General features: G+C 40.8%; 49 protein-coding genes, 1 pseudogene and 1 riboswitch (1 of these 51 only partly in view). Of the genes and pseudogenes, 27 read left to right on the plus strand and 23 right to left on the minus strand.

The features are described from left to right. Nucleotides 1-628, plus strand: the 3' portion of a protein-coding gene (locus QQK05_RS07300) for an RluA family pseudouridine synthase (RefSeq protein WP_284297094.1). The gene continues 248 nt to the left of window position 1, outside the view; only the last 628 of its 876 coding nucleotides appear in the window; the start codon falls outside the window, past its left edge; the stop codon is at nucleotides 626-628. Nucleotides 629-680: 52 nt separating this feature from the next. On the opposite strand, the gene dapA is transcribed toward QQK05_RS07300, so the two are convergent. The 3 genes from dapA to QQK05_RS07315 are packed head-to-tail and all read right to left on the minus strand — an operon-like array spanning nucleotide 681 to nucleotide 2,759. Then, a complete protein-coding gene (gene dapA, locus QQK05_RS07305) occupies nucleotides 681-1,592 on the minus strand; it encodes a 4-hydroxy-tetrahydrodipicolinate synthase (protein WP_284297096.1) in 912 nt (303 codons plus the stop codon). A gap of 19 nt (nucleotides 1,593-1,611) precedes the next feature. After that, a complete protein-coding gene (locus tag QQK05_RS07310) occupies nucleotides 1,612-1,992 on the minus strand; it encodes a hypothetical protein (protein ID WP_284297098.1) in 381 nt (126 codons plus the stop codon). Beyond that, nucleotides 1,992-2,759, minus strand: coding sequence for a hypothetical protein (locus QQK05_RS07315; RefSeq protein WP_284297100.1), 768 nt, complete (start codon nucleotides 2,757-2,759; stop codon nucleotides 1,992-1,994). The genes QQK05_RS07310 and QQK05_RS07315 overlap by 1 nt, the downstream gene beginning before the upstream one ends. 145 nt (nucleotides 2,760-2,904) lie before the next feature. Between QQK05_RS07315 and QQK05_RS07320 the strand changes: the two genes are divergently transcribed. The 6 genes from QQK05_RS07320 to QQK05_RS07345 all read left to right on the plus strand — a co-directional run bounded on the left by QQK05_RS07320 (nucleotide 2,905) and on the right by QQK05_RS07345 (nucleotide 9,282). Continuing rightward, nucleotides 2,905-4,200 carry a CinA family nicotinamide mononucleotide deamidase-related protein gene (locus QQK05_RS07320; RefSeq protein ID WP_284297102.1) on the plus strand — a complete coding sequence of 432 codons (1,296 nt, stop codon included), beginning with the start codon at nucleotides 2,905-2,907 and terminating at the stop codon, nucleotides 4,198-4,200. Nucleotides 4,201-4,392: 192 nt separating this feature from the next. After that, nucleotides 4,393-4,719: a hypothetical protein gene (locus tag QQK05_RS07325; RefSeq protein ID WP_284297104.1), complete on the plus strand. Its 327-nt coding sequence runs from the start codon at nucleotides 4,393-4,395 to the stop codon at nucleotides 4,717-4,719. A gap of 27 nt (nucleotides 4,720-4,746) precedes the next feature. Then, a complete protein-coding gene (locus QQK05_RS07330; RefSeq protein WP_284297106.1) occupies nucleotides 4,747-6,435 on the plus strand; it encodes a DUF342 domain-containing protein in 1,689 nt (562 codons plus the stop codon). Between the two features lie 83 nt (nucleotides 6,436-6,518). After that, complete coding sequence (locus QQK05_RS07335; protein WP_284297108.1) at nucleotides 6,519-7,301, plus strand: YggN family protein; 783 nt, start codon at nucleotides 6,519-6,521, stop codon at nucleotides 7,299-7,301. Between the two features lie 212 nt (nucleotides 7,302-7,513). Further along, nucleotides 7,514-8,467: a D-2-hydroxyacid dehydrogenase gene (locus tag QQK05_RS07340; protein ID WP_284297110.1), complete on the plus strand. Its 954-nt coding sequence runs from the start codon at nucleotides 7,514-7,516 to the stop codon at nucleotides 8,465-8,467. A 128-nt stretch (nucleotides 8,468-8,595) separates the two neighbouring features. Then, nucleotides 8,596-9,282 carry a helix-turn-helix domain-containing protein gene (locus QQK05_RS07345; protein ID WP_284297112.1) on the plus strand — a complete coding sequence of 229 codons (687 nt, stop codon included), beginning with the start codon at nucleotides 8,596-8,598 and terminating at the stop codon, nucleotides 9,280-9,282. A gap of 43 nt (nucleotides 9,283-9,325) precedes the next feature. On the opposite strand, the gene QQK05_RS07350 is transcribed toward QQK05_RS07345, so the two are convergent. Continuing rightward, the gene (locus QQK05_RS07350; RefSeq protein WP_284297113.1) at nucleotides 9,326-10,663 is read right to left on the minus strand and encodes an NAD(P)/FAD-dependent oxidoreductase; all 1,338 of its coding nucleotides are present in this window, start codon (nucleotides 10,661-10,663) and stop codon (nucleotides 9,326-9,328) included. 86 nt (nucleotides 10,664-10,749) lie between these two features. Here QQK05_RS07350 and QQK05_RS07355 point away from each other — a divergent pair, with 86 nt between their 5' ends. Next, complete coding sequence (locus tag QQK05_RS07355) at nucleotides 10,750-11,325, plus strand: GNAT family N-acetyltransferase (RefSeq protein WP_322790558.1); 576 nt, start codon at nucleotides 10,750-10,752, stop codon at nucleotides 11,323-11,325. A gap of 49 nt (nucleotides 11,326-11,374) precedes the next feature. On the opposite strand, the gene thrC is transcribed toward QQK05_RS07355, so the two are convergent. From thrC to ggt, 9 genes are all read right to left on the minus strand, one after another. Further along, nucleotides 11,375-12,652 (minus strand): threonine synthase, encoded by a 1,278-nt coding sequence (gene thrC, locus QQK05_RS07360; RefSeq protein WP_284297115.1) that lies wholly within the window; start codon nucleotides 12,650-12,652, stop codon nucleotides 11,375-11,377. A 10-nt stretch (nucleotides 12,653-12,662) separates the two neighbouring features. Continuing rightward, nucleotides 12,663-13,607 (minus strand): homoserine kinase, encoded by a 945-nt coding sequence (gene thrB / locus QQK05_RS07365; protein WP_284297117.1) that lies wholly within the window; start codon nucleotides 13,605-13,607, stop codon nucleotides 12,663-12,665. Then, complete coding sequence (gene thrA, locus QQK05_RS07370) at nucleotides 13,607-16,069, minus strand: bifunctional aspartate kinase/homoserine dehydrogenase I (RefSeq protein WP_284297119.1); 2,463 nt, start codon at nucleotides 16,067-16,069, stop codon at nucleotides 13,607-13,609. The genes thrB and thrA overlap by 1 nt, the downstream gene beginning before the upstream one ends. A 253-nt stretch (nucleotides 16,070-16,322) precedes the next feature. Next, complete coding sequence (locus QQK05_RS07375; protein WP_284297121.1) at nucleotides 16,323-17,270, minus strand: GGDEF domain-containing protein; 948 nt, start codon at nucleotides 17,268-17,270, stop codon at nucleotides 16,323-16,325. After that, on the minus strand, nucleotides 17,270-17,878 hold the full coding sequence (locus QQK05_RS07380; protein ID WP_284297123.1) for a chemotaxis protein: 609 nt from the start codon (nucleotides 17,876-17,878) through the stop codon (nucleotides 17,270-17,272). The genes QQK05_RS07375 and QQK05_RS07380 overlap by 1 nt, the downstream gene beginning before the upstream one ends. Next, complete coding sequence (locus QQK05_RS07385; RefSeq protein WP_284297125.1) at nucleotides 17,875-18,240, minus strand: response regulator; 366 nt, start codon at nucleotides 18,238-18,240, stop codon at nucleotides 17,875-17,877. The genes QQK05_RS07380 and QQK05_RS07385 overlap by 4 nt, the downstream gene beginning before the upstream one ends. Nucleotides 18,241-18,555: 315 nt before the next feature. Next, complete coding sequence (locus QQK05_RS07390; protein ID WP_284297127.1) at nucleotides 18,556-19,248, minus strand: M48 family metallopeptidase; 693 nt, start codon at nucleotides 19,246-19,248, stop codon at nucleotides 18,556-18,558. A gap of 6 nt (nucleotides 19,249-19,254) precedes the next feature. Further along, nucleotides 19,255-19,569, minus strand: coding sequence for a YebG family protein (locus QQK05_RS07395; protein ID WP_284297129.1), 315 nt, complete (start codon nucleotides 19,567-19,569; stop codon nucleotides 19,255-19,257). A gap of 148 nt (nucleotides 19,570-19,717) precedes the next feature. After that, nucleotides 19,718-21,409 carry a gamma-glutamyltransferase gene (ggt, locus tag QQK05_RS07400; RefSeq protein WP_407704869.1) on the minus strand — a complete coding sequence of 564 codons (1,692 nt, stop codon included), beginning with the start codon at nucleotides 21,407-21,409 and terminating at the stop codon, nucleotides 19,718-19,720. Between the two features lie 405 nt (nucleotides 21,410-21,814). On the opposite strand from ggt, the gene QQK05_RS07405 reads away from it, so the two are divergent. Beyond that, nucleotides 21,815-24,094, plus strand: coding sequence for a S9 family peptidase (locus QQK05_RS07405; RefSeq protein WP_284297133.1), 2,280 nt, complete (start codon nucleotides 21,815-21,817; stop codon nucleotides 24,092-24,094). 45 nt (nucleotides 24,095-24,139) lie between these two features. Here the strand turns inward: QQK05_RS07405 and iadA are convergent, their stop codons facing one another. The 3 genes and pseudogenes from iadA to QQK05_RS07420 all read right to left on the minus strand — a co-directional run bounded on the left by iadA (nucleotide 24,140) and on the right by QQK05_RS07420 (nucleotide 29,785). Further along, nucleotides 24,140-25,303 carry a beta-aspartyl-peptidase gene (gene iadA / locus QQK05_RS07410; protein WP_284297135.1) on the minus strand — a complete coding sequence of 388 codons (1,164 nt, stop codon included), beginning with the start codon at nucleotides 25,301-25,303 and terminating at the stop codon, nucleotides 24,140-24,142. Between the two features lie 27 nt (nucleotides 25,304-25,330). Further along, nucleotides 25,331-26,737 (minus strand): putative basic amino acid antiporter YfcC, encoded by a 1,407-nt coding sequence (gene yfcC / locus QQK05_RS07415; protein WP_284297205.1) that lies wholly within the window; start codon nucleotides 26,735-26,737, stop codon nucleotides 25,331-25,333. Nucleotides 26,738-26,851: 114 nt separating this feature from the next. Beyond that, nucleotides 26,852-29,785 (minus strand): annotated as a pseudogene (locus QQK05_RS07420) (TonB-dependent receptor domain-containing protein). Nucleotides 29,786-30,153: 368 nt separating this feature from the next. On the opposite strand from QQK05_RS07420, the gene QQK05_RS07425 reads away from it, so the two are divergent. Further along, nucleotides 30,154-31,932 carry a cyanophycinase gene (locus QQK05_RS07425; protein WP_284297137.1) on the plus strand — a complete coding sequence of 593 codons (1,779 nt, stop codon included), beginning with the start codon at nucleotides 30,154-30,156 and terminating at the stop codon, nucleotides 31,930-31,932. An 82-nt stretch (nucleotides 31,933-32,014) separates the two neighbouring features. Here QQK05_RS07425 and QQK05_RS07430 read toward each other — a convergent pair whose 3' ends face one another. Then, nucleotides 32,015-33,895, minus strand: coding sequence for a putative bifunctional diguanylate cyclase/phosphodiesterase (locus QQK05_RS07430; protein WP_284297139.1), 1,881 nt, complete (start codon nucleotides 33,893-33,895; stop codon nucleotides 32,015-32,017). Nucleotides 33,896-33,919: 24 nt separating this feature from the next. Beyond that, nucleotides 33,920-35,161, minus strand: coding sequence for a molybdopterin molybdotransferase MoeA (gene moeA, locus QQK05_RS07435; protein ID WP_284297141.1), 1,242 nt, complete (start codon nucleotides 35,159-35,161; stop codon nucleotides 33,920-33,922). 98 nt (nucleotides 35,162-35,259) lie between these two features. Then, nucleotides 35,260-35,404: riboswitch (molybdenum cofactor riboswitch) on the plus strand. On the opposite strand from moeA, the gene moaA reads away from it, so the two are divergent. From moaA to QQK05_RS07485, 10 genes are all read left to right on the plus strand, one after another. After that, entirely contained in the window at nucleotides 35,391-36,362 is a 972-nt protein-coding gene (gene moaA / locus QQK05_RS07440; RefSeq protein WP_284297207.1) for a GTP 3',8-cyclase MoaA, read from the plus strand. Its footprint overlaps the riboswitch before it by 14 nt. 5 nt (nucleotides 36,363-36,367) lie before the next feature. After that, the gene (mobA, locus tag QQK05_RS07445; protein ID WP_284297143.1) at nucleotides 36,368-36,994 is read left to right on the plus strand and encodes a molybdenum cofactor guanylyltransferase; all 627 of its coding nucleotides are present in this window, start codon (nucleotides 36,368-36,370) and stop codon (nucleotides 36,992-36,994) included. A gap of 1 nt (nucleotide 36,995) precedes the next feature. Beyond that, nucleotides 36,996-37,532 (plus strand): molybdenum cofactor biosynthesis protein B, encoded by a 537-nt coding sequence (moaB, locus tag QQK05_RS07450; protein ID WP_284297146.1) that lies wholly within the window; start codon nucleotides 36,996-36,998, stop codon nucleotides 37,530-37,532. 1 nt (nucleotide 37,533) lies between these two features. After that, nucleotides 37,534-38,019 (plus strand): cyclic pyranopterin monophosphate synthase MoaC, encoded by a 486-nt coding sequence (moaC, locus tag QQK05_RS07455; protein ID WP_284297148.1) that lies wholly within the window; start codon nucleotides 37,534-37,536, stop codon nucleotides 38,017-38,019. A 9-nt stretch (nucleotides 38,020-38,028) separates the two neighbouring features. Continuing rightward, entirely contained in the window at nucleotides 38,029-38,289 is a 261-nt protein-coding gene (gene moaD, locus QQK05_RS07460) for a molybdopterin converting factor subunit 1 (protein WP_284297150.1), read from the plus strand. A gap of 2 nt (nucleotides 38,290-38,291) precedes the next feature. After that, nucleotides 38,292-38,735, plus strand: coding sequence for a molybdopterin synthase catalytic subunit MoaE (moaE, locus tag QQK05_RS07465; RefSeq protein WP_284297152.1), 444 nt, complete (start codon nucleotides 38,292-38,294; stop codon nucleotides 38,733-38,735). After that, nucleotides 38,692-39,528: a molybdate ABC transporter substrate-binding protein gene (gene modA, locus QQK05_RS07470; protein WP_284297154.1), complete on the plus strand. Its 837-nt coding sequence runs from the start codon at nucleotides 38,692-38,694 to the stop codon at nucleotides 39,526-39,528. The genes moaE and modA overlap by 44 nt, the downstream gene beginning before the upstream one ends. Further along, a complete protein-coding gene (gene modB, locus QQK05_RS07475; protein WP_284297157.1) occupies nucleotides 39,528-40,220 on the plus strand; it encodes a molybdate ABC transporter permease subunit in 693 nt (230 codons plus the stop codon). Before modA ends, modB begins: the two co-directional genes overlap by 1 nt. A gap of 1 nt (nucleotide 40,221) precedes the next feature. Then, nucleotides 40,222-41,289 (plus strand): molybdenum ABC transporter ATP-binding protein, encoded by a 1,068-nt coding sequence (gene modC, locus QQK05_RS07480; protein ID WP_284297159.1) that lies wholly within the window; start codon nucleotides 40,222-40,224, stop codon nucleotides 41,287-41,289. Nucleotides 41,290-41,299: 10 nt separating this feature from the next. Continuing rightward, nucleotides 41,300-42,058, plus strand: a complete 759-nt coding sequence (locus tag QQK05_RS07485; protein ID WP_284297161.1) for a HesA/MoeB/ThiF family protein — start codon at nucleotides 41,300-41,302, stop codon at nucleotides 42,056-42,058. Nucleotides 42,059-42,065: 7 nt separating this feature from the next. Here the strand turns inward: QQK05_RS07485 and QQK05_RS07490 are convergent, their stop codons facing one another. Both QQK05_RS07490 and QQK05_RS07495 read right to left on the minus strand, forming a co-directional pair. Further along, complete coding sequence (locus tag QQK05_RS07490; RefSeq protein ID WP_284297163.1) at nucleotides 42,066-42,812, minus strand: peptidylprolyl isomerase; 747 nt, start codon at nucleotides 42,810-42,812, stop codon at nucleotides 42,066-42,068. 57 nt (nucleotides 42,813-42,869) lie between these two features. Beyond that, on the minus strand, nucleotides 42,870-43,451 hold the full coding sequence (locus QQK05_RS07495) for a DUF4202 domain-containing protein (RefSeq protein ID WP_284297165.1): 582 nt from the start codon (nucleotides 43,449-43,451) through the stop codon (nucleotides 42,870-42,872). Nucleotides 43,452-43,674: 223 nt separating this feature from the next. On the opposite strand from QQK05_RS07495, the gene QQK05_RS07500 reads away from it, so the two are divergent. Further along, on the plus strand, nucleotides 43,675-45,312 hold the full coding sequence (locus QQK05_RS07500; protein WP_284297167.1) for a CTP synthase: 1,638 nt from the start codon (nucleotides 43,675-43,677) through the stop codon (nucleotides 45,310-45,312). An 89-nt stretch (nucleotides 45,313-45,401) separates the two neighbouring features. Further along, nucleotides 45,402-46,700: a phosphopyruvate hydratase gene (gene eno, locus QQK05_RS07505; protein WP_284297169.1), complete on the plus strand. Its 1,299-nt coding sequence runs from the start codon at nucleotides 45,402-45,404 to the stop codon at nucleotides 46,698-46,700. Between the two features lie 130 nt (nucleotides 46,701-46,830). Here eno and QQK05_RS07510 read toward each other — a convergent pair whose 3' ends face one another. Further along, complete coding sequence (locus tag QQK05_RS07510; protein WP_284297172.1) at nucleotides 46,831-48,480, minus strand: electron transfer flavoprotein-ubiquinone oxidoreductase; 1,650 nt, start codon at nucleotides 48,478-48,480, stop codon at nucleotides 46,831-46,833. Between the two features lie 294 nt (nucleotides 48,481-48,774). Here QQK05_RS07510 and QQK05_RS07515 point away from each other — a divergent pair, with 294 nt between their 5' ends. The 4 genes from QQK05_RS07515 to QQK05_RS07530 all read left to right on the plus strand — a co-directional run bounded on the left by QQK05_RS07515 (nucleotide 48,775) and on the right by QQK05_RS07530 (nucleotide 51,721). Continuing rightward, entirely contained in the window at nucleotides 48,775-49,527 is a 753-nt protein-coding gene (locus QQK05_RS07515; RefSeq protein WP_284297208.1) for an electron transfer flavoprotein subunit beta/FixA family protein, read from the plus strand. Continuing rightward, on the plus strand, nucleotides 49,527-50,453 hold the full coding sequence (locus QQK05_RS07520) for an electron transfer flavoprotein subunit alpha/FixB family protein (protein ID WP_284297174.1): 927 nt from the start codon (nucleotides 49,527-49,529) through the stop codon (nucleotides 50,451-50,453). The genes QQK05_RS07515 and QQK05_RS07520 overlap by 1 nt, the downstream gene beginning before the upstream one ends. A gap of 133 nt (nucleotides 50,454-50,586) precedes the next feature. Beyond that, nucleotides 50,587-50,907 (plus strand): SUI1 family translation initiation factor, encoded by a 321-nt coding sequence (locus QQK05_RS07525; protein ID WP_284297176.1) that lies wholly within the window; start codon nucleotides 50,587-50,589, stop codon nucleotides 50,905-50,907. 1 nt (nucleotide 50,908) lies between these two features. After that, a complete protein-coding gene (locus tag QQK05_RS07530) occupies nucleotides 50,909-51,721 on the plus strand; it encodes a response regulator (RefSeq protein WP_284297178.1) in 813 nt (270 codons plus the stop codon). A 117-nt stretch (nucleotides 51,722-51,838) separates the two neighbouring features. Here QQK05_RS07530 and QQK05_RS07535 read toward each other — a convergent pair whose 3' ends face one another. Both QQK05_RS07535 and ylqF read right to left on the minus strand, forming a co-directional pair. Beyond that, nucleotides 51,839-52,270, minus strand: a complete 432-nt coding sequence (locus tag QQK05_RS07535; RefSeq protein WP_284297180.1) for an HIT domain-containing protein — start codon at nucleotides 52,268-52,270, stop codon at nucleotides 51,839-51,841. Further along, nucleotides 52,270-53,205, minus strand: a complete 936-nt coding sequence (ylqF, locus tag QQK05_RS07540) for a ribosome biogenesis GTPase YlqF (protein ID WP_284297181.1) — start codon at nucleotides 53,203-53,205, stop codon at nucleotides 52,270-52,272. Before ylqF ends, QQK05_RS07535 begins: the two co-directional genes overlap by 1 nt. 209 nt (nucleotides 53,206-53,414) lie before the next feature. On the opposite strand from ylqF, the gene QQK05_RS07545 reads away from it, so the two are divergent. Continuing rightward, nucleotides 53,415-53,813 (plus strand): ExbD/TolR family protein, encoded by a 399-nt coding sequence (locus tag QQK05_RS07545; RefSeq protein ID WP_284297183.1) that lies wholly within the window; start codon nucleotides 53,415-53,417, stop codon nucleotides 53,811-53,813. Nucleotides 53,814-54,466 lie beyond the last annotated feature (653 nt).

The following is a 54,466-nucleotide window of genomic DNA, read 5'->3' on the forward strand; positions in this document are numbered from 1 at the left end:
CCAAGAAGTAGAAGACGCCATTTTACTTGCCGACTACGATGACTATAGCATTTGGTATAAACCCTATGGCATGTTGTCACACGGTTCAAAATGGAGTGAGCACACCACTATAACGCGTTTCGTCAGCGAGTTTTTTGAGCATCAACGCCCTGTTTTCTTAGTACATCGTTTAGATAGAGCCGCTCAAGGAATCATTGTTGTTGCTCACACTAAATCAGCAACACGTGAACTTGCTAAGCTTTTCGAGCACCACAATCTCACCAAAGTCTATTGGGCGATATGTCATAACAATACGCTTGAAAATCAGGCGAAAATCATCGAACTTCCAATTGATGAAAAACCTGCTAAATCAACGGTTGAGGCAATCAACTATAAGGTTCAAGACAATATCACGCTGGTCTCAATTAACATTGAAACCGGTAGGAAACATCAAATACGCAAACATTTAGCCAGTATAAACATGCCTATCGTTGGCGATAGGCTTCATGGCCATGCAATATCAGATAGCGAAACCAATCTTCAACTTTGTGCTGTCCACCTCAGCTTTAGCTGCCCAATCACGGAACGTGAGGTGAACATTAACCTCCCAGAAAACCTCAAACCTAACATTCAAGACATTCAGTTATGATCAAAAAAGCCCACTAAAAAGCGGGCTTTATATCATGACAATACGGTTGCTTTTACGCTAAATAAATAAAGTCGTTATCTTCTAATTGATTTAACTGATCACCTACAAGATCTTCCTTTGCAAAAGCAGAAAGTAGCTCAACACCCTGCTTTCGTTGTTCCGTCGTTAACGCAGTATAAGGTAATCTGAATACAGGCGAAACTGCACCAGTCATTGCTAACGCAGTATTGATTGAAATAGGATTTGGCTCGCAAAATAACCAAGAGATCATTGGTTGCATCTTGTCATTCAGCTCTGACGCATCTTTGTCGTCCATGAGTTTTCTCATCAAACCAGGGGCTATATTAGCGGTTACAGACATAACGCCATGAGAGTTCGCTTTATGTCGACCTTCAAATGCTTCATCGTCATTACCTGACCAACACGCAATACCCTGTGCTTCATACGCCGCAATACGATCGTTACCAGCACACTCTTTCATCCCAATAAAATTAGGATGATCTGATATTTGAGCAATCATTTCCGGTGTCACATCTTGGCCAGTACGACCTGGTACGTTATAGATAAATACAGGACCTAATGGTAGGACTTTCTTGAAGTGCTCGATAACACCTTGATCAGATGTTCGCCCGTAATACGGGTTAATTTGTAATGCTGCGTCCATCCCGCTGGCAAAGCCATATTCGGTCGCTTTAATTGCTTCACGAGTGTTATTACTACCGGTATTTCCAATGATAATTAAGCGGTCACCAAATTTATTGGCACTATGGGCAATAAGCATTAAATGCTCTTCCCAATTCATGAGTTGACCTTCGCCTGTGGTACCACCTACGATTATCCCTTCAACTCCACCAGCAATTTGTTGCTCAACAAGCTGGTCATAAGTTTGTAAATCAATTTCGCCTTGGTTGTTATAAGGAGTTTTAATTGCAGTAATTAAACTTGCTGCCTTTAAGCGCTTCATCTTGTTCTCGTTTTTGGAATTAACAAAGTCCAACGTTCTGTGTTAAACGTCGTAAAATAAATTCTTCTTGTGTTTCGACATGCTGATATACAAACACATGGCTATCTAGCATGTTAACTTGGTAGGCATGATAATTGTTTTCGTTGTTAAGATCAGCTGCAAAATGCTCATTTTCAACAAATTCACTTTTCGTTATTGTAAAGTGAATGTTACCGACTAGCCCCCAATCGCCAAACTCAATAATTTCGTCAATTAATTCGCCCGCTTTGTTTTGGCGAACAAATCGAAACTCGAAACTACCGTCAGCTGACATGGTGGCAAATTCACTTAAGCTGTTGCCATCTTCATCGGTGGTGGTTGAAAACCATTCGCCAATGAGTAAATCTCTACTATATGACACTATTCGTCCCACTCTTCTTTAATTTGATACTTCTTCTTGAGGGATTCAATCAGCTCTCTTTCCTGCTTTATAAACGCGTTAAACTCGTAAATTATTTCCGCGTGAGTATTAGTCGACAGGTGATAAGTATATTGCTCGTGAAAGATATTTTTCGCTAGTACGATTTGGCCTTGCTTATTCATTTTTTGTAATTGGTAACGAATAACATTGCTATCAATATTCGTTGCTTGAACATTTTGACTCAACATATGCCTAATAATACCAACAGGAGAGCGCTCTTCATGAAGTGTTACTTGGCCTTGGTTGATCTCTTCTAGCCACAACGTAGGATGAAAATCACGAATCGTCATCAATGATTGGACACGAGGCTTTTCAATTTGTGCATTAGGCTTTAGCACATAGGTGCCGGCCATTAACGTTAGCACAGGATCGCTAAACGTGAGGTTGAGAGACGCACCACCATCGGATCGCCACCGCATATTATCTGGAAACTTAAAGTCGATATTATGATCAATGAACCATTTATCAAATCGCTTAATCGGTAGAGCAACAAAACGATATTTATAATTTTTGTGTTCAAAGAACGCCGTTAAAATATCAAACGCAAAGCTAGGTTGGCGCATTTGTTCACGGTTAAAATTGAACAACGGGTAATAATTGACATCTTCAACGCCGATAACGAATTCCTGCTCCTGTGCTCGGGCACCAAAGTGGAACAGCACCATTATCGCAATCGCAAAACTCAATAAAAAAGCATGTCGAGACATCGAAGACCTAGCGGCTGATAGAAGAACGAGTCAAGTTTAACACTTGTCATTAGTATTCAGCAAAATTAATCCGGTGTGACCTGATAGTAATGGTCATTTCGCGCTTAATAACCTAAAGTACCCAAACTAATAAAAAGGACGAGTTATGACGACATTGAATGTACAACTGTTGATGACTGGCAACGAATTAATGTCGGGGGACATTGTTGACAGTAATTCAGCATTTATTGCAAACGAGTTGAAGAGTTTGGGAGTAACCGTTAGCCGCATGGTAACCGTTGCTGATGAATTAACCACTTTAGTGAATGAGATAACCCAAATAAGCCTACAAAGTGATGTGTTAGTCATCAATGGGGGCTTAGGTCCAACAACTGATGATTTAACAGCACAAGCATTAGCTCAAGCAGCTAATCTGCCGATCTGCCAACACCCAGATGCATACCAGCATTTAACGTCATGGTGTGAAAAGCGAAATGCGAAATTATCTCCAGCTAATTTAAAACAAGCCATGCTGCCACAACACTGTGAAGTCGTTGCCAATTCAATTGGCTCAGCTGTCGGCTTTGCTTTAACACTAAATAATTGCTTAATTATCTGCACGCCTGGTGTACCAAAAGAATTTAAACTCATGGTGCGAAATGAAGTTTTACCAAGAGTTAGCACCCTAATTGGTGATGCAGAGCAGTTTTATACCAAACGCATGCAAGTCTTCGGATATGGTGAATCAGGCTTACAACAATTAATATCTGATAAATTACCCGATTGGCCAGAAGCATTAGAAATAGGCTTTCGTGCCTCGATGCCACTCCTTGAGTTAAAGGTGACTTATACTACAAGCTATCCCGAAACTGAGCGACAAGTATGGTTTAACAAATTATATGCATTGTTAGGCGATCATATTGTCCATCATATTGAAGATCATCCGTCATCACTGTCTCAAGTGATTAATTCACTCCTTGATGAGCGTAATCTGACTCTGACTACAGCCGAGTCATGTACCGGAGGTTTAATTGCTAGCCAAATAACCCAAATTGCAGGTGCATCTGCTAACTTTCATGCGGGCTTTGTTACCTACTCTAATCAGATGAAACATCAATTGCTGAATGTGAGCAATGAAACGTTGGCTGAATATGGCGCGGTGAGCGAACAAACAGTAAGAGAGATGCTACAAGGCGCCTTAACAGTTTCGGGTTCAGACCTTGGCATTTCCGTCTCAGGAATTGCAGGCCCGTCAGGTGGTACAGATGACAAACCCGTAGGTACGGTTTGGATTGCTTGGGGGAATCGAGAAAACATAAACACAGTCCAGTGTTTAGTACCCGGCAGTAGGTGGTACTTCCAGCAAGCAGTGTCGGCAATTAGCCTTGATTTAATCAGAAGATTTATCTTAAATATTAATGAGACGCCACGTTATTTGATTGATAGAGCTGTAAAGAAATAGTTGCAGTTCTATTGAAATACAAATTAACGCATAGTATTTTTTTTAGTATATCGGCGAAATGTCGTTGCTTAACCTATAATTTATTTATATATTCATAAAGTTAAGTAAGCCAGCCGTGTTATGTATTTGTTAAGGCATAACCGAAAATATTGATAAAAAACCATGGCTTAAACGTTATCTTGGAGCTCTATTTTGTTAGATAAAAACTTTATCACAAGTGGTCGAAATACCATTATTCACAAGATCAGAAAGATCGATTTAATTATAACCAATGGTGCTCATAAGCCTGTTATCGTTACTCACACAGGTTTAGCTCCATACAGCGGCGTTATCCCAAGAAAAAAATCTGAAGCTAAAAAAGCCTACCAAGAAGTGATTGATTTAACATCAATTGATATTTTTGGCGAAGAGAAAAAACTCGTTTTTGTACAGGCTCTTGATAACAAAGAGTACAAAATCGATTACACCAAGGAAGACACACCAGCTTTTATTAAGATTCATCAAGAGAACTATATTTAAAAAGCTAGGTCGGCAGAGGTAAGATAAATGACCACAGCGAGTTTAGTCAGTAACGATAACAATAATATAGATCTAGTACTAACTCCGGAAAAATCCAGTACACCGATTTCAGAGCTCGATATTTATGACTTAATTGATAGTTCTGAATACGGTGACCTTTTCTTAGTAACCAACAATGTAAAAAACGCCATAGCGGAAATGAACGACGTGCTAAAGTCGTTGCCTGCCAACCAGACAGGTAGGGAAATTCGCTACGAAGTATTACAACGCATTGACGCTACTGCTAAAGCCAAAATTGAAAATGATGAAATGCAAGCAAGCATTGAAATCACGGCTGCGCAAGGTGGCGCCCACTTATCTGCTAAAGCCATATTAGACTTTGCAAAAGAGCAAGGTATCGTTAAAGGATTCATCAAAGAGCAACTCATCTCACTTGCACAATCTGCAGCACGAGCAGAGCCGAGTGCTCAAGTCACCAAAATAATCGCGAAAGGCAAGCCAGCACAAAACGGTAAAGATACTAAGATCAAAATGCTGGTAGAAAGTGCGCAATCTCGTATTCTCAAGCCTCAAGCACGAGAAGACGGCACAGTTGATATGCGAAACCTTGGCGATATCATCTGCGTAAAAGCTGGCGATCCACTTGCTCAACGTATTCCTTTTACCATGGGTATTGAAGGCTATACGGTGACAGGTAAACCTCTACAGCCAACCCCCGGCGAAGATTGTCAATTAGAAGTTGGTGAAGGAACTGTCTTAAGTCCTAAAAACAATAACGTCTTGATTTCAACACTCGTTGGACTACCTAAGATCATCAACAATGGTATGACTGTTGAAGAAGTCTATAAGGTTAATAATGTCGATATTGGTTCAGGTCATATAAAGTTCGAAGGCAATGTCATTATTGAAGGTGATGTAAAAGAGAGCATGAAGGTCATTGCCTCAGGCGATATCACCGTAGGCGGGTTTGTCGAATCAGCGACACTACAAGCTGGTGGTGACGTCATTATTCAAAAAGGCATCATTGGTAAGAAACAAGAAGTAGAGACCAACAATGTTGATGATATAAAGATGTCAGCATTTATCAGTGCTAAAGGCTCAATTCATGCTACCTACTGCCAATATGCGGAGCTCATCGCTAAGACAGACATCACAATTGAAAACCAATTAATGCATAGCATTGTAACGCTTGGGGGCAAGCTTTGGGTTGGCCAGGAAGATAAACTCAACGGTAAGCTAATTGCCGGCCACATTAGCGCTGGTACATCTGTTCATGCTGGAAGTATTGGTGCATCAGCAGGAAGTAACACCTTTATTACCTTTGCAAAGCAAGTTGAGCGATTTAAACAACGTATAGAAAATGTTGATTTGAAGATTCAAGACGAGAACGCCAAAACACAAGAACTCAAAGGTGCCGCTGACCGCCTTCGTCAACTACCTAAAGAACGTGCAGATAAAGAAATGTTGGCAAAAGTCATTAAAACGTATCAGTACCATGCAAGTACCCTAGGTGATCTTCATTTCGAAAAAGAACGTGAAGAACAAGCCCTGCAACTCTTTATGGAAAGCGTTTATGTTGAAGGGAGAGAAAGGATATATCATGGTGTTGAAGTTCGTGTCGGCGACTTTTTCGAACGCTCTCGCCGAGAATACGGCCCAAGTAAGATTTTTTACCGTGAACGAAAGGTTATTTTTGATCCAATCGTAAATAACTAACGCTTTAGCTCATTTTTACCAAATTTATTTGTCGTCAATTAATGAGTTTTGCTATTCTGCAAAAAAATTGTTTGGTGATATTGATGAAATTTTTACGCGCTTGCACGCTCGTTTTGCCGTTTATTGCAACCCCTGCACTAGCAGAGCACTGCTCTGTTAATTTCAATTACGGTGTCATTATAGACCCTACTCATATTCGTAATCTGGACAAAGGTATTACTAACGTTCAGATTACCAATAATGAACAGCTGTTTATTCACGGCCGAGAAATTCAATTAACGACAAGCCAGAAAGAAGCACTTGCTCAATACAGCAATGGCATTCGCGAGCATGTGCCTGAGATTGTTTCTATTGCTATTGAGGGAGTCGATATCGGCCTCAAAGCGGTCAACAAATTAGTAGGCGGTTTAACCGGCGAAAATAGTGAATCACATCAAAAATTACAAGAAAACTTCGATGAATTACATTGGCGTATGCGTCGTCGATTTAATCATTCAGATGATAGTTACTACGTAGCGCCACAGGATTTTAATGATTTCGATGAAATATTTGCTGGAGAATTTGAGCAGGAAATAAAAGAAATCGTGGCGTCATCCGTTGGCACCATTTTACTTGCTGTTGGTAAAGCGATGACTGCACAAGAAGAAGGTGAAATGGAAGATAGAATGGCAAATTTTGACCAACACCTATCTGAATTAGGCCAAGAAATCGAATTAGATATCAGTGAGAAGACAAAAGTCATCGAAACTAAGGCGAGCGAATTCTGTAAAAAGTTAATTGAGCTAGATGAGCGAGAAACTCGTCTCCAGCAACAGATACCTGAGTTACTACCATACAATTTAATATCTACCGACAACCATCATTAAAAGTTAGCCGTTATCCAAACTTTACGACAATTTCTGGCGACATGAGTACAGTCTCGTTTAAGTCAATAAGCGTTCAATACGTCTATGTGAAAATAATATTCGTGTTTATAAGGAGTCGCTGTGCTTGATTGTACAGCGTTTCACATCAGCCTTTACAAGACTGATGAAGCAAGCGACACTTAGCGTATTTAAAGCTCAAACCAACAACTAACATGCACGCTGTATTTTTAGATAGTCAAACCTTTCACTCTAGTATCAAATTCACGGTAATTGAAAACGTTGTAGACTCGTTAACTTGCTTCCCATTAACTCATCCAAATCAAATAGTAGAGAGAGCGAAAAACGCCGATATTATTATCACGAATAAAGTGGTCTTAACGGCGAGTATTCTCGATCAGCTACCTAAATTAACACTCATTTGTATTAGTGCAACAGGTACTAACAACGTTGACTTAGTCGCGGCAAGAGCAAGAGGTATCACAGTAACAAATGTGAGTGGATATGCAGACCAAGCAGTTAGTCAGTACGTACTATCTCAAATATTAAATTACTTCAGTAACATCACGTCTCACAACCAAGTAACAACAAATAATACATGGCAAGAGAGCCCTACTTTCTGTGTTCATGGAAAAGGCATGACTGAACTTCAGGGTAAAACCTTAGGTATTTTAGGCTATGGCAGTCTTGGAAAAGCTGTCGGACAACTGGCAACTGCCTTTGGTATGAAACTGTTAGTTTCCGAACGACCAGAGTCGATAACCACTAGGGAAGGTAGAGTTAGCTTCGAGCGCATGTTGTCGGAATCTGATATCGTGACATTACATTGCCCTCAAACACCAGAAACAACAAACCTAATAAATCAGTCTGCTCTAGAAAAAATGCAAGCGCATGCGTTATTAATTAATACGGCGCGCGGTGGCATTGTCGATAGTCAGGCCTTAGCAAATGCCCTTAAAAAAAGAGCTATCGCCCATGCGATTCTCGATGTCTTAGAACAAGAACCGCCGCCAAGAGACCACCCTTTACTGGATTCACACATTACAAATGTCACCATAACGGCTCACATTGCTTGGGCAAGCTTTGAGGCGCAAGAAAGATTACTTACGCTGCTAGCAAAAAACATTGTTGATTTTAGCAACGATATACCAACGAATATCGTCAACTAAAACAGTAACCCATTGAATTTAAAGGATTGTCATCTTGTGTCGGCAAACTGTCGTAGGAAAAACCTAGCCAACGAGTATCAAAAAAACAATATTGGTCTCGTTGTTTTCGATACCATTGAGGAAGAAATTTGTACCTTTCTACAACTAAATTAAAATCACTGAGAAATGATAAAGGATGGTCTCAGGAAGTTTTGGCAAAAGCGAGTGGTTTATCTGTGCGTACCATTCAACGAATAGAAGCACATGGTAAAGCCTCCGCAGAATCAACATTAGCTATCGCTTCAGTTTTTAACCTCTCTCCTGATGCATTGAAAGCAACTTCTGATGAAATTGAAGTTAATTGGACGAGGACAATGATAATGAAAAATATATTTGCACTGCTCATGATATCTGGGGCTGTCGGTATGTTAATCATGCTAGGCGCTACGGCAAATTTTTATCTAGACGGAGCGTCGGGCATCTTTTTACTACTATTTGTATTTGCAGCAACCATTATATCTTTTGGTACGGATGGCTTGTTGAAATCAATCGTAGGGCTTAAATATCTATTTACCGAAGAAATGGTAGGTGGCACAAAAGCAAAACATCTGAGCGAGATCTACAAAAGCCAAGTTAGATTTCTATACGGCGGTGCCTTAATCGGCTTCATCATCGGCTCAATTGCAATTTTCGGTAACATTGATACCTATGAAAATTTTATATTCCTGCGGGCAACAGCAGTCAATTTAATTGTTTTATTCTACGCGGCAGTGCTCAGTGAAGGCATATATAGACCTTTGAGTATTAAACTGAGCACATGTGATATTAAGGAATAACGATAAGACAATCACCAATGACAAGTTCAATGGTGATTGTTTGCTATAAATAGGTATCCTTGAATTGCCCGTAATGGAAATAGCCCCACTGGCCGAGTCTTCTAAATGGTGCAAATGGAAACTTAGGTAAATGCTTTTGATAAAGCGGCAAATTAGGTACCGCTTGTTCCGCGACTTTTTGCGCTAATCGCTTTCCAGCTTGAACTGAAAATGAGACCCCTGCCCCACAATACCCCATAGAGTAAAACACGTTCTGGGTAGGGTTCTGATAGATATGAGGTAAGTCGTCTAACGCAACAGAAATCCAACCGGCCCACGCATATTGATAGTTAATATCCTTTAATGCTGGAAAGCTTGTTTTCAACACCGACAATAAACGATTTGCATAAAAGGGATCTTCAGCATCTTTCCCGCTAATAGCGCCTCGACCACCAAACAGTAAACGGTTATCTGGCAGTTTTCGATAGTAATACTTCAACGCTCTAGTATCCATAACAACATTTGAGCTTATCAAGTTACAAGCCTTTATTTGCTCATCTGATAAAGGCTCAGTCACAATGATTTGAGACAATACAGGTAACGTCCGCCCAGCAACAAATTGATGAAAACCTTTGGGCGTGTAACCATTGGTTGCTATCACCACTTTTCTTGCTCGTACAGTTGCCTGAGGTGTTCTTAGTACTTGAGCACCACCCTCCTCATGCCAACCCTCAACTGGTGTGCCTGTGTGTATGGTAACGCCAGCTTCGCGAGCGAGTCGCTGATACCCCCATGCAAGTTTTAATGGATTCAGGCCAAAACCGTCTTGGTAACGAATGGCACCATAAGCATTTTGATCTGCCATATAGTGTTGATGTAATTCATCCTTGGATAGGATTTGAACATCATAGCCAAACATCTGTTGTTGTAGTTTGGCTAATGCGACAAGCTCATCCATTTTATTGGCTTTGTGAGCAACTTTAATATATCCATTTGATTGTTGATCACAGTCGATGCCGCGAGCAATTAGCTGATTAACGGTGTCAACGCCTTCCGTCATTTCGTTATATATTCCACGCATGACCTCTTCGCCCCACTGGGCCTGCATCTGCGAGAAGGACTTTCGTCCAGACGTTTTCAAGATAAAACCCGCGTTTCGCCCACTGCAGCCCCACGCCGTGCGATTTGCTTCAACGACTGTAGCGTTAATACCGTGCTCAGTTGCTAAATGAAGTGCTGTAGACAGTCCAGTGTAGCCTGCGCCAATAATACAAACATCAACATCAATGTCTTGGTTTAACATGCCATCATCTTCAGGTGCTTGACCTGAAATATCTGCCCAATAGCTATTTGGGTAAGGTTCATTGGTGCCTGGCGTTACATGGTGCAGAGGATCATACATAAAGGGAACTACTAATTACTGAAATAAGCGGTAAATAATGGCAAACTATGCCACGTTTTTAATTAATACGCATCAAGGTTATTAACGTGACAAATGAAAAAGTGATCACCTACCGGGAAATGTCAGAATCTGACTTCGAGCAAATCATTGCGCTTGGCAATCATGTTCATGGCGATGGGTATTTAAATCAAACCAACATTAGGGAGTGGTTCGCAAAAGGGTTGAAAAACGGGGTTAACTCCAGCTTCGTTGCGTACGATGAAAATAAATTAGTTGGTTTTCGAATTACCTACAGCGCCGGAAATTGGACGCTTGATAAGTGGTCTACGCCGAGTAAGTGGCGTGTGGCAGAAGATGAGGTTAGCTATTTTAAATGTAATACTGTTGATGCCGATTACCGTGGCTTTGGTATTGGTTCTCGCTTATTAAAAGACTCTATGGGCGCATTAGTCGCACAAGGTGCAAAAGCTGGCGTAAGTCATTTATGGATACAAAGTCCCGGTAATAGCGCGGTAAAGTATTTTACAAAATGTGGCGGAGAATTAGTGCAAGAGCACCCAGACAAATGGCATGAGGACAGCAAAAATGGTTACGATTGTATTTTATGCGGTTTTGACTGCCATTGCAGCGCTGCGGAAATGATTATTTATTTTGACCAATAAAAACAGAGTCGATAATCGACTCTGTTTTTAAGATTAATGCGACCAAGAATTAAGCAAGTAAAAACTTTCTTAATTCTGCGAAGTCAGGAGCCATATCAATCGATAAGATTTGCTCACTTGCACAGTCAGCTAACTCCTTCGGTAGGGCCAACGGACAGCCTAAAATACTCTCAACAACTTCTTTAAACTTCGCTGGATGTGCTGTACCTAAAAATAAACCAACTTCGTCTTCTGAAAGTTCATTCACCATGGCTTTATACGCAACACCACCATGTGGCTCGCTCAAATAACCAAGATTATTTAACGCGATAACCGCCGCTTGTGTTTGCTCTTCATCAATCATTTTTGACGTCAAACTTGATTTATCAATTATCCCTTCTTGGAGCATGAATTCAATGCGTGGCCAGTTATTTGGGTTTGAAACATCCATAGCATTTGAAATGGTCGCAACGGTGTCATTAGGTGCCCATTCACCTGTTTGTAAATAACGAGGCACTGTGTCATTGGCATTTGTTGCGGCAACAAAACGTTCAATTGGCAAGCCTAACGCTTTGGCCAACATGGCAGCAGTTAAATTACCAAAGTTACCACTTGGCACCGACAACACCACTTTCTTATCATTTTGCTGCGCTTTTAACTGAGCAAGCGCTTCAAAGTAGTAACAAATTTGAGCCAATAATCGACTGATATTAATCGAGTTAGCAGAGTTCAAGCCAATCGCTTTAGCCAGCTCTTTGTCGTCAAACGATTGTTTTACTAACGCTTGGCAATCATCAAATGAACCTTCAATTGCGATCGTGCGAATGTTGCCACCTAATGTTGTAAACATCTTTTCCTGTAACAGGCTAATCTTGCCTTTAGGATAAAGGATCACGACCTCAATATTATCTAAGCCATGAAATGCATGAGCTACAGCTGCCCCCGTATCTCCCGATGTTGCAGTTAAAATAGTAATCTTTTCACCATCAGTAAAACGAGATAAACACTGCGCCATAAATCGCGCGCCAAAGTCTTTAAACGCGAGTGTAGGACCATGGTAAAGTTCTAAAGAGGCAACATTTTCAGTAACACTATTAACCTTAGCCGGAAAATTAAAAGCACTATCAATGACTTGCAACAACTCTTCTTTTGTTAAGTCACCTTCAACAAAAGGTGCAAGGACCTCAACACTGCGTTCAACTAAACCAAGCTCAAGTAACTCTTCGACATTATCAAATGCAGGTATGTGTTCAGGGAAGAATAAACCTTGATTTCGGCCCAACCCCTGCTTTACCGCCTGTGAAAAACTCACCTGCTCTGTGTTATCTTTTAAATTATAATATTTCAAAATTTTTCCCTTAATTCAGTACGCGAGCGCCATTAGTGTCTGCTTTACAGACATGGACAAAACCTAATGGAGTTTTCAAATAATTTTCTTTTAACCAACAAGCTAGCTCATTTGCTGTTTGCTCATTCTTACAAATACAAAACAGTGTCGGACCAGAGCCAGAAATACCAACCGCCAGGCCACCCTGTGCCATGAGGTAATCACGTGCTTGCTCAAATCCTGGTAATAAGTGTTTGCGATACGGTTCTGCGATGACATCGTCAAAAATAGCAAATGCTTGTTCTTCATCTTTGCGATAACACGCATCAACAAAGGATGCGAGAATTTGACCATATTCAATTGCCTGTGCTCGAGAGTAACTATCAGGCAACACTTCACGTGCAGCCTTCGTTGATACTTCAATACCTGGATACGCCATAATATAAAAGTGATCATCAAAACTAGGTAATGTTGTCGTTACTTTATTAGCTGTCGGTAACATTAACTGTAAACCGCCAAGGAAACATGGTGCGACATTGTCGTAATGCAAACTCCCACTGATTTGAGCTTCCATCTCTCCCATCATTTTCAATAATGTCTCATCATCAAATGGTTTATTGTAAAATACATTTAGCGCGACTAAAGCAGCAACGACAGAACAAGCGCTTGACCCAAGCCCACTGCCAACGGGCATTTTCTTATCTAACGTCAGGTGAACAGGCATTGGCTGGAATGCTCGTTTTTCCATGTAAGAATTAAATAAATTTAAGCAATGCCAAACAATATTTTGTTCGGGTTCTGCAGGTAACTTGCTGGCAAACTCACCGACAACGCTGAGCTTGTTTTCTGATGCACCTTCAATCGTAACAACATCCCCAAGCAGTGTGCCATCTACTGGTTGTACTGCTAAACCAAGTACATCAAAACCAATACTGACATTACCAATAGATGCCGGAGCGAATACTTCAATTTTCATTAGTTAACTTGCTCCCAAGCTAGCGTTCTTAATAAATCACCAAACACACCTGCCGCCGTCACAGCAGCACCTGCGCCATAACCGCGTAAAACAAATGGGATTGGCTGATAATAACGACTGTGAATTGCTAAGGCATTTTCACCGTCTTTAATAGCATTAAGAGGATGCGCGCCATCAACAGCTTCAATCGTCACTTTACACTGACCATCGACAATATTTCCAATATAGCGCAATACCTTGCCTTGAGCTTTCGCTTCAGACACTTTATTTGCATAGTATTCGTCGATACTCTCTAGGTTGGTCATGAACTCACTAATACTGCCTTGATCATCAAAGTGCTCAGGTAATACCGGTTCAATATCTATATCGCTAAGCTCCAGTTCCATGCCTGCTTCACGCGCCAAAATCAGTAATTTTCGTGCGACATCCATTCCACTTAAATCATCACGAGGATCGGGTTCGGTAAAGCCATTTTCTTTTGCTATCGCTGTTGCTTGCGAGATTGACATCCCTTCATCTAGCTTACCAAAGATATATGACAACGAACCGGATAAAATCCCCTGAAATTGATGTAATTCATCACCTGCACGAAATAGGTTTTGAAGCGTATCAATAACCGGTAAGCCAGCACCAACGGTTGTCTCATAAAGAAAGCGACGTTTAGTTTGCTGGGCTGCGTTTCTTAATGCCTGGTAATATTCCCATGAATCAGTATTAGCCTTTTTATTTGGTGTTACAACATGAAAGCCTTGCTCGAGGTATTCTACATAACTCATCGCTAAGTCTTCATTCGATGTACAATCCACTAATACAGGGTTGATTAAGTGATTTTTTCTCACGAAGTCTTTAACTTCATCAACTTGAAGCGCGATTCTACTTTCTGATTGGTTTAAGAAATCCTGCCAATTAGACAAATCAATACCACCACTTTGGACACTCATGCCCTTAGAGTTCGCAATACCATAAACCGCCAGATCAATATTTTGAGCAGCCAAAGCTTTTTGCTGACGTGCTACTTGTTCTATCAACTCACTACCAACAACACCACAACCAACTAAGAATACATCTATTGATTGGTGGTGAGAGAAGAAGTTTTGGTGACAAACTTTTATGGCGTCTGTTGCTTTACGTTCTTCAACAACAACAGAGATACTGCGCTCGGAAGAGTCTTGCGCAATCGCGATGACATTCACACGAGCTTGAGCAAGAGAGCTAAATAGTTTTGCCGCTACGCCTTGCTGCTGTTGCATACCGTCACCAATAAGCGAAATGATAGACAGTTTGTTTTGAAGTTTTATCGGCTCTAACAAGCCATTAAATAATTCTAGTTCAAAGGCTTGATGCAAGCTTTTCTTCGCACGTTTAGCGTCAGCGGTATGAACACAGAAACTAATACAGTACTCGCTTGATGATTGAGAAATCATCACAGTCGAAATATTGGCGTGACTCATCGCCTCAAAGACGCGACTAGCCATGCCAACCATGCCTTTCATGCCTGGGCCCGACACATTTATCATGGTTAAATCATCGAGATTTGAAATCGCTTTTACTGATTTTCCTTCCGACTTTTCATTGCCAATCAGTGTGCCTTTGTCCTCAGGGCAAGACGTATTTTTGATATAACACTTAATGTGGTGCTGAGCTAACGGGCCAATTGTTTTTGGATGCAATACCTTAGCACCAAAATAAGATAATTCCATCGCCTCTTGATAAGACAAGTAATCAAGAACAGTCGCAGAAGGAATCGCTCTAGGATCCGCGTTATATACGCCACTAACATCAGTCCAAATTTCACATACTTCAGCTTGAGCACAAACTGCTAAAACCGCCGCTGAATAATCTGAGCCGTTGCGACCAAGTGTTGTTAATTGACCGTCTATATTAGTGCCAATAAAGCCAGGCATTAAACCGATGCCTGATAGTTTGCTGTATTTCGATGCGTATTCAGCTTTACTTTTAGCAAGGTCTGCAATCGCGTTAAGAGACGTATTGTTGGTATACAAAAACTGAGCTGGCTCAATTACCTCAACAGCGCGCTTTTGCGCCGAAAGTAATTCTTCCAAGATTGAAACACTGACTCTTTCACCAAGGCTTATAATTCGAGCATTGATATGGTCAGGACAATAAGCCAATAAATGCGCACCTTCCAAATAGCGATCAAGCTGATTGACTAAGTCAGTGACATATTCACTCACTTTACTACCAACGAATCCGTCAACACTCAGACTTAATGCTTCTACGATAGTGTTCGATGCTTGTTGGAATTTGGTTAAACCATCATCAATTGCTTCTCTCGAGCCAATGTTGTCCGCTAGGTAAACCAAGTGATTGGTGATCCCTTGTGGCGCAGATACAACCACAGCAATATCATCTTGCTGTGCCTTGTTTGTGATAATTTTGGCTACATCTAAAAAACGTTTGGCATTTGCCAAAGACGATCCACCAAATTTCAGCACTCGCATTTTCTTCCCCTTCTAAAACAAAAAAGCCCGTAACGTTAGGGGTCACAGGCTTCTATAAAAAATTATTTTTTTTACGCGTCAGCCAATGACCATCGTCCCAATAGAGAGGATGGTAATCGTGATTGTGGTAATTAGGCTATTTAATATACGCATAACTTTAAACTGCCTGAGAAAAACTCTAGAGTCAATACTTTAATTCAAAAAAAAAGAAATAAGTTATTTACGTTTTAGATATGAAATTCGTGTTGAAAATTTACACGCAAGCAATCATGTTTTGATATTGAGCAACTTGATTTCTCCCAGCGGCTTTTGCTTGATATAACGCTTGATCAGCTTTTGAAATTAAATCTTCGTAACGGTAGTCTTCTTCGCAAAGAATAGCGACGCCTATACTCGTTGTTACGTTAATTGGTGCCTGGTTATGAAGTAATGCGATATCTTCGATACGCTGTCTAATTTTTTCAGCCACATCCATCGCACCAACGATGCCAGTCTCGGGTAGAATAACTGCAAACTCTTCACCACCGTAACGACCAAAAGTGTCAGAAATTCTAATTAGCTCATCAATTGCTTTAGCGGTTTCAATAAGCACCATATCACCACATTGATGGCCATATGTGTCATTTAATCGCTTAAAGTGGTCAAGATCGAACATAATGAGTGCAAGATCCGCATCATAACGACGAGCACGAGAGAACTCCTGACCTAAGCACTCTTCCCAATGCTTTCTGTTAAAAACCTGAGTTAAACCATCAATACGATTTGCCATAGCCAAATCATCTAACGTTTTTCTCAACATGGTTTGGTAATGACAGACGTCAGTTACATCTTCAATTAAGATACAAATATGTGTCAACTGACCATTATCTTCTACTGGTGTGAAGGTAATATTTTGTGCCATGTAATGGCTGTCTGTAGTAATAGGCCTAGTATGCGGTAACTCAAATAGATGGTGCCTTTGCTCCCATGAGCAAAACGAAGGCGAATTAAGCTGCTTTACACCATTTAATTTTCGTTCAAACCAACGTTTTGGTAGCTCTGGAAAAATATCGTAGACAGATTTATCGCAAACCTCTTCGAACTTTTTATTGGCGTGAATCGCCATAAAATTGTTCCAAAAGACAATGCGATATTCTAAATCCAAGACTAATATGCCTGAATTAAGCTGGTCCGTTACTTTTTCACAGAAACTAAACGTCATTAGAACTCCGATAAAATCCGATCTAATACTGACTTGATATTGGTAATCGCTGATTCAGGGATAAGCAAAATCATGTCACAGTTGAATGAGAAATCAGTTACGCGGTAAGTAATTTTAACTTTTAATGCCATATCCCAATTAAACGATAAGTTTTCAACGTGTTCCACTAATGGGTTAGTTGATGCCGAGAGTAAACGCGGCGCACTGTATGACATTTGATTATCGATTTGAGAAGCAAAAACATTTAAGAATGTCGTCGTCAAGATTGAGCTGATATCAATGAGCTGCTCTTCTTCACTTAATTCACCTGGCTCATAGCCCAACAAATCAGCAATTTGGGCTGAATCTTGAGATTGGTATACAAGTAACGCTTCACCGCGAATACCTTCATAACCAAAAAAGCCTTGGCTAACGATTGCCGACGCAATCGTTTTATCATTTAGCGTGATCGACAATGAGCTAGCATCGACTTGCTCAATGCTAGGTACTCTTAGATCGACAAAGGTATCTAAGTAACGAGCAAGCTGATCACTGGCTTGCCCCATAGCAACATTGATTAACTCCTGTAAACAATCCTGCTGGTCGTCATTTAAATTAAATGCGCTCATAAATATCCATGTTGTTGTAAATTTGAGGCTAATACCTCAGCGTTTACTGGCTTCCTGAGAAACGCCTTTGCTCCTAGTTCCAGCACTTTGTTTTGCATTTCAGGTTGAATATCGGCTGAAATCACAAACACAGCGGTGTCAAGATTTAACTTTTGAATTCCTTGAAGTACACCTACGCCATCAATATCGGGCATAGTAAGATCGAGAAAAAGTACATCAACATCATTATTGCGTAATAACGTTAACGCTTCTCTGCCATTGGTTGCCGTTTGGATATCAACTTGCCACTGTTCAGGGAGTGAACGAAGTACTTGTTTACGGGCAAGGTTAGAGTCATCACAGATCAGAACTGACGAGCTCATGTAGGGAATCCTTTGTATTATTCTTGTTATTTGCAGATAATTTAACTTATCTGACCATTTTTTTAAACAAAAAATTTACAAAGAATAAAGCGCTATTATTTATCAATAACATAGCGCTATATTAGGTAATCTATATCGCCATCATTTGAAAAACAACAAGCGAAATTACAGCAGAAAAAAGGTAGATTGCGATCATTTTTACACTATCTGAACGTGTTTCCATATCAACAACTCCAAAAGATTGATTCACGCTAATAGTAGCGAAATCACATCATTTTTCTGTTGCTTCTTTTTACTTTAGGTAACAACTTGTAATCAAGCGAAAACACTCAAGGATCTCTGGTGTGTTTTAATCCACTGTCGATGTTCATTAAAATCTGGCATGTACTGGCCAACAAGTTGCCAAAAGGCTGATGAATGATTCATGTGCCGCAAATGGCAGAGTTCGTGGACAATAATATAATCAATCGTATGATCACTCATCATCGCGAGCAAAGAGTTGAAGGTGAGCTGTCTTCGAGAGTTGCAACTCCCCCACCTTGATTTGTATTGTCGCACTTTAAAATCGACAGGCGTGAGTTTTGTCTGTTCAACCCAATAAGGGAGCCGGTTAAAAATCTTGGTTTCAATAACCTCTTGAAAATAAGATGCGAGCTGCTCTTTTACAAATTGAGCCCTGTCAGCTTCTTGTATTTCATCACTTACTTCAACAAATAGTCGGCTGTCATGGTATATAACAGGAGATTTTGCTTTAGAGATGTAGGTAATTTCAGTTAACTTGCCATCAAACATAACTGACGTACCATCCTTAAATAGCTCTTGCTTCGTTGCAATTTCGGAGATACTTCGTTGTAACTTTTGACCAATCCATTGCGATTTTTGCAATAAAAACTCATCAATTTGAGCTTGGCTTAAAAAGTGTGGCGCACGCACAAACACTTGCCCTTCTTTCACTGAAATAGCGAGTGTTTTTCGTTTAGCGCTGCGGGCTAATTGATATGAAAACACAGAAGACTATGCTACATCTTTTGTGTTTTCTTCAGGAGCTGATTCTTTCTTTGCAGTTTTCTTCGGTGTAACAGCTTTTGCTGCTGGCTTCGGTTTTTTAGCTTGTAGTGCAATCAACACATCTTCACGATTTGACGCTAAAAATACACTTAGTTCTTCAGCAATGTCTTCAGATAATTCAACTGGCGCTTTCGCTAACATTTCTGTTAAGTTATCGGCCATATCGAGCATTTTATCGTATTCGTCTGCCGCCTTCTTATCCATAAATGTTTTTACCTCCGCGTTTTGGCGAATCACTACATAACGAGCTTCAACTGCCATTAGAATTCCTCTTGTTCAAACCGATAATTGTTAGTTAGATAGTTAACCCACCTAACTAACTGTATGAATTGACAGTAACACAAATAAAAACTGATTAAAAGATGACTACTTAGGATAATTTCTATAATCAACAATAAGCGCCAAGCTATTAGTACCCTTGTGCCTGTCCATCTTTGCGCATTTCACTCGCGCCATGATAAACCCCTGTTTTCAAATCTTTCATAATTGCTTGATATCCGCCAAATGGACCACTCGTAATATGAATCTTGTGGCCTTTTTTCTGGAGCGCCCTAACCACTGAGGCACTGATACCACTTTCCAACTCGAGTACGCCACCATCTTTCATGCGACCCTCCCATGTTGGCGAAGTAGAGCCTTTGTGATGAAATCTAGCTGCATCACCCGCCTGCTGAACATTCATTCCAAAATCAATAATATTACTCACCATTTGAGCATGACCTTGTGGTTGCATCGCACCTCCCATTAAGCCAAAGCTTAAGAAAGGCTTATCATCTTTCGTGATAAATGCTGGAATAATGGTATGAAATGGTCGCTTACCCGGTTCATATACATTTGGATGGCCTGGCGTTAATGAATATTGTGCGCCACGGTTTTGGAAAATAAACCCCAACCCGTCGGCAACTAATCCAGTACCCATTCCACGATAATTACTTTGGATTAGACTGACCATCATGCCGTCTTTATCAGCGACCGTCAGATAAATCGTGTCACCTTCGATCAATTTAGGGTGACCGTGATCAACTTCTAAAGCGGCTTTGTTCGCATCGATGAGCTCTGCTCGTTTTGCGCCATATTCGTCTGATAACAAATAATCCAAGTCAATATTGACGTAGTCTGGGTCCGCGTAAAATCTAGCTCTGTCTTCAAAAGCAAGTTTTTTAGCTTCCGTCATTAAATGCAAATAATCAGAGCCATTATGCTCCATGTTGCCCAATTCGAAATTTTTCAATACTGACAACATTTGTAGCGCTGCGATCCCCTGACCATTTGGTGGTAATTCCCAAACGTCATAACCTCTGTAGTTAATTGCAACGGGATCTACCCACGTGCTGGTATGCTCAGCAAAATCGTTAAACCTTAACGGCCCGCCAATACGCTTAAAATAGGTATCTATTGTCTTGGCAATATCGCCTTTGTAAAACGCATCCCTACCACCCTCGGCAATTTTCGCTAAAGTATTTGCTAAATCCGGATTCTTAAAAACTTGCCCTTCTACAGGGGCTTTCCCATCGATGAGAAAAGTCGATTGATAATTTGCTATCTCTTCAATTTCGCCAGCCTTGTGTAATCGCTCATAACGCTTTTGATAAATATCCATGTAATAGGCGATAACTTCGGTAACCGGGAAGCCTTCCCTTGCATAATTAATTGCTGGTGCTAAGTTCTGCTTCATCGGCAACTTGCCAAACTTTTCATGTAACTCGAACCACGCATCAACAGTGCCTGGCACAGTAACAGGTGGCGTTCCCCAATTTGGAATTTGGCTCACATCACCAATTTTTTCTTGAAGCTGCGCTAGTGTTTGTCCTTGAGCTGAGCGCCCTGAACCGTTCAAGCCATAGAGTTTTTTTGTTTTTGGATCCCAAACAATGGCGAACAAGTCTCCGCCAATACCATTACCAGTTGGTTCCATTAAACCTATTGCGGCATTTGCTGCAACCGCCGCATCCAATGCACTGCCACCTTCTTGTAAAATATCAATAGCCACTTGTGAGGCCAAAGGATGTGAAGTTGCAGCCATACCATTAACTGCAAGCACAGGAGAACGTGTTGCCCATGGCGCTCCAACTACCCTGTCACCACGACCATCTTCACGCATCTCTACATATTTATTTGTTACGTCATCTTTTATTAGGCTTGAATCTCCAGCGTATGCGACGGGTGAAAGTAGTAAACAACAACTGGTGACATAAGTAAGTAGTTTCATAAACAGCTCATCTATTATTAATTATCATTTTTTGAACAGTAAGATTTATCCTAACGCAAAAATTTCGTGTCCAAAACCTAGTAACACTTGATACAACACTAAATACGATGAAGAGTCCTTTTTGGCCGACAAAAAACAAAATTCGTCGCTCAACTTTATTACTCGTGAATTCAACTAAAAAGCATTTAATCGCGTGCGGATCGTGTTAGCATCTTCACCACTTTGCTCAACATGCATAAATGCTAGTGAGCCACAAAATCGATTTAAGATAAACACAATAAGAATAGGTTGTTATCGATGAGAAAGATCATCCCTTTGCTTGCAAGTTGTTGGGTCATTAGTCCACTTGCAGCCGCTGAACAGGTCAGTACCGAAACATATAAAAAAGCAGAACAACAATTATCATCAACGACAAGCGAGTTGGTATTTGGAACTGTTGATTACCCTACTTGGATAGGCGACACCTTATATTACCGCAGTCACACAAAAGATGGCCGCCGTTTCTTCAAGGTAGACGCTCAATCACAGAAAAAGTCTTTAGCGTTCGATCATCAGCAGCTGGCAAGTGCATTAGCACAAGCAAGTCAAACAGAAGTGGATATGAATAAACTTCCGTTAAGTGCGCTGAAATTTAATCAGGATGAATTGCTTAAAGTCTCGTTGAAAAAGAAATTTTACCTCTGTGATTTGAAGTTGTATCGCTGCGACCTAAAAGAGCCGAGAGTGAGCAAAACCGAGTTTCTATCACCAGATGGCCTAAAGACAGTCTTCATAAAAGAGCATAACCTTTGGCTACGGGAACTAGCTAACGGACAAGAGACGCAACTAACCTACGATGGGCAAGAAAATTTTGGCTATGCAACCAATAATGCTGGCTGGATTCGTAGCAAAAAGCCTGTTGTAAAGTGGTCTCCAGATTCTTCAAAATTAACAACCTTTCAACATGACAGTCGAAAGGTGGGTGATATGGCCGTAGTATCAACCAATGTGGGTACACCGAAAATCGACGTTTGGAAATATCCAGTACCCGGTGACGAACATGTGTTCAAAATTCGTCGCGTGATTATTGATATCGATAACAAAAAAGTCATACCACTAAAGATGCCAATAGACGAGCATCGTTCTACGATAACAGACCATGTTGCTGGTCGAGATGGCTCATTGCTGGATATCGATTGGTCAGAAGATAGTAATCACTTTGCTTTTGTATCGTCGAGTCGAGATCACAAAGAGGCAACCGTAAAAATTGCAAATGCGAAAACAGGCGATGTCAAAACGGTATTCACAGAGACTGAAGAAACATTCTTTGAGTCAGGCGTTGGTGGGATTAGCTGGCGTTATTTAGATAAAACCGATGAGATTCTTTGGTTTTCACAACGCTCAAACTGGGGTCATTTCTACGTAGTTGATGCCTCCACAGGTAAGATCAAAAAACAATTAACAAAAGGCGACTGGACCGTTATTAAACTTGTCCATTTAGATCAAAATGCAGGGAAAATTTGGTTTACTGGCGCCGGTCGTGAAGGTACAGACCCATATTTTCACTCACTTTACCGCATTAACTTAGACAGCTCAGATTTAACGCTTTTAACACCGGAAAAGCAACACCATAGAATTTCATTAAGTCAAAACGGAAATTACTTTTTAGATCGCTCGTCTACATACAATGAAGCAGAGACTAGCTTTATTCGTTCAACAAAGACAGGTAAAGGCTTTGCTATCGAATCGATGGACATCAGCGAACTTAGCGCTAACGGTTGGCATGCTCCTGAGCCATTTGTCGTCAAAGACAGAGATGGCAACTACGACCTTCATGGCTTGTTGTATAAGCCAAGCGACTTTGATCCTAATAAGTCTTACCCTGTAATTAATTATTTGTATCCGGGGCCACAAGTCGGTTCTATCAGAGGCCGTCACTTCAGAGCATCACGAGGCGACAATCAAGCAATAGCAGAACTCGGTTTTATCGTCATAGAATTAGATGCACTAGGTACACCTGGCCGCTCAAAAGCATTTCATGAATTTTACTATGGCAAGATGGGCGACAGCGGTATCCCTGATCAAGTTGCAGCGATAAAGCAGTTAGGTAAAAAACACCGTTGGATTGATACCTCAAAAGTTGGTATCTGGGGACATTCAGGTGGCGGATTTGCGTCTACTCGTGCGCTATTAACTTATCCAGGTTTCTATCAGGTTGCAGTGTCTCAAGCGGGTAATCACGACAACAGAAACTACGCCGATGAATGGGGTGAAAAGTGGCATGGCATGCTAGAGAAAAATGAAGATGGCACAACAAATTATGATAGCCAAGCAAACCAATTAATTGTTGAAAACCTAAAAGGTAAGTTGTTGCTTGCTCACGGAACAACAGATACAAACGTTCCCCCGTACAACACGTTATTGGTCGTCGAAGCGTTAATCGAAGCAAATAAAGATTTTGATATGCTTATGCTACCTAACAGAGGACATGGTTTTGCTCGTGAACCTTACATGATGCGCAAACGATGGGATTACTTTGTACAGCACTTAATGGGCGCAACGCCGCCTAAAGAATTTACTTTTACCAAGAAGAAGTAGCTAAAAAATCCCTGTCAGAGATGACAGGGATTTTTCACCGCATGGTTAAAAATAAGCCTGCGTTTTTTTCACTTGCTCTTTCAGCAAGAACTTACCACTTGCAATAACACTTTGAACGTCATACGTCTCGCCATCAAGTATGGTGATATCAGCGTCGCCGTCTACTTGTAACCTTCCCTTTGAGCGCAATGACAGAATATCAGCTGGCGAGCTTGTAATGCTCCGCAATGCTGCGTCGATATCGACATTATATTTCACAACAGCATCAACAAAAGACTGATGAAGTGATTTTACCTTGCCCACTTGTAAATCAGTCAACCTACCCTGTTCATCGAAGACAGGAAGGCTCGCGTTGCCATCGGAGCTCATGGTCAATTGCGAAATGTCGACGCCAGCCTCAAGTGCTTTTGCTAAAGCCTGCGCAGCTTCAATTTCGCCTTGTTCAAGAATTTGCTCCGTGGTGCTCGTCGTAAAATCGATAAAGCCACCTTGCTTGGCATAATGAATACCATCTGCTAACAACTCTTTTGTACGATTGATATGGGTTGGGTAGAATTGTGTGATTGGCACCGCCGTGTTGCTCACAACCTGGCGTAATAAATCTAAGCCTTGTCTATCATCCCCAACATGGATACTAACAACCCCCGCTTTATCCGCTAACATACCTCCCGTTCTTGCTTGAGAAGCGACGTTAGCCAGTGCCAAGTAGTCCATCGGCGTAGCACGATGATCTGATATTGCCACTTCTCCGACACCAATGAACTCATCAATTAACATGATATCTTTGGTTATCGATTCCGTAATTGTTACAGCCGGCAGGTGATAGGAGCCCGTGTAGCAATAAACCGATAACCCCAAGGACTTTAGCTCTTTAGCTTTGGCAAGTAAGTTCTCTAAGCTGCGCGTCACAGCATCTGTACCCAAAACACCAATCAAGGTTGTGACACCTCCTTGAACTGCATCATCGATATGCATTTCAGGTGTACGTGTCGTAAACCCTCCTTCACCACCGCCTCCGGTAATGTGTACAAGAGAGTCAACAAACCCCGGTACGACGAGATTGCCACTAACATCTATTTCTTCGACAAACGGGTATCCATCAATGGATATTTCATCTTCTATGGCGATGATTTTACCACCGCCAATTAAAACATCTTTGCACCCAAGATCATTAGGTGCGTATACTCGACCCTGTTTTAATAATTTCATTAATTTCTCATTTAATTTGTAAGCTAACTAACTGAAATTCATCAGTACAGCTATCACGACAAAGCTTGCTGCAAGTGCAATCAGCACCAACATGAATTTAGCGATAAACTTAGCCCAAACAACCCAATCGACTTTCGCAACACCAAGACAACCAATGAGTGACGCCGATGTTGGAATAATAATATTTGTTAACCCATCGCCAAGCTGAAAAGCGAGTACCGCGACCTGTCTGGTAACCCCCACCAGATCAGCCAACGGCGCCATTAATGGCATCGTTAACGCAGCTTGCCCTGACCCAGAAGCAATAAAAAAGTTAAACACCGATTGAAAAGCCAACATAAGTAGCGCAGATATATAGCTTGGAAAATCGCCAATCAACAATCCTGCATAATGTAGTAGTGTATTTAATACCGAAGGTTGAGAAGGGTCATCACCTCCTAACAAAATGACAATACCTTTAGCCATACCTACGATCATTGCAGCAGGAAGTAATTCTTGAGCACCATGCTTAAACGCATCTGCCGCATCATTTAACAAGATACGTTTGCCTAAAACTGCGACTGCAGCAATGACACACCCCATGGCAAAGAATTGGCTTGCTATTTCTGGCAAGTAATACCCTTTTTCAACAACTCCCCAAATAACCCATACAATGGCTAATCCAAAAATGGAAAGAATGATCGAATCAACTTTAGTGAACTGACCTTGAGAAAGTGAATTTAGCGTATCGATGGAAGATTCGCTCGATGTTGCCTTAATAGCATTGGCATGCCTCATCGTAAAAACTACGCCAACCGCTGTAAATACGAGCCACATTGTCATGCGAAATGGCGCTCCCGATAGTAAAGGAACATCAGCAATGCCTTGAGCAATAGCAACACTAAAAGGGTTCATCCAAGAAGCAGCAAAGCCAATTTGTGTCGCCACATAGGTGACCAATACCGTCGTTAGCGCGTCATAACCTAGCGCTCTCATTAATGGCAGTAGTACGATACAGAAGGCTATTGCTTCTTCACCCATACCAAAAATTGCACCTCCTAACGAAAACATAACAAAGAGAATCGGGATAAACAGAAACTCTAGTTTTTTTGTTCGATTAATGAGAGCAAGAATGCCATTGTTGACTGCACCAGTTTTCATCACGATACCGAATGCACCTCCGGTAATAATGATAAACATCATGACGCCAATTGCTGAGCCCCACTTGGTGCCCGAGACCATGCCTTCAAAGGCAAAGTTGAAAAAGCCAACGCCTCCACTATCGGCAAAAATAGGAACACCTTGTGTTTCTACCAATGAAAAACTTTCAGCAATGATCATTGCTTTTTCGCCATTATCCGGCTCAGTCATTTTGAATTGACCAGCAGGAATAACATGCGTTAGAAGCGCCGCAACAAGGACTACAAAGAATAGAATTATCAATGCGTCAGGCATTTTCGAAGAAGGCGTTAACACCTTTTCTTGGTTTAAATCTTTCACGAGTCGACTCTGGTTATTGAAGGAAAGGAATATGGCTACTTTAGTGAAACTGAAGTAGCCATACAATGCCTACTTAAAGAAGTAGCTAAATGACAATTGGTAATTTACCCCAAGCGCATTATGGTTGATCGAATCGAACCCTCGACCTGAACCATATGCTACCGGCGGCTCTTCATCAAAAACATTGTGAACTGTGAAATTTAGATTCATGTTGTCAAAGTCGTATCCCATGTTAAAACGAACCGTAGTCCACGAATCGACATCTCTTTCACCATTGGCATCTAACTCACCTAAACTTTCTAGTTCGTCGATATTTCGTCCGCGTAAACGCTTGATATCATCTTGGTATGAACTTGTATAATCAGCTGTTAAGCTCGTATAGAACTGTTCACCGACCCACGATACACGAAAACTTGCAATATTTTCAGGATAACGCCAAGTGCCAATCAACTCCTCAATTTCAGTTGAGCCCGCAATATTTCGTTCAAAACTCGCATAATGCGTACCATCAATAGAAAAAGTCAGGCGGCCCTGTTCAAACTGAAGGCTATGATCAAATGCGATATCGTAACCACTAACTTCTTGTGTTCCCGTATTCTCAAGCTGGATGACGTGATCTCGATATAAATCAAGTTGAGGGTCACGGAATATACCATTACCGTCATCCCAACCATTTTCAAGGATTTCGTATAGGTTTGCGCCATCTTCATCGATATACAAACCACTGTTATCTGTCACGCTACAAGTATCTTCGCCATAGGATATCCCCATTTCGCCTGCTGGCACCAATCCACAGTGACGCAAAGATGCATCAGTGATTGCGTTGGCCAAGACTGCTGTCATGTCGGTATCAATTAACTCTTCATGCTTGAATGACCAGTAGTCGATTGAGAAGTGAGTGTCTTGAGATGGGCTCCATGCAAAGCCTAAACTGACCGATTCAGATTCTTCAGGCTTTAAATTACTGTTGCCAAGTTCAAGCACATTAGGGCTTGAAGTAAAACCGTCACCATCACAATATAATGCAGCAACATTCTGATTCGCTGAACAATCATAGGTGGCGGTCGTCGTTCTTAATTTAACGCCTGCTTGCGTTAACGATGGCGCACGAAACGATGTTGACCATGAACCGCGGAAAACAACCGATTCATGCGGGCGATACGTTACGCCTACTTTAGGGTTAAAGGTGTCACCAAAATCATTGTAGTCATCGTAACGTCCCGCTAACTGCAGCTCTAATTGATCGGTCAACGGCCAGTAAAACTCTGCAAACGCTCCCCATTGATTTCGATCCGCTTGAGATAGACTTGAACCGAAACCGAAAACATCAACTAGATAATCATTTTCGAATCTAGCACGCGCATTTAAAGATGGAATATCATTGATTTCTTCTCGTCTAAATTCAACACCAAATGCCGCGCTGATCATATAGTCATTTATTTCAGCGATATCACCAGAAATTTTGGCGTCAATACCATATACCGTGCTTTCACCACTGCGTGTAGGCATTTCCTGCGCTGCTGCTAAAAGTGCATCATTAGCTGAATTACCCTCTAAAAATGGGTTGTAAGTTGCGAGTAGATTACCAGACGCGCAAGACAGTGAATCCGCATTGCTATCATAATTAGCAATTGAACCATCACTACATAATTCACCTGTACTAACTGCATGATATTTATATCGATTATAAATCCCTGCACTGGCAATCTGCTCAGATTCTGATTTTGATAACGTAATGCCGGTTTCCCAAAACCATTCCCCCCACTCACCAGATAAACTTGAAACTAAACGCATCGCATCAGTTTCTATGTCGACAGTACGTGGCGTGCCAAATCTTGCATCGTATCGAAAGCCATAAAGTGTTTGACCAGCTTGAGTATCAAACGGATCAATCCACATATCGTAAACGAGTGCATCGGCTACGTCTTGGGAAAAGGCACCATACAATGCTTCTTCACCAATCCAAGGCCCTTCTGAGTCATCTATTTGATCAATTGGCGCAGGCGAAGATACGGCTGTCGACTTAGTTCTGCTGTAAAAGAAGTCCGTGTTCCAGCTCATGTTGTCGAAATCATGACTATAGATAAAACCAGCTGACGTTGTCTCAAGCGCAGATCTTAATTCATCATCTTAGTTTGCATAATACGCGCAGATTTCCTCGCCATATTCCGTCGTGACAAACGCAGTTTTACAATTTGGATTGCCAATTTCATTGCCATCAAATGCTGAATAATAGTAAATATTAGGCGTGTGTTTTGGTAAGTATGAATAATTACTTTCAAGCACAGGCGTGCGGGTGTACTCCCGATCTTGAGCATGAAATGCGTTGCGGTCAAAATGGTCTGCAAATACCGTTAAGTTACCGCCTGCAATTTCACCACCCCAGAGAAAATTGATGTTGTATTTGCCTTCATCTGAACCCGTAAAACTGTTGCCATACGAGCCATTAATTTCTGCACCTTGGTAATCTGTTTTCAGAATGTAATTGATTACGCCGGCAACTGCGTCGGCCCCGTAAATTGCTGACGCTCCCGTAGCAAGTACTTCTACGCGCTCGATTGCTGATAGTGGAATTGAATTAATATCAACAAAGTTTTGTGTGCCTGCCGCAAATGAACTTGCTGCAACACGACGTCCGTTAATCAGCGTTAATGTTGATGATGGCCCTAAACCACGTAAAGACGCAGCCGCTTGACCCGCTGGTGTTGCGTTTGAAGTTGCACCACTCTCTGACGTGGTGAATGATCCGATACCGCCGCGTGTTTGACTGATTTGTGCCATCAACTCAGAAATTGAGCTTGCACCAGAGTTGCGAATATCATCTGCATTGATGACAACGAGTGGCTGTGTACCTTCTAAATCAACACCTCGAATTTGACTACCCGTAACAGTGATTTTTTCGATCGCTGTTTCTTCTTTTGACGCGTTATTTCCCTCTTGAGCGTTAGCATTACAAATCGCTAACACAGACAGTGCGACTGCCGATAACGTAAATTTATTCATCTTCTGACCGTTTATAATTTTAATTTTTTAATGACACACAGCGCGCACCAATAGCGCAACAGACTGTGAAGAAATAATTTTTAAGAGGGGGATGAAGTCGCAGACGTCATGCCCCGGAAAGCAAAATGCTTTCCGGGTTTATTCGTCAAACCACTCCGAAAGATAAAAATTCGAGTAGTAATATGTTGTCAGCGTGAATGCTTTCTTGTACATATTAAAAAGGTCTTCGGTTTTCCAAGAGCTTGACCCTAATCAAGCTCATTCAAAATTCACTTAATTAATAAATACCGTTGTCAAAAAACATTGTCAACACAATTGTTAAAAAAACGATTTGTTTCGTCAAAAAACATCGAGATAGGAATTTTGAAATGCGACTAACTTCTCTAATATTGCTGCTATTTTCAGTAAATGCGACAGCAAATAACAAAAACACAATTAATAACCCAAGCGAACTTTTTTTAGTTGGCGGCGGGTTAAAATCCTGTTCAACCATGTCAAAATCGCAGTGTAATTCAGGGCACAATCTATCTAATTCAACGAATGAGATAGCAAAAACTCAGGCACTTTATCGTTTAGATCATACCGCAAGAGACCGAGTTGATAGGTTAATTCCTACCCATTATTCGGCAAAACATGGGACTCAAATAAAAAAATTACTCACAAAAGCGTTAAAAGAATCAAATAAAAAACGAATGTCAAAACGGGCATTAATCGATTATTTGCGACAATTTGACAATACAAACCTAATAAACAAATTGTCAGATCCTGAATATTATTTATTGCTGGATGCACTTGAAATACATCAGCAATCTCCCATCAACAACGAAAGATTGAAGGAAACAGTCTGGCTAGACAGGTCAAAGAATTCGTTTACCACTCAGGTATACCGTGAGTTTGTCGAACGTGCAAAATTCCTCTCAGGAAGAGAAAAACCAACTATTCTCGTCGTTACGGCGTCGGCAAGAGATAGTTTTGAAGCTGTCGATTTTTATGTGCAAGCGTTTGAACAGGCAGGTGCTATCGTTCAATGGTTACCAATAGATGCTACGCTCCAGTCAATATTAAATAACCAATCACGCAGTAACCCACGATTGTGCGACCAACTTGCCGAAACAAGAATTAACGTTCAAAAATCTGCATACAGAGAGTCAATTTATCCAGATTTAACGGCGAAGCAACATGCAGCTTGTCTTGATCCGCAACTCATGTTGAACCAAGTAACACAGGCGGACGGCATTTTTATTAACGGCGGTGATCAATCACTCACTAAGCAGGCCTTTATCAAGCCAAACGGTGAAGACACAGCGTTAATGGCAACCATCAGAGCTAAATTTAATGATGGAAATTTTATCATTGGTGGCACGAGTGCGGGAACCGCAGTCATGTCCGGTGGTATTTTTAACAAACATCCTGTTCCTATGATAACGAGTGGTCAAAGTGATCGCGCGATATTCCATGGTGCACATGCTAACGTTGTACCAACCGAAGGCTGCCAAAAAGCAAATAACTGCGACGCCGTTCCTAACGATCAACTGACTTATTCCTCATTAGGTGGACTCGGTTTATTTTCGGTAGGAATACTGGATACGCACTTTTCTGAGCGCGGGCGTCAAGGGCGCTTAGCTGTGCTGGCTCGTCATACTATGAGTCGCCTTGCATTTGGGGTAGACGAAAGAACCGCATTAGTTGTTAGGCAACTCAACAATCATCATTTTGAGCTATCTGTCATTGGCCAGTCTGGCGTTTTTATCGTTGAAGATAAGTTGTCAGCTAACGTTGAAAAGCCAAGTCGGCTTGACGTTATCACTCACTATATTCATCAAGGTGACAAAGTTAACGTGTCGCCAACAGGTACATTGTCTTTTGAGTTCTCGAAGGACAAGCAACGTTCTAAGCACGTTTCAGGTAAGCTCCCAGTCGTGGCCAATATATTTGACAAAGAAAAATATATAACAGCGACAAAATTACTATGCCTATCTGAGGAAAAAAGCATCACAGGTACCGTCACTTATGACGGCCAGTATGCCGATATCAAGATCATGAAAAATAACGAATCAAATTCAATGCAGGGGTTGTATCTCATTGGAAAAAATAAAAAGCATGATTGTTCGTATCAAAACTACCAACTGGAAATTTCAGTAAAGTAGATAGGATGGACAAAAGCACCTGAAGAAGTTATCAGGTGCTTTGAATAAAAAAATGAGAATGCGATTAAGATTGCAAACGCTATTAATGGTAAGAACGTTCTAAATAAACACTAAAGTCGTCTAATGGCAGCGGTTCACACAGCTCAAACCCTTGTCCATATTGACACTTTTTATCAACGAGTGTGGTTAATAGGCTGTCTGATTGAACACCTTTTGCAATAACATCTATACCAATATGTTTTGCATAAGAAAGAAGACCATCAAGTATTTTTTGTTCGTGGCGATTATCTTCCATTGCATTGATCAGTTTACGATCAAGTTTAATTGATTTGACTCCCATATGATAAAGATCAACCAAATTCGAGTGCCCGTAACCATAATCATCAATGCAGATATTCACACCAAATTTCTGCATTGACTTCACTTGCTGTTCTACTTGGTTGTGTTTGCTTAACAATGCAGATTCTTTAATTTCCAAGGTCAACGCTTCTGGCGGCAACCCCGTAATGTTCAATGTGTCTAATACCATCGACTCTAATGAATTATCACGCAGTTGATATGCCGATACATTCACTGAAACGGTTAAATTAGCATATCCTCGATTTCGCCAATTCATACATTGAATGCACGTCTCTTTTAAAACACGCTTGCCTATTTCTTGGATCATGCCATTGTCTTCGGCTAGTGGAATAAACACATCGGGATCGATCCATAAATTGACGCCATTATTCCATCGAACTAATGCTTCAACGCCTACGATTTCATTCTTATCTAGATTAAGGACTGGCTGGTAATACAAGTCTAGAGACTTTTTAACAATCGTATTTCGCAACTGCTCAACCAACTGTCCTTTGATTGCCAACTCTTGGTTTAATTCTTCATCAAAAAAACTGCAAGCATTTCGCCCGAGCGCTTTTGACTTGTACATGGCTAAATCTGCTTTTTTACTCAACTCGTCAAACTCAACACCGTCATTAGGTGAGAGTGCAACGCCAATCGATGCAGAAATCTCTATTTTATGAGACAAAATGAAAAATGGGCTTTTGAGTGTTTCAAGAATTTTATTCGCGATGTCACCTATTGAGCTTTGTTCATTATTCGCTTCAATAATCACGACAAACTCGTCACCACCAATACGACAAACAGAATCGCGTTTGCGCACTACCGTACTGATTCTGCTCGCCACTTCCTTCAATAATAAATCACCAATATCATGACCCAAATTATCATTGACCGGCTTAAAATGATCTAAGTCGATAAACAATAAGCCAACCAACTCGCCACTTCTCGTAACATGAGCCAAAGATTGTTGAAAGCGGTCTTCTGCCAAATACCTATTAGGCAGACCAGTTAAGGCATCATGATGTGCTAAATGCTGTATTTCTTTCTGACTTTCAGTTGCTTGTTTGTGCTCAAACGTTAATTCATTAGTTTTACGTTTAAGCTCATTGACGAGCTGTTTTACGGTAAAACCTATGACTAATAAAATCACAACAATATCAGCAACAACACTCCAGTTTACCGGTGCAACATTGCGATTATTGCCTAATTCAATGTCGTAATAACCAAGTCCAATAACAAAACAGATGACATAAATTAAAACACAGTAAAATAATCGTGAGGAACCAACGATAGCGGAAAATACAAGAATACCGGGCAATGCGACAACGGCACTGTCTCGCAAACCATTATTTATATACATAAGGCTGGTTATGACAAAAGCACCGTTGAGTAACAAGATCGCAGAAGAGACGGTAAAGCGTTTGAAATACAAGAAAGCTAAGCTGATGAAATTAATTGCAAAAGCCGACATAAGTATTGGTGTTTCTGCAACATCCACCCCAGCGAAATAATTGCTGGTGATAACCATAGCTATAACAAACTGGGCTAACCAAATAAATTGTTTAAGTCTTTGATAGCGTCCTGCTAATACCGATGATGAAAATTCAGCGTCATCTTTCATGTTACTTCCAAATTATAATTATTCTTAATCACCTAACAGTGCATCGAATGGTTCGATAACCACGCTCTCCCCTGCACTCACGCCACCTTGGTCTTTATCCATAATGATAAAACAATTTGCACGTCCAATACTTGATAAAACACCTGAACCTTGAGTACCAGTCGTTTTAACAACAACCCGCCCACTCTCATCAACATGATAATTCCCACGCTGAAAGTCTGTTCGACCAGGTGCTTTTCGCAATTCGGTTAACGTCACTGCAGGCAAACGCATTCTTTTAATAGGTGTTGCCCCAGCAATCTTGGTAATTCCTTGCATTGCTATTTGATAAAACGTAACAGCTGCCGATACCGGATTACCCGGTAAGCCAAAAAAGGTGCTATTAGGTAACAAACCAAAGGCTAAGGGTTTTCCTGGTTTCATTGATATCTTCCAGAAACCAATTTTGCCAATATCGTCGAGTACCATCTTGGTGTAATCGGCATCGCCTACCGATACACCACCGCTTGATATCACAACATCTGCTGCTTCATCGGCATCGCAAAAAGCTTGTTTTATCAAGTCAAAATCATCAGCAATAATACCATAGTCGATAACATCGGCGTTAATTTTCGCCAACATGTGCTTTAAGAAGTGACCATTGGATTCATAAATATCGCCTGCAGACAAGGGTTGTCCGGCAGCTTTTAATTCATCACCTGTCGCAATTAATGCCACTTTAATCTTGCGATAAACTTTTACTGACGCTATTCCAACTGACGCTAATAACGCAATATCGATTGCATTAAGTCGCTTACCACGGTGAAGTATCGTTTGAGCGTTGTCGATATCTTCTCCAGCAAAGCGCACATTTTGTGCTTTTCTTACGTCCTTCAAAAAAGACACCTTGTCGCCTTCAACCTGGCAATGCTCTTGCATAATAACCGTATCACAACCATCAGGAATCACTGCGCCAGTCATAATGCGCACACACTCACCTAAACCACACGTACCAAAATATGGTTCACCAGCCATCGACTTACCAATTAACTTAGTCGTCGTGCTAGTGGCTAAACTGTCAAAATTAACAGCATAACCGTCCATCGCCGAGTTATCATGAGGAGGCACTTGAACAGGGCTGACTTGATCAGCAAACAAAACGCGGTTCAACGCCTGATCTAAGTTCACTTCTTCGAATTCTGTTATCGCTTCGATATTATCAACAATATTGTTTATCGCTTGCTCTACGCTTAGGAACTGTTGTTCAGAAAAACAATCGCAACTCATGGCTAACCCTATGATAAAAATAATTATCTATCTTACGTAAAACTTGTCCGTGATCAAAGTAGCTATATTGAGTTATATCAACAAATACTCTAGTATTTAGTATATTAATTCGCCGAGCTTTTATCGCTAAATTACATAGATGTAACAGGTGGTTTGAGCCGCAGCCGCTTAATTGGCTGCCAGGGTTTAGTTGGAAACGACTATGCCTCCCGACATTTGGAAAGGTGACATGTTAACAGATGATTTTGGCAGAAGGTTTTATTACCTTAGACTGTCTATTACCGATGTATGCAACTTCCGTTGTGAATACTGCCTACCTGACGGCTATCAGTGTGATTCCGACAGGCAATTTTTATCACTCAGTGAAATTAAAAGAACGGTCAATGCGTTTTCTTTGATGGGTACTGAAAAGATTAGAATCACAGGTGGAGAGCCTTCACTTCGAAAAGATTTACCTGAAATCATTCAGACCGTTGCGCAAACACCAAACATTAATACCGTTGCCTTGACAACCAATGGCTACAAAATTACGACACAATGCCAAGACTGGTTAGACGCCGGTTTGAACGCGTTAAACATCAGTATTGATTCATTAATTCCAGAGCAATTTAATTTAATTACGGGCGCAAATAAGCTTGATGAAATACTCAAAGGAATTGATATGGTGTTGGCTGATGGTCGTGCCAAGCTCAAGGTGAATGCCGTTTTACTCAAGCAATACCACAAAAGACAGCTCGATTATTTCTTTGATTGGGTGAAAGAAACGCCAGTATCAGTAAGGTTTATTGAACTCATGGAAACAGGGGACAATAAAGCTTATTTTGACAAACAACATGTCAGTGGCACTACCATTCAAAATCAACTGTTTGAACGAGGTTGGGTACCAATTATTAAAGAAAAAAGCGCAGGACCTGCAATCGAATATTGCCATCCGGATTATCAAGGAAAAATCGGCTTAATTATGCCTTACAGCAAAGATTTTTGCGCGTCCTGTAATCGATTGCGAATGAGTGCACTGGGTAAGTTGCATTTATGTCTATTTGCGGACCAAGGTTTATCATTGAGAGAGTATCTGCAGCAAGATGATCCTACTGAGCTAGTTAATGCTGTCTCAAGACTAATTCACGATAAAAAAGCAACGCACTTTTTACACGATAGGCTAACGGGTGCAACTTCACATTTATCTATGCTCGGTGGTTAAGTATTGTGAGTACAAATAACGCGTGTTTAGGGGTCGTATTAGCGGGTGGTTTATCGTCACGTATGGGCCAAAATAAAGCTGAATTACCACGGACTACAGAGCAAAATATGTTGGCATACAGTAGTGCCCTACTTCAAGATGCGGGCGCAAGCCAAATTGTACATAGTATCAATTTTCAATCAGCGCCAACGTCTAGCGAGCAATTCGCTGACAACTTCGAAAATCTTGGTCCATTAGGTGGAATCGCGACGACTTTCCTCAAAGCGCCACATGTAAATGGTTATTTATTCCTGCCGGTTGATTTACCTCTGCTTACGCCAGCTTGTTTGGCGAAGATTAGACAGGTTGGTGAATTGTCAAAAACAGCTTGTCATTATGACGATCATTTTTTGCCGCTTTATTTACCAAGAAATGCTATGACTGAATTATTTTTCAGCCAGCTACTTGCAAGACTTCAAAACGGGTTAACCACCGGCAAGAAAGATAAATCGCTTTCGATCAAGCAAATGCTCAAGCAGATACCGAATACAGCAATAGCATTAGAAGCTAAACATAAACAACAACTTTTTAACTGCAACACGCCAGAGCAATGGCGGGAAGCAAATGAACAAATGACAATACGAGTAAGTTAAAATGAGTAAAACACTAGTACCTTTTCAGCCACTTAATGTCGCCGTATTGACGGTGTCTGATACTAGAGACGAATCTACCGACACATCAGGTAAAGCACTTGTCGATAGACTTGTCGACGCAGGTCACCATTTAATCGACAAGACTATTGTTAAAGATGACGTGTATCAGCTACGCGCGATCGTGTCTAAATGGATCGCAGACGAAAATATTGATGTTGTTATTTCTACTGGTGGCACAGGTTTCACCGCTCGCGATAATACACCTGAGGCACTTTCAGTACTTTTTGACAAACAAGTAGAAGGTTTTGGAGAAATCTTTAGGCATGTTTCTTTAGGTGAAATCGGTACTTCAACTATTCAGTCGAGAGCTTTTGCTGGCATGGCAAACCATACTGTGATTTTTTGCGTACCTGGCTCTACAAATGCGTGTAAAACGGCATGGGATAAAATCATCAAAGAACAAATCGATGCTTCACATCGTCCATGTAACTTTGTACCTCACTTAAATTTGGCAGCTAAGTGTGAATCACGAGGTTAATATGTCAGAAACACTAACTCACCTTGATGACAAAGGCCAAGCGAATATGGTCGATGTCACGCAAAAGCAAGTGACCACGCGAGAAGCACACGCTGTTGGCTATATTGAAATGTCAGCGTTAGCGCTCAAGCTAATCAAGCAGGGTGAACACAAAAAAGGTGATGTCTTTGCTATTGCACGAATTGCCGGAATACAAGCAGCGAAGAAATGTAGCGATTTAATTCCTTTGTGCCACCCTTTGATGCTTACTAAAGTGCATGTAGACTTTTCAATTGATGATGCTAACAACAGAGTTTACGTCAACACTATGTGTAAACTAGCCGGTCAAACTGGTGTAGAAATGGAAGCATTAACGGCGTGCTCTGTTGCCTGTTTAACCTTATACGATATGTGTAAGGCGGTAGACAAGCATATGAAAATAGGTGGCATTGAAGTTGTCGCTAAGTCAGGCGGTAAATCTGGCGATTGGCAAAAGGTAGCAGATTAAGGAAAAGTTATGTCAGACAAAGTAACCATTAAGTTCTTTGCTTCGCTAAGAGAAGAATTAGACTGCGAAATTACATCACTTGACATAACAAATGATGTAAAAACGGTAGCTGATGTAAAAAATGCCTTAGTAGCTATATATCCTAATTGGGAAACAGCATTAAGCAATGGGAAGCTTCTGAACGCAGTAAATCACAATATGGTATCATCAGATCATAGTATTTCAGCCGATGATGAAATCGCTTTCTTTCCACCAGTGACAGGTGGTTAGCAATGATAAGAGTTCAAACTCAAGACTTCGACCAAGCACATGAATATCGGCTACTAACCGAAAACACAGATACCGATGGTGCAATCGTCACTTTTGTCGGTAAAGTTAGAAATAATAACTTAGGCGAACACGTTCAAGGATTATGCCTTGAGCACTATCCACAAATGACCGAAAAGGCATTAAGGGATATCGTAAGTCAAGCTAAAACACGATGGGAACTTGGTAGTGTTACCGTTATTCACCGTGTTGGCGAATTAAAAATTGGTGATCAGATAGTTTATGTAGGGGTCACTTCAAAGCACAGAAAGAATGCTTTCGAAGCCTGTGAGTTTATTATCGACTACTTGAAGGTGTCTGCACCTTTTTGGAAAAAAGAACTAACTAATACTGGGGAAAAGTGGCTTGAAGCAAGAGAAAGCGACGAGCAACAAGCCAACACATGGTGACAGCATGGATGCAAAAAAGCCAATTATCAATCTTCTTAAACGCTACGCTGTAGCTCTTTGCCTCGTCTGGCAAGGACTAATGCTTCCTCAAACCAGTGCTTATGCCGAATCATTGCCGCTTCGCATTGCTGTTGCCTCAAGCTTTACCCCATTATTGAAACAATTAGGTGATGACTTTGCGCGCCAGCATAAACTAAAAATTGAATATATTTCTGCGTCTTCAGGCACCTTATTTCAACAAATCAGTTACGGAGCCCCGTTTGACCTGTTTTTAAGCGCAGACAGTATTCGTCCCGAAAAGCTAACACAATTAGGATTAGCCAATAGCGATACGCTAAAAACCTATACGATCGGACAGCTTGCCTTGTTTGGCCCAAATCCAACAGAGCTTAACGAAACGTTTTTACAAAACTATCAAGGGCGATTTGCAATTGCTAACCCCAAAACAGCACCATATGGTCAAGCAGCTTTAGAAGTAATTGAGCGACTTAACATCAAAGGCCAGTTAACATTTATCACGGGGCAAAATGTTGCTCAAACCTATCAGCAAATTATCACAAAAGGCGCACCCGTAGGCCTTGTCTCTTTGGGGCAATTATCGTTCAACCAACAGCAAGGCTGGATAATACCTACGCATTTATACAATCCGATAGAGCAGAAAATGGTCATCCCGAAACAAGCAAGACAGCCTATCAAAGCTGAGCGTTTTCAACGTTTTTTGTTATCAGCGAGTACCCAAGAGCGATTAGGTAAATTAGGTTTTAAAGCGGTGAGTAATGGAGTGCAAAACTGATGTTTGAACACCCTGATGTAATCGCATTGTTACTGACATTAAAGCTATCAGCGATAACAACCATTATTCTGCTAATCATCTGTACCCCAATTGCTTGGTGGTTGGCACATTGGCAATCAAAGGCCAAATTTATTGTTGAAGCGGTAATTACCCTACCATTAGTTTTACCACCTACGGTTATTGGGTTTTATTTATTAATTGCGTTTGCCCCAAACAGCGGATTAGGTCAACTTTGGCAGTCAATTACAGGTAGCCAGTTAGCATTCAGCTTTTCAGCCATTGTCATTGGTTCATTATTTTACTCCTTACCTTTTGTCGTCCAACCACTACAAAGAGCATTTGAGCAACTAGGGACTGAACTGCTGGAAGCTGGTGCGATGTTAAATGCAAGCAAGTGGGACCAATTTTTCTCGATTGTTCTACCGTTAACAAAACCAAGCTTTATTACGGCGTCAACGTTGGGCTTTGCCCATACTATCGGCGAATTTGGTATCGTTCTGATGATTGGCGGCAATATTCCGGGCGAAACAAGGGTATTGTCTTTAGCTTTATTTGATCATGTAGAGGCGTTTGAATATCAGCAAGCACATACCTTAGCGATCAGTTTACTCGTGGGGTGTTTTGCCCTACTGACATTTGTTGGCTTTATTAATCGTAAATCAGCGTCAATCGGCAAAGTATCGAGAATTTAATATGCTAAACATAGATATTCACAGTCCACTTACTGGTTTTGATTTAACGATTAACGAACACTTAAAATCTAACGCTATAACCGGAATTTTTGGTCATTCTGGTGCAGGAAAGACAACGTTGCTTCGTGCTATAGCTGGCCTAAATAAAGAAACAAGTGGCACGATTAAACTCGACGACGTATCGTGGTTAGACTCTCACAATAATTGTTTTGTCAGCCCTGAGCATCGCCAGGTTTCAATGGTGTTTCAAGAGGCAAGGCTGTTTCCACACCTGACCATTGCGCAGAATTTACGCTATGCGCAAGTTCGCTGTAAAGATGCGAATATTCATTACAGTGAATTAATCGAAACAATGGGAATAAAGCCCCTGCTAAACAAAGAAATTACAACCCTTTCAGGTGGCGAAAAACAGCGGGTTGCTCTTGCTAGGGCAATTTTATCTGAGCCTAAGTTATTGTTATTAGATGAACCGTTAAGTGCGCTTGATAGTGGTAGCAGGAAGCAATTTTTAGCCTTGTTACGGCAAATCCACAAAAAATACCACATTCCTATGATCTTTGTTTCGCATCAGATTGCGGAAATTCAGCAACTTACCGATGAAATGATCGTACTTGATCATGGTAACGTTACCCACTTTGGAAAAACAGCCGACGTTATTTATACCTTAAGCGATCTTGGTGATATTAGGGAGCAAACAAGCTTAGATTTAGTCATTAATAAGCATCTTTCAGATTATGGAATTACAGAGCTATTACTCGCCAATAGCCAAAAGCTTTACTTACCGACTCACCACCTCAACCATGAGCAACAACAACGTGTCCGTTGTACCGTTATGTCGACGGATATCAGCATCAGCGTTCAATCCCCTGAATCAACATCTATTATGAACGTTGTACCGGTTGTGATAACGAAAATCATCAAGCTAAAAAACAAAGCAAAAGTTCAAGTGGGTTACAAAAACCAAACGTTTTTTGTCACCATATCTCTATACTCACTGTTTACTTTGGGCTTAAGTTTACAACAACACGTATTTATTCAATTTAAAGCAAGTGCTTTGAAGACTATTTAATGGAATCAATGTGTTAACAACGAACGAACAACTGAAATATCAACGCCAAATCATGCTGAAACAAATAGGAGAGTCTGGGCAACTGGCGCTGCAAAAATCTAAAGTATTGATTGTTGGCTTAGGTGGACTCGGTCACCCCGTAGCTATGTACTTAGCAGCCGCAGGCATTGGCGAGCTATTCTTGGCAGATGGTGATGATGTTGACGTTAGCAACCTACAAAGACAAGTTCTCTTTAGCCAACAGGATATTGGAGAAAATAAAGCGCAACTTGTAGCAGATAAACTTCTTGTTCAAAATCCAGATATTGACATTGAAGTCATTGATGAAATGCTCGATGAGGAAACAGCAGAGTACTATTGTTCACTGGTCGACATCGTTATCGACTGTACAGACAATATCAATACACGGTTGCTTTTAAATAAGGTGTCATATGAACACGGAAAAACACTTATTTCAGGCGCTGCAACAGGCTTTGACGGCCAGTGTTTTGTTTTAAATAGGTTATCAAGCGAAGATAAAACCCCAACCCACGGGTGTTATCAGTGTCTCATTCCTTCAGAACAAGATGTGCCGGCACGTAACTGTGCAACAGTAGGTATTATTGGACCAATTCTTGGTATCGTGGGCTCTATGCAAGCCCTGATGTGCATTAAAACTATTGTAGGTTTGAATGTACCTTCACATCAATTAATGGTTTTTGACGGCATGTTCCAACAATGGCAAAGCTTTAATTTAACGGCAAACCAACATTGTCCAGTTTGCCGTTAAGGCAGTATTATTTTCTAAATAATCGAGCTAAACCTAACAGGCCAAGTAAGGCAAATGACATAGTTCCGCCAGAGCTAGAACTATCGCCGCCTGGCGTAGGTGTCGGTACAGAGGTTTTTGTCGAAGGTACTTTTTGAACGCTATCTTCCGTATTCGTCGCGTCATCAACGATAGTTACAGAGACAATTGATACAAAGTTTTCTTGACCAGGAACCACTGAACAGTCAGACGTATCGTAGTTAACCATAGGCGTCTCGCTACAATCATCTAGGTTGTTGATTGCTTCAACAACCTCCATACCTGATACAACTTGTCCAAACGCTGTAAAACCGTCATTTTGGTTGTCTAGGTTTGCACTATTATTCGCAACATTAAAGAACCATTGGCTTGTCGCACTATCCGGGTCACCAGAGAGTTTAGCCATAGCAATTGTCCCAGCTTGATTCGACCACACAGGTTCATTATCAACTGTGCCTTTAGTCTCAATTGCTTGTAATGCTTCGCCGTTAAATGTAAAACCACCGCCCTGTACAACGAAACCGTCGACACTGCGGTGAATAACCGTATTAATATACGAGTCGTCTTCAACGTAAGCTAAGAAATTAGCAACAGTCTTTGGCGTTGATTCGTCAAAAAGGTTTACTTGGATAGTGCCAAGGGAAGTTTCAATATCGACAATAGTAGCGTTACTTGCAGGAATAAATGACAAACTTGCTGCAATCCCTACTGCTGTTAAAAGAGATTTTGTTTTCATAATTTTTCTAATTGTTTAAAGGTAAATGATATCTGGCTGAAGCAACTTCTTAATTGGTTAAGCTAGCGCTTGGGCAACTAACTTGCCAAGGTGCGCAGGTAAAGTCAATGATAGGGCAATATCTTTTGCCTGTTGCGACATTTTTTTCCACGTTTTTTGCACGATTGAAATTACTTTAGCGTCGTCATGCTTTGCCGCAAAAGGCTCAAAGTAATACATTAAGAAGACTAAGCACGCCACATCTTCTAGTGTTTGTGTCTCTGTATTGGTTCTGAGCTGTTCCTTACGAAGCATAATCCCTGTTTGATCTGCCTGTTCTTGAGAATAGCCATTTTCAACCATTAACGTCATAGCGGTTTCAGCATGAAATGCACCAAGTGCTTTGCGCCATGCATAGTAACCCGCCTTCCCCATCGGGTATTCATTACGAGCAATATGCCAACGTTTTACGTGTTGTGCTCGCACCGCTATTTGCAATAACTCGCTCGCATGTGGCCAGTACGTTGCTAAACATTCACTCATACGCTGACCATAAATCAGCTCCTTTGGTGTCGCCTTCCCTTCAACAATTTCGCTATTAGGATCTTGACGATTAATGTCGTCAATCAGTGTTAAAACACGTGCTAAGTTTTCAGCCATTATTATTGTTTATTCATTGTTTGTAGATTTTTATTTAGTGTACCTTGAATACCTGTAATTTCTAGCGAAAATTTAGCGGAAAAATTACGGAATTATCATCTTCTCTTGCTTGTTGTTCACTCGATGTTTACGTATAATGTCGCCCCGTCTTGCTATACTTGGTTTTTAATTCTAAATATCAAGTTTGGCTACATTTTCAAATTTCCTGACATCTGGGTTTAACATGACGACAAAATATATATTTGTAACGGGCGGTGTTGTTTCGTCTCTTGGTAAAGGTATTGCGGCAGCTTCACTGGCGGCAATTCTAGAAGCACGTGGTTTAAAGGTAACCATGCTAAAGCTTGACCCATACATTAACGTTGACCCAGGTACTATGAGCCCAATTCAGCACGGTGAAGTTTTCGTGACTGAAGATGGCGCAGAAACTGACTTAGATTTAGGCCACTACGAGCGTTTTATTCGCACCAAAATGACCAAACGTAACAACTTTACAACGGGTCGTATTTACCAAGATATTCTTGCCCGTGAACGTAAAGGTGAGTTCTTAGGTGCAACAATTCAGGTTATTCCTCACATTACCAACGACATTAAGCGTCGTGTAATTGAAGGTGCTGAAGGTTACGACGTGGCAATGGTTGAAGTTGGTGGTACGGTAGGTGATATCGAATCTCAACCGTTCTTAGAAGCTATTCGTCAATTAGGTGTAGAGTTAGGCCGTGAACGTGCAATGTTCATGCACTTAACACTAGTACCATACTTAGCCGCTTCAGGTGAAATTAAAACAAAACCAACACAACACTCAGTGAAAGAGCTTCGTTCAATTGGTATTTTCCCTGACATTCTAGTATGTCGTTCGGAAGGCGTTATTCCTGCAAATGAGCGTGCGAAAATCGCCCTATTCTGTAATGTTGAAGAAAAAGCCGTTGTTTCAATGCGTGATGTGGATTCAATCTACAAAATTCCTGCGTTATTGAAATCTCAAGGTACTGACGAAATCGTCGTTAAGCGCTTTAATTTAGATGTACCAGAAGCTGACTTATCAGAATGGGAACAAGTACTATACCAAGAAGCTAACCCTGTAGGTGAAGTAACCATTGGTATGGTGGGTAAATACATCGAATTACCTGACGCATACAAGTCAGTAAATGAAGCATTAAAGCATGCAGGCCTGAAAAACCAAGTTTGCGTGAAAATCAAGTACGTTGACTCTCAAGACGTGGAATCTAAAGGTGAAGAAGTACTTCACGGTTTAGATGCGATTCTAGTACCAGGTGGTTTTGGTGAGCGTGGTGTTGAAGGTAAAATTGCCGCAGCTAAGTACGCACGTGAAAACAAAGTCCCATACTTAGGTATTTGTTTAGGTATGCAAGTAGCCCTTATTGAGTTTGCCCGCAACGTTGCAGGTCTAACTGATGCTCACTCAACAGAATTCAACCCTGAAACGCCTTACCCAGTTGTTGGTTTAATCAACGAGTGGTTAGACGAAGAAGGTCAAGTTGAATACCGTGACGAAAACTCAGACTTAGGTGGAACCATGCGTTTAGGTTCACAATTGTGTCACCTAGTGAAAGGTACCAAAGCATGTGACGTATATGGTAGTGAAACCATTTATGAAAGACACCGTCATCGTTTTGAGGTAAATAATAACTTACGAGAAAAAATAGCGGACGCTGGCTTAGTTTTCTCGGGCTTATCTTCTGATAAGAAATTGGTAGAGATGATCGAGAACCCAGATCATCCATGGTTTATTGCTGGGCAGTTCCATCCAGAGTTCAATTCAACTCCGCGCGATGGTCACCCACTGTTTGAAAGCTTTGTTGCGGCCTCATTTGAGTACAGCAAAAAAGAAACAAACTAAGCATAAAAACCGTAGCCAAGCTACGGTTTTTTTATTGGAATTACAATCAAATTTAGCCCATGCAAGGGCGACGTGTATGAGGAAAAACAATGTCGAAAATTGCTAAGATCATTGCTCGTGAAGTAATGGACTCTCGTGGTAACCCTACGGTTGAAGCAGATGTTTACTTAGAGTCTGGTGCTTGGGGCCGAGCTGCTGCTCCTTCTGGTGCTTCTACAGGTTCACGTGAAGCTCTTGAATTACGTGACGGCGACAAAGCTCGTTACTTAGGTAAAGGCGTTTTAAAAGCTGTTGACGCAGCAAACAATCAAATCGCTCAGGCATTAGTCGGTCAAGATGCACTAGACCAAACTAACATCGATAAAATCATGATCGATTTAGACGGCACAGAAAACAAAGAAAACTTCGGTGCGAATGCTATTTTAGCGGTTTCATTAGCTAACGCGAAAGCAGCAGCAATGGCAAAAGGTGTTCAGTTATTCGAACACATTGCAGACATTAATGGCACACCAGGTCAATACTCTTTACCACTACCAATGATGAACATCTTAAACGGTGGTGAGCACGCTGATAACAACGTTGATATCCAAGAATTCATGATTCAGCCAGTTGGCGCGCCAAGTTTCAAAGAAGCTTTACGTATGGGTGCTGAAATCTTCCACGCATTGAAGAAAGTTCTTTCTTCAAAAGGCATGAACACAGCTGTTGGTGACGAGGGTGGTTTTGCACCTAACCTAGAATCAAACGCAGACGCTTTAGCCGTAATCAAAGAAGCAACTGAAGCTGCTGGTTATGAGTTAGGTAAAGACATCACATTAGCATTAGACTGTGCTGCTTCTGAGTTCTACAACAAAGAAGAAGGCATTTACGACTTATCTGGTGAAGGTAAGAAGTACACGTCTAACGAATTCTCTGATTTCTTAGCGTCTCTATGTGAAGAATACCCAATCATCTCAATTGAAGATGGTTTAGACGAATCAGATTGGGATGGCTTTAAGTACCAAACTGACTTAATCGGTAACAAAGTGCAAATCGTTGGTGACGACTTATTCGTAACTAACACAAAGATTTTAGCGCGTGGTATTGAGCAAGGTATTGGTAACTCTATCTTAATCAAGTTCAACCAAATTGGTTCATTAACTGAAACATTAGCAGCTATTCGCATGGCAAAAGAAGCAGGTTTCACTGCTGTTATCTCTCACCGCAGTGGTGAAACTGAAGATGCAACAATTGCTGATTTAGCCGTAGGTACAGCAGCAGGTCAAATTAAGACAGGTTCATTATGTCGTTCTGACCGTGTTTCAAAGTACAACCAATTATTACGTATCGAAGAGTTCTTAGGTGACAAAGCGGTATTTAACGGTTTAAAAGAAGTTAAAGGTCAGTAATCACCTTTACCGATATATAAAAATGCCGCACTTGTTGCGGTATTTTTTGCCTTTAAAAGCACAAACAAAAAGCCCGTAATCGACGATTACGGGCTTTTTTAATGAGTGACTACCTTGGATAGGTAAGATACTACATATTCGGGTAGTTTGGACCACCAGCGCCTTCTGGCGTTACCCAAGTGATGTTTTGACTTGGATCTTTAATATCACATGTCTTACAGTGGATACAATTTTGCGAGTTGATGACAAACTTGTCGCCTTCTTCCGACTCTTGGATTTCGTATACCCCGGCTGGACAATAACGTTGTGCAGGCTCAGCGTATTTTTCCATGTTTACGGTCATTGGAATCGTTGCATCAGCAAGTTTTAAGTGACAGCGTTGATCTTCTTCATGGTTAGTATTTGATAAGAATACTGAAGACAAACGGTCGAAGCTTAATACACCGTCAGGTTTCGCATACTGAATAACAGGTGCTTCGCTCGCTAATTTTAGCTGTTCGTGATCAAGTGACTCATCTTTGAAGTTAAATGGCAATTTACCGCCAAAGAAGTTTTGATCAATGGTGTTATATGCACCACCAAAGAAGGTACCAAATTTATGCATCGCTGGGCCGAAGTTACGCGTGTTGTATAACTCGTCGTATAACCATGATGCTTTAAAGTTTGCTTCGTAAGTAGTTAAGTCTTTACCACCTTCATCACCTGATACTAATGCATCGACGATAGTTTCAGCCGCTAACATACCGGTTTTGATCGCCGTATGATTACCTTTGATCTTGGCAAAGTTAATCGTACCTGCGTCACAACCCACCATAATTGCACCAGGCATTGATTGTTTAGGCAATGAATTAAAGCCACCTTTAGCTAATGCACGAGCACCATATGAAACGCGCTTACCGCCTTTTAGGTACTGACTAATGGTTGGATGATGCTTGTAGCGCTGGAATTCTTCAAATGGGCTTAAATGCGGGTTTGAGTAATTCAAGTCGATGATCATACCAACAAATACTTGGTTGTTCTCGGCGTGGTATAAGTAACCACCACCACCTGTTTTGCTATCAAGTGGCCAACCTGCTGTATGAACAACTAAACCTTCTTGATGTAATTCAGGATCAATATCCCAAATTTCTTTAAAGCCGATACCGTAATGCTGTGGTGATTTACCTTCGTCTAGATTGAACTTAGCGATCAGCTCTTTACCTAAGTGACCACGACAGCCTTCAGCAAATACCGTGTATTTCGCACGTAGCTCCATACCAGGCATGTATGAATCTTTTTCGTTACCGTTTTCATCAACGCCCATGTCACCCGTTAAAATACCGGCTACCGAGCCATCTTCGTTGTAAATAACTTCTTGAGCTGCAAAGCCTGGGAAAATTTCAACACCCATCTCTTCGGCTTGCTCAGCTAACCAACGACAAACATTACCCATACTAACAATGTAGTTACCTTCGTTATGCATCGTTTTAGGCACGGCGAAGCCAGGTAATTTTGTAGATTTGTCTTCACCATTGAAGAAATAAATATCATCACCTTTTACAGGCGTATTTAAAGGCGCGCCTTTATCTTTCCAATCAGGGAAAAGTTCATTCAATGAGCGTGGTTCAAACACGGCACCAGATAAAATATGTGCGCCTACTTCCGAGCCTTTTTCAACCACACATACCATTAATTCTTGATCTTTCTCTTGTGCTAATTGCATTAAGCGACAAGCTGTAGCCAAGCCTGATGGACCTGCTCCAACGATGACGACATCAAACTCCATCGATTCGCGTTCCATATTTCACCTCTTTTTTATAATAATATATCAATTCAAACACTCGTTTGAATTTAAAACACTTGTTTGATAGTATCAAGTTATTATAAATAATTTGCTGATAAATTCTATCCTGTAAATAACTATTTACTTGATATCAGTCAATTGATAATAAATGTCATGAGGTTTGACTGAGTTAACATTGACGTAAAGGCAAAGTACAGATAGGCTCTCATGCCATATAAAAATAACGACTAACCAGAAAACACACTGGAAAGTTTTCTAACACAGTTTTATACGAAACAAGCAGAGGCGATGATGAAAGTATTAGTCCCGATAAAACGTGTAATTGACTACAACGTCAAAGTACGCGTTAAACCTGACAACTCTGACGTTGATCTAACAAACGTTAAAATGGCAATTAACCCATTTTGTGAAATTGCAGTTGAAGAAGCTGTGCGCTTAAAAGAAGCTGGCACTGCAACTGAAATCGTTGCTGTATCAATTGGTGACAAGAAGTGCCAAGAGCAATTAAGAACAGCTTTAGCATTAGGTGCAGACCGTGCAATCCAAATCGACACTGAAGAAAGCTTAGACTCGTTAAATATCGCTAAGTTACTTCAAAAAGTTGTTGAAGAAGAAGCACCGGGCTTAATTATTTTAGGTAAGCAATCTATCGATAGTGACAACAACCAGACAGGTCAAATGCTCGCAGCACTTACTGGTATGCCACAAGGTACATTCGCTTCTGAAGTAAAAGTTGATGGCGACAAGGTAAACGTTACTCGTGAAGTAGACGGTGGTTTACAAACAGTTGCGTTAAACCTTCCTGCAATCGTGACAACCGACTTACGTTTGAACGAACCTCGTTACGCGAAATTACCAGATATCATGAAAGCTAAGCGCAAGCCTTTAGATGTTAAAGCGGCTGCTGACTTCGGTATTGATTTATCACCACGTGCAACCTTACTAAAAGTTACTCCTCCAGCAGAGCGTCAAGCGGGTGTTGTTGTTGAGAGTGTTGATGAGTTAGTTGAAAAGTTAAAAAATGAAGCGAAGGTGATTTCATAATGGCTATTTTAGTATACGTAGAACACGATAACAGCGAATTAAAAGCTGATACATTAAAAACCGTTGCTGCAGCTCAAGCCATTGGTGGTGACATTGATTTATTAGTTGCTGGTGAAAACTGTCAGGCAGTTGCAGACGCTGCAGCTAAAGTAAATGGCGTTCGCAAAGTATTAGTTGCGGACAACGCAGCTTACACAAACCAATTAGCAGAAAACGTAAGTGCGCTAGTTGTTGAACTTGCCGGTGATTATGACCACATTTTAGCAACGGCATTAAGCGTTGGTAAAAACTTCATGCCTCGCGTTGCTGCTTTATTAGATGTTGCACAAGTATCTGACATCATTGGTGTTGAATCAGCTGATACGTTTGTTCGTCCTATCTACGCAGGTAACGCAATCGCAACAGTACAAAGTTTAGATGCTAAGAAGGTAATTACTGTTCGTGCAACTGCATTCGATGCAGTGGCTACTGACGGCAGTGCAGAAGTTGTTGCACTTTCAAACGCAACTGACGCAGGTATCTCTGCACATGTAAGCGACGAGTTAACTGAATCAGAGCGCCCTGACTTAGGTGCAGCATCTGTGGTTATCTCTGGTGGTCGTGGTATGCAAAACGGTGATAACTTCAAACTTCTTGAAGGTATTGCTGACAAACTAGGTGCTGCAATTGGCGCATCTCGTGCTGCGGTTGACGCAGGTTTCGTTCCTAACGACATGCAAGTTGGTCAAACAGGTAAAATCGTTGCTCCTGACCTATACATTGCCGTAGGTATTTCAGGTGCGATTCAGCATTTAGCTGGTATGAAAGACTCTAAGATCATTGTTGCCATCAACAAAGATCCTGAGGCGCCGATTTTCCAAGTTGCTGACTACGGTTTAGTGGCGGATTTATTCGACACATTACCTGAGCTAGAAAGCAAACTTTAAGATTTAAATCTATAAATTAAAAGCCACCGTTACGGTGGCTTTTTTCTTTCCTATACTTATGAAATGTAACGTGTTGACATTGATTTAAAAATACTTCAATGTGCGCTATCAATTTTCAATGGGTAACCACAAAATGCACAACGATAATAATCTGGTTTATTCAACTGAAACCGGACGTATCAAAGAAGACAAAACGACATCAGTTACACCTAGCGATGGGACTGCAAAAGTACGCAGGGAAACCAAAGGTCGTAAGGGAAAAGGTGTTATGACCATTTCAGGTTTGGGTTTAGAGCCTAAGGCGCTAAAAGATTTGGCAAGTAAACTAAAGAAAACTTGTGGTTGTGGCGGAAGTGTTGTCGGCGAAACAATTGAAATTCAAGGCGACAAACGAGAGCAAATCAAGACCGTGCTCGAGAAAAGCGGTTTTAAAGTAAAATTTATTGGCGGTTAACATGGTATCAGAAGTAGACGGTGTATCATTAGCAGATTTATCAATTTTATTAATTGAGCCTTCTGACACTCAGCGAAAAATTATTGTAAAACAGTTAAAAGATCAGGGCATTGTTGATTTAGCAGAAGCAAAAAATAAAACACAAGCGCTCGAAATCATGAATACTCACCCTCGTGATCTGGTCGCTAGCTCAATGTATTTTGAAGATGGAAGTGCAATAGACCTGCTAAATGAAATAAGAAATCATCAAGCATTGTCTGACACCCCTTTTATGCTGGTAAGCAGTGAGATTAAGCGTGAGAGCCTTGAAGCATATAAGCAAGCTGGTGTTGTCGCTATTTTGCCTAAGCCATTTGAATCATCTCACCTAAAGGCTGCCTTGAAGAACACGGTTGATATTCTCAATGTTGAGGAAATGGACTTAGCGTTATTCGATGTTAATGACATTCGTGTTTTGCTTGTTGATGACAGTAAGTTGGCTCGTAAACACATCAAGAAGGTGCTAAACAACTTAGGGCTGATTAAAGTTACCGAAGCAGCTGACGGTCAAGAAGCAATCAATATATTGAACGATCAGATGTTTGATTTAGTCGTTACTGATTACAACATGCCTGAAGTAGATGGCCGCGAATTAGCACAGTTTATTCGAACAAGCTCACAACAGTCGCATTTACCTATTTTAATGGTTACCAGTGAGAGTAACGACACCCACCTTGCTAATATCAAGCAAGATGGCGTAGATGCGTTATGTGATAAACCTTTTGAAACTCAATACGTGAAGAAACTTTTATTTCAGTTACTCGATCACGATTAAGTTGACGTATTCCTATTAAAAAAGGCAGCGATATCGCTGCCTTTTTCATTTATTCACATATACGTTAACTAGTATCAATATTGAGTTCACGACCCCATTAGTATCAGTTAACGTTGTTTATTCTACAATTGAATCCAATGCACTGAGTAATTTCGCCTTGATATCATCGAATTTCTCACTCGTGTAACTCACACCTTCGCTTCGTCCCCAAACAGGATGAGGCCAGTCTATATCATCTTCAAACCTAACAATATGGTGAACATGTAGCTGCGGGCATATATTACCAAGTGCTGCCACATTCATCTTTTTACCACCAAAAATTTGCATCATGACTTCACAAACCATACTAGACTCATTTAAAAACTGTTGTTGGTCTTGCCAATCCATTTGATAGATATCTAAAACATCGTCTACACGAGGGATTAGAATGCACCAAGGGTGATTGGCGTTATTCATTAACACAAGCCGACAAAGAGGCAAGTCTTTAATAAACAACGTATCGGCTGCCAGCATATCGTGTAACTGAAAAGACTGAGTTGCGCTCATCATTATTTCCTTTTGTTTTTACGACCACGGCCACGCGCTTTTTTCCGAGCTTCGCGTTCGGCCACTTTTTTCGCTTCTAGTTCATCAAAATAAATAATTTCTTTTTCAACCATTTCTGGCGTTTCAAATGAAATAGCCCCTAGGGTTTTATCACGGATTTCATTGATCAGAATCTCTGAGGCTTTATGAAAATCAACCATACCACCACTTCGAACACAACCTCGTTTACGGCCAATCTCTTCGATTAATTCGATCTCTCGTTGTGGCACATCATCAAGCTTATAGCGCTCGCTTAAGCGTTTAGGGTACGCCTCTATGAGGTAATCTGCAGCAAAGCAAGCTATGTCTTCATGATCAAATGCCGTATCTTTAACAGCACTTGTGATAGCTAAACGATAACCACTATTTTCGTTAACGATCTTTGGCCAAAGCATACCTGGCGTGTCATACAAATATAGACCTTCCTCAAGTCTTATGCGTTGTTGCCCTTTAGTAACTGCTGGCTCATTGCCAACTTTTGCTTTAGCTTTACCAACTAATGTATTTAATAACGTAGACTTACCAACATTCGGAATTCCCATAATTACCGCATTAATTTGCTTACCAGCTTCATCTTTGTGGGGTACTAACTTACGGATAATACTTGGGATTGTTTTTGCTAAGCTAGGGTTGTCAGTTGTTAGTGCGATAGCTTGCACATTATGTTGGCTCGCTAAATAATCCAACCATAGCTTAGTAATACTTTCGTCGGCTAAATCAGATTTATTTAAGATCTTAATAAGTGGTTTATCACCTCTTATTTCAGTTATCATTGGGTTTTCACTGCTAAATGGCAGACGTGCATCACACACCTCAATGACTACGTCAATTTGTGGCAGTATTTCTTTAATTTCTTTTTGGGCTTTGTGCATGTGCCCAGGGAACCAGTTAATCGCCATAGTTTTACAATTTACTCTTCAGATAGTTAAAGAAATTTTATCAATATTCACGAAGAAAGTCCGACAAAGTTTTGGACTAAAAAATAATTAAATTAAAGCTTAAATACTAAGGCAACTATATGCTATATTTGACCGATGTAAAAACATACCATATAGTTAGACACCTTATACGAATAATTTCGTTTAACTAAAAATTACAGGAACGAGAAATGTCGAGAAAAAATCGAAGTCATGACGTCGAAGAATCAGACGTAGATATGACGCCAATGCTTGATATCGTATTTATCTTGCTTATTTTCTTCATCGTAACGACTTCATTCGTTAAAGAAGAAGGCTTAATGATTTCAAAGCCAGAAAAGAATAACAATCCACCTGACAACCCATCTCCAACAATCGTTGTTAAGATCACTGATCAGGGTTTAGTTAACTTTAACGGCAAAATGGTTGACATCGAACGTTTACCTGCACGTATTGAAAACTTCCTAGCGAAGAATGAAACAAGCACTGCGGTAGTTATCCCTGGTGACGACACTCAATACGAACACGTTGTGAAAGTTATTGACCAAATCAAAACATTTAACCAACTTACTATAGCAATTGGTAAGTAGGTAAAACAAAGCTTTAAAAAACCCGACAATGTCGGGTTTTTTTATATCTTTAATAAAGTAACCAAAACCCAAGTTGTTAGTAAATAACAAGCCAACCACAAGCAAAATAACAATTACTACTAATCAATGTAAACAACACCGAGAGTAAGAATTATCCGACAATGAAGGATATGAACTACCACTAACATTACAACTCTGTAAGACGAGATTTGACGAATAATAGCGGAAAGCTAAAAGCTGCCTCTACCTTAAACCTAACAAAGATTTCCTAGCTACATAGTGTAGTTTATTTGCCATTTACTAATGTCGACTTACTTTGTTACGCCACTGTGCACATTATTTGATCTTACATACGCAGATAATAGAACCACCTAGAGGCCATCACAGAACATCTATACGCTTTGAACGTTATCTACATGGATTTGAATGCGTAAGCACGATAGCTTCCATTTTATTACGTTTGAGCATATCTCCTTGAGTATACATATAGAAGAACAATGGAACACAGAAGGCAATATCAAGAGTTAATGGTATAACAGCAAGATATTCTCTTTGAACATCTCCATTCTTTCTCTACTGACGTAATAGGATTTACTAATATCGAGGTGCTCAGCATGGCAAAGAGCGACCAAGTAGGTCAGTTTTTACAATGC

The organism is Thalassotalea loyana (assembly GCF_030161435.1).
GTDB classification, from domain to species: Bacteria; Pseudomonadota; Gammaproteobacteria; order Enterobacterales; family Alteromonadaceae; genus Thalassotalea_G; species Thalassotalea_G loyana.

Excerpts from the sequence above, each read along its gene's own strand:
- QQK05_RS07545 (WP_284297183.1), top strand. The coding sequence starts at position 53,415 with ATGTCGAGAAAAAATCGAAGTCATGACGTCGAAGAATCAGACGTAGAT.
- dapA (WP_284297096.1), bottom strand. The coding sequence starts at position 1,592 with ATGAAGCGCTTAAAGGCAGCAAGTTTAATTACTGCAATTAAAACTCCT.
- thrA (WP_284297119.1), bottom strand. The coding sequence starts at position 16,069 with ATGCGAGTGCTGAAATTTGGTGGATCGTCTTTGGCAAATGCCAAACGT.
- QQK05_RS07350 (WP_284297113.1), bottom strand. The coding sequence starts at position 10,663 with ATGTATGATCCTCTGCACCATGTAACGCCAGGCACCAATGAACCTTAC.
- QQK05_RS07495 (WP_284297165.1), bottom strand. The coding sequence starts at position 43,451 with ATGGCTGAAAACTTAGCACGTGTTTTAACACTGATTGACGACATTAAT.
- QQK05_RS07510 (WP_284297172.1), bottom strand. The coding sequence starts at position 48,480 with ATGGAACGCGAATCGATGGAGTTTGATGTCGTCATCGTTGGAGCAGGT.
- iadA (WP_284297135.1), bottom strand. The coding sequence starts at position 25,303 with ATGAAATTATTAAAACAGGGTCGAGTATACGCACCTAATGATCTTGGG.
- thrB (WP_284297117.1), bottom strand. The coding sequence starts at position 13,607 with ATGAAAATTGAAGTATTCGCTCCGGCATCTATTGGTAATGTCAGTATT.
- moaA (WP_284297207.1), top strand. The coding sequence starts at position 35,391 with ATGTTAACAGATGATTTTGGCAGAAGGTTTTATTACCTTAGACTGTCT.
- QQK05_RS07385 (WP_284297125.1), bottom strand. The coding sequence starts at position 18,240 with ATGAGCTCGTCAGTTCTGATCTGTGATGACTCTAACCTTGCCCGTAAA.
- QQK05_RS07340 (WP_284297110.1), top strand. The coding sequence starts at position 7,514 with ATGCACGCTGTATTTTTAGATAGTCAAACCTTTCACTCTAGTATCAAA.
- QQK05_RS07380 (WP_284297123.1), bottom strand. The coding sequence starts at position 17,878 with ATGAGCGCATTTAATTTAAATGACGACCAGCAGGATTGTTTACAGGAG.
- QQK05_RS07375 (WP_284297121.1), bottom strand. The coding sequence starts at position 17,270 with ATGACGTTTAGTTTCTGTGAAAAAGTAACGGACCAGCTTAATTCAGGC.
- QQK05_RS07430 (WP_284297139.1), bottom strand. The coding sequence starts at position 33,895 with ATGAAAGATGACGCTGAATTTTCATCATCGGTATTAGCAGGACGCTAT.
- QQK05_RS07520 (WP_284297174.1), top strand. The coding sequence starts at position 49,527 with ATGGCTATTTTAGTATACGTAGAACACGATAACAGCGAATTAAAAGCT.
- QQK05_RS07515 (WP_284297208.1), top strand. The coding sequence starts at position 48,775 with ATGAAAGTATTAGTCCCGATAAAACGTGTAATTGACTACAACGTCAAA.
- moaB (WP_284297146.1), top strand. The coding sequence starts at position 36,996 with ATGAGTAAAACACTAGTACCTTTTCAGCCACTTAATGTCGCCGTATTG.
- moeA (WP_284297141.1), bottom strand. The coding sequence starts at position 35,161 with ATGAGTTGCGATTGTTTTTCTGAACAACAGTTCCTAAGCGTAGAGCAA.
- QQK05_RS07405 (WP_284297133.1), top strand. The coding sequence starts at position 21,815 with ATGAGAAAGATCATCCCTTTGCTTGCAAGTTGTTGGGTCATTAGTCCA.
- yfcC (WP_284297205.1), bottom strand. The coding sequence starts at position 26,737 with ATGCCTGACGCATTGATAATTCTATTCTTTGTAGTCCTTGTTGCGGCG.
- eno (WP_284297169.1), top strand. The coding sequence starts at position 45,402 with ATGTCGAAAATTGCTAAGATCATTGCTCGTGAAGTAATGGACTCTCGT.
- ggt (WP_407704869.1), bottom strand. The coding sequence starts at position 21,409 with ATGCGTGAAGATGGTCGTGGTGACAGGGTAGTTGGAGCGCCATGGGCA.
- QQK05_RS07525 (WP_284297176.1), top strand. The coding sequence starts at position 50,587 with ATGCACAACGATAATAATCTGGTTTATTCAACTGAAACCGGACGTATC.
- QQK05_RS07425 (WP_284297137.1), top strand. The coding sequence starts at position 30,154 with ATGCGACTAACTTCTCTAATATTGCTGCTATTTTCAGTAAATGCGACA.
- QQK05_RS07490 (WP_284297163.1), bottom strand. The coding sequence starts at position 42,812 with ATGAAAACAAAATCTCTTTTAACAGCAGTAGGGATTGCAGCAAGTTTG.
- modB (WP_284297157.1), top strand. The coding sequence starts at position 39,528 with ATGTTTGAACACCCTGATGTAATCGCATTGTTACTGACATTAAAGCTA.
- QQK05_RS07330 (WP_284297106.1), top strand. The coding sequence starts at position 4,747 with ATGACCACAGCGAGTTTAGTCAGTAACGATAACAATAATATAGATCTA.
- QQK05_RS07395 (WP_284297129.1), bottom strand. The coding sequence starts at position 19,569 with ATGGCAGTTGAAGCTCGTTATGTAGTGATTCGCCAAAACGCGGAGGTA.
- QQK05_RS07315 (WP_284297100.1), bottom strand. The coding sequence starts at position 2,759 with ATGTCTCGACATGCTTTTTTATTGAGTTTTGCGATTGCGATAATGGTG.
- QQK05_RS07320 (WP_284297102.1), top strand. The coding sequence starts at position 2,905 with ATGACGACATTGAATGTACAACTGTTGATGACTGGCAACGAATTAATG.
- QQK05_RS07530 (WP_284297178.1), top strand. The coding sequence starts at position 50,909 with ATGGTATCAGAAGTAGACGGTGTATCATTAGCAGATTTATCAATTTTA.
- moaC (WP_284297148.1), top strand. The coding sequence starts at position 37,534 with ATGTCAGAAACACTAACTCACCTTGATGACAAAGGCCAAGCGAATATG.
- QQK05_RS07535 (WP_284297180.1), bottom strand. The coding sequence starts at position 52,270 with ATGATGAGCGCAACTCAGTCTTTTCAGTTACACGATATGCTGGCAGCC.
- moaE (WP_284297152.1), top strand. The coding sequence starts at position 38,292 with ATGATAAGAGTTCAAACTCAAGACTTCGACCAAGCACATGAATATCGG.
- QQK05_RS07500 (WP_284297167.1), top strand. The coding sequence starts at position 43,675 with ATGACGACAAAATATATATTTGTAACGGGCGGTGTTGTTTCGTCTCTT.
- QQK05_RS07335 (WP_284297108.1), top strand. The coding sequence starts at position 6,519 with ATGAAATTTTTACGCGCTTGCACGCTCGTTTTGCCGTTTATTGCAACC.
- ylqF (WP_284297181.1), bottom strand. The coding sequence starts at position 53,205 with ATGGCGATTAACTGGTTCCCTGGGCACATGCACAAAGCCCAAAAAGAA.
- modC (WP_284297159.1), top strand. The coding sequence starts at position 40,222 with ATGCTAAACATAGATATTCACAGTCCACTTACTGGTTTTGATTTAACG.
- moaD (WP_284297150.1), top strand. The coding sequence starts at position 38,029 with ATGTCAGACAAAGTAACCATTAAGTTCTTTGCTTCGCTAAGAGAAGAA.